Genomic DNA, 57,671 nt, shown 5'->3' on the forward strand with positions numbered 1-57,671 from the left:
ATTGTAGCTTTTATTCCACTCATTCTAGCTCCTAGTGCAACACCTTGTGCATGGTTTCCAGCACTTGATGCTATAACACCGTTTGCCTTCTCTTGTTCAGTTAAGTTAGCTATTTTATTACAAGCTCCTCTTACTTTGAAAGAACCAGTTTTTTGTAAGTTTTCACATTTATAGAAAACATTTGCCCCTGTCATAGTGCTAAGCTTAACACTCTCTAGTACATCTGTCTTTTTTACTATATCTTTTATAGTTTCTCTAGCATTTTTTATATCTTGTAAAGTAACTTTTGTCATTTTATTTATCTCCCTTATAGTAAAGTTAATTATTTCATTTCTAACAATTTCTATTCTATACTTTTTTTTTACATAAATCAACAGGAAATCGCTTTTTCATAATTTTTTTATTTTTCTAAATTCAATGTAAAATTAATACAATTTAATCAATTGCTTTAATTGTTAAATTTTTATTCATATTCTATCTTATTTTATAATGTTTTCAATGTATTTTAATGTATTTTGAAATTTATAATCCATTAATTTTAATTTAACGAAATTTTAGTTTTAATTTTATAAAATTTTATTGTTTTTTATAATTATTATAACCAATATTTTGTATTTTATAATTTTATTTTTTATAAAAAAAAGAAGAGAATTGTAAAATTCTCTTCTTTTCATATTCAAAAATTTATTTAACTACTATATTAACTAGCTTCTTAGGAACTGCAACTACTTTTACAATAGTTTTTCCTTCAACTAAAGCTTTTATTTTTTCATCATTCATAGCAGCTTCCTGCATTTCTTCTCTAGAAATATTAGCTCCTATACTTAATTTACCTCTAACTTTCCCATTTACTTGAACTACAACTTCAACTTCATCTTTAACTAATGCAGTTTCGTCGTATTTAGGCCAAGATATATTGAATATACTTCCTTCTTTACCTATCATAGTCCATAACTCTTCACCCATATGAGGTGCAAATGGTGCTATTATCGAAACTATTGTTTCTACTGCTTCTTTTATAACGCCTTCGTTTCTATTTTCTAATTCTTTATACTTATACATTTCGTTTATTAATTCCATTAAAGCAGATATTGCAGTATTGAAACCAAACTTTTCACTTAAGTCTTGTGTTACTTTCTTAAGAGTTGCGTTTATAGTATATCTCATAGCTTTATCTTCTTTAGTTAATTCACCTATTTTTACATCAGATTTAGCTATTTCTGATAATTCATCAACTAATCTATAAACTCTATTTAAGAATCTAAAGCATCCTTCAACACCTTGTTCTGACCAGTCTAAATCTCTTTCTGGTGGAGCTGCAAATAAAACAAATAATCTAGCTGTATCTGCTCCAAATTCATTTATTATTTCAATTGGTGAAACAACATTACCTTTTGACTTACTCATTTTAGTTCCTTCTTTAAGTACCATACCTTGAGTAAGTAAGTTTTTAAATGGCTCATTAAAGTCTATCATTCCCATTTCATTAAATGCTTTAACAAAGAATCTTGAGTAAAGTAAATGCATTATAGCATGTTCTACTCCACCTATATATTGGTCTACTGGCATCCACTTGTTAGCTACATCTTTTCCAAATGGTTCATTAGTATTCTTAGGATCTACATATCTTAAGAAGTACCAAGAAGAATCAACAAATGTATCCATCGTATCAACTTCTCTTCTAGCTGGCTTTCCACAACAAGGACAAATAGCATTCATAAATTCTTTTGAAGTCGTAAGAGGAGATTCTCCTTTTCCAGTAAATTCTATATCTGTAGGTAATAATATTGGTAAATTCTCTTTCTTCTCTGGAACTAAACCACACTCTTCACAGTAAACTACAGGTATAGGACATCCCCAGTATCTTTGTCTAGAAAGTAACCAGTCTCTTAATCTATAATTAACAGTTTTCTTTCCTACTTTTATTTCTTCTATTTTATTAACTATTCCTTCAAATCCTTTTGACACTTCTAAACCATCAAATTCTCCAGAGTTAATCATATTTTCATCTTCATCTATAACTTGTGCTACATCTAAGTTATATTTAGCAGCAAATTCTGCATCTCTTTCGTCATGAGCTGGGACTGCCATAACTGCACCAGTTCCATAGTCAGCAAGAACATAGTTTGCAATCCATAGAGGAACTTTATTTCCGTTTAATGGGTTTATAACATATTTACCTATAAATATTCCTTCTTTTTCTACATCACTTGAAGTTCTTTCTATTTCAGTCATAGTGTGCATTTTGGTTACAAATGCATCAACTTGCGCTTCATATTCTGTTCCTTTTACTAGTTCTTTAACTAATTCATGCTCTGGAGCAAGAACCATATAAGTAACGCCATAAGTAGTATCTGGTCTAGTTGTAAATACTGTTACAGATTTATCAATTCCATCTATATCAAAAATTATCTCAGCTCCTGTACTTTTTCCTATCCAGTTTTTTTGCATTGTTTTAACTTTTTCTGGCCATCCAGTTAAAGTATCTAAATCGTTTAGTAATTCTTCTGCAAAGTGAGTTGTTTTAAAATACCATTGTTCTAAATCTTTTTTAACAACTACAGAATCGCATCTTTCACATTCTCCTTGAACAACTTGTTCATTAGCAAGAACTGTTTCACAAGATGGACACCAGTTAACAAAAGATTTCTTTTTATATGCTAATCCATGTTCTAAGAATTTTAAGAATATTTCTTGAGTAAATTTATAGTATTCAGGTGTAGATGTAGCTATTTCTCTATCCCAATCATAGCTAAGTCCTAATAATTTTAATTGACCCTTCATATCTTCTATATTTTCCATAGTCCACTTATGAGGATGTATTCCGTGCTTTATAGCTGCATTTTCTGCTGGAAGACCAAATGAATCCCATCCCATTGGATGAAGAACGTTAAACCCTTCCATCTTTTTAAATCTAGCTATAACGTCACCTATTGAATAATTTCTTACATGTCCCATGTGTATCTTTCCTGATGGGTATGGTAACATCTCTAATGTGTAATAATTTGGTTTTGATGAATCTTGTGTATTAGTTTTATATTGTTCATTTTGTACCCAAGTTTTTTGCCATTTAGCTTCAACTTCATTCGGTTTATAAACGTTCATATAACTACCTCCTATGTATTTTTATATAAAAAAATCCCCACCACTAAACATACGTTTAGGGACGAGGATTATATTCGCGGTACCACCCTAATTAGCCTACTTATAGACTCTCTTAGATAGTTTTTATGCCAACTACGGCCAAATAGATTTTCTCTAGCAAGTTCAAAGATATATTCTACTAGTTCACACCACCACTAGTTCTCTGAAAAAACACATTCTTTTACTACTCTAGTCTATTTAATAATTTTAAGTTTTAAATTATAATATCAGTTTTATACTAGCGTGTCAACATCTATACGAGGAGCGTCAGCCCATAATTTTTCTAACTTATAGTACTCTCTACTTTCCTCATCGAATACGTGAACCATAACATCGCCATAGTCAAGAAGTATCCAATTTTGAGCTCCGTGTCCTTCTTTTCCTCTTGGTTCTATTCCTAACTTAGTTAATTCATCTTCAACATTGTCAGTTATAGCCTTAACTTGTCTTTGAGATCCAGCTGTAGCTATAACAAAATAATCACATAAGCTAGACATATCTCCTATTTTTATTATAGATATATCTTGTCCTATTTTATCATCTATTGCATCATATATAACTTTTGTAATTTGTTCTACTGTCATATTATTAGTCATATTTTTTCCTTCCTTTCCTAATTTCAAACATATTTAACTATTATACCATAAATATTGATTTATAGACTATGCTATTTTAATATTTAAGTTTATTATTACCTTAATACTGATTTTTGTTGCATAAGATAATTTCTAGCTTCTATAGTTCTTGGATGAATTAGTTGCTCATTATCTATAACAAATTTTATAGTATTATTAAAAGAAATTAGTAAGGCTTCATCTAAACTACCTCCATAAATTAATTTCCTTAACAATTCTACACCAGGAAAACTTCTGTCTTCTTCTATTAAGTCTGCTATATAAAGTATTTTTTCTAATAAATTCATATTTGCTTTTCCTGTAGTATGATATTTAACTGCACTTATAATTTCTTCATCTTCTATTTTAAACTCATACTTAGCAATATAGCAACCGATTACACTATGAGATAATGCTAAATTATTTTTTTCTAAATCATCTAATTCTATTTTATATTTAGCTACATAATATTTTACTTCTTCTTTGTTTAAATATTTCGCACAATCATGAATCATTCCTGCTAAATAAGCTTTTTCTTCATCATAATTATATATTTTACTAAGTTTAATTGAAGTATTAGCCACGTTTAAAGAATGTTTAAATCTTTTTTTAGGTAACATTTTTTCCAATTGTTTATTAATATCATCTAAATTCATTTACTTCTCTCCATTTATTTTTATTCATTTTTGTACAAAGAATTCCTAGATATATAATTTTCAACATATTCAGGTACTAAATATCTTATTGATTTATTTTCCTTTAATTGACCTCTTATATATGTTGAAGATATATCTAGAGATGGAACATAAACACTTATAATCTTTGCATTATATTTATTTTTTAATTTTTCTATTTTTTCTTGAGCTCTTAATAAACTTATCCCCGGTCTAGTTGCTGCTATGAATGTAGCCAATTTGAAATTTTCCTCTACATTCTTCCATGTCTCAATATCACATATAGCATCTGCCCCTGTTATAAAAAATATATCTATATTATTATAAGCTTTTTTAAGATATCTTAATGTATCTACTGTATATGTTTTTTCTTCCCTTTTAATTTCTATATCCCAAACTAAAAAATCGTCATTACTTGAAGTTGCAAGATTAACCATATTATATCTATCATATTTGTCAGTTATATTACCTAACTTATGCGGTGGCTTTCCTGATGGTATAAAGATAATCTTATCTAATTTATATTTATCCCTAATAAATTCAGCAGTAGCCAAATGTGCATAATGGATTGGATCAAAAGTTCCACCCATTATGCCTATCTTATTTTTCTTACAATCTTTTTTAAATTTTTCTAATTTAATAGTATTTTTTATCTCTGCTTCCTTAATTAGATTACCAATACTCATTTTAAATCTCCTCTACAGCAATTATATTATTATTGTATCATTATTTTTATAATATTAAAGGTTATAAATTGTTTTTTAGTATATACTTATAATTATACACAATACAAAGGAGATTTTTAATGGCTATAATTACTAAAATAGAAGCACAGAAAAAACGTGATGACAGAGTTAATATTTATGTAGACGAAGAATTTTTTATGGCTATATTTGCTGAACTAGTATACACTTTTAATTTGAAAAAGGGCATGACTATAGAAGAGGAAAATTTAAAAAATATATTAAATGAAGAAATGTATATTAAAGCTAAAAATAAAGCTTTAAACATTTTAGCTAAAGCAGATCAATCAGAAAAAAAGATAAAGCAAAAATTATCTACAGATTTTGAAGATGATATAATAGATATGGTTATAGAATTTTTAAAGAAAAATAAATTTATTGATGATGATTTATTAGCACAAAAAATAGTTAATACTAATGTTAATTTAAATAGATGTGGTAAAAATAAAATCAAACAAAATTTATATAATAAAGGTATCGATAAAGAGTCTATTGACGAAGCTATATCTGATATAGATAATGATGTTGAGTTTGAAAATGCACTTTATTTAGGCAAAAAAAGATATGAAAGAGTTAAAAATGAAGATAAAAGAAAAATATATCAAAAAATTTCTCAACATCTTTCTTATAAAGGATTTAATTATGATATTATAAAAAGAGTATTAAATAAACTTTTAAATGATGACGAATTTAATATGTAATACGTTTATTAGTTCTTATAGGAGGATTTATTTTGAGTGAAGTTAAAAGATTGATAATAGCTGCGGTTGCCTTAGGAATAGGAATATATAACATTATTCAACTATATAAACAAGATAGCATAAAGTAAATTTCAAGAGATTATTAAATAATAATCTCTTTTTTTTGCTATAAAATATTTTTTAATTCTTAATTTATACAATCTTTAATTTTTAAATTCATAAACAACAACTTCATGCATTACAAAATTTATTTTAGAAACAATTATAATAATTGTATTTTAAAATGCAGATACTATATTTACTACTAATATATAAGGAGAGATTTATGATAGATCTAATTTTACTTGGATGTGGAGGTAATATGCCTATGCCTAATAGGTTTTTATCTTCTTTATTTATAAATTATAGGGGCAGAAAGATACTTATAGATTGCGGTGAAGGAACTCAGATTTCTATGAAAATGAAGAATTGCGGTTTTAAGAATATAGATTTAATATGTATAACACATCTCCACGGAGATCATTTTAATGGACTTATAGGACTTTTATCTACTATCGCCAATAGTTCCCGAACTGAAGACTTAACTATAATCGGACCACTTGGAATCAAGAAACATTTAGACGCCGTTAAAGTACTTGTTGGATACTTGCCATATAGTTTAAATGTTATTGAGAATCCTAATGGATCTTTTTCTTTATGCCATGAGTATTTAAATGATATTGAGATTTCAACTATTAAACTAGAACATTCAACAGAATGTTTAGGATATAGCTTATACTTTAACCGAAGACCAAAGTTTAATAAAGATAAAGCAGTTTTAAATAATGTACCTACTATCTTATGGCAAAAACTACAATCAGGCAAAAGTATTATAGTGAATGAAGTTGAATATAAGCCCGAAATGGTTTTAGGAGATGATAGAAAAGGTGTTAAAGTTAGTTTTATAACAGATACTCGACCTATATTTTCAATTCCTGAATTTATAAAAGATAGCGATTTATTAGTTTGTGAGGCTATGTATGGAGATAATTTAGATATTTCTAAAGCTATTAAGAATAGTCATATGACTTTTAAAGAAGCTGCAAATTTAGCAAAGTTAGGCAACGTTAATAAACTACTTTTAACACACTTTAGCCCTTCTCTTGAAGATCCTAATAGTTATATCGATAATGCTACTAGCGTGTTTAAAAATACAATAATCGGATATGATAGATTGGAACTTATTTTAAACTTTAAAGAGTAGTTAAATTCAAATTTTTATAATAATTTTGTATTAATAAAAAGCAAACTATAATAAAACAAAATATTATCGTTTGCTTTTATCATTTATTATTTACATACATTTCCTGCTACATTTAACACATCCCACGTTCTTGCAAATGGTGGTGCATAACACAAATCTAACATACCTAACTGACTAGTTGTTAACTTTGCAAATATAGCAGTTGCTATTACATTCGTTCTTTGAACTGCATCTTTATATCCGGCTACTTGACCACCTAATATTACCTTTGTTTTTGCATCGTAGACAAGTTTTACATATATTTTATTTCTACCAGGATAATAATTTGTTTGGTTAAAGTCAGATATAAACTTAATTTTAACATCTAGTCCTAATTTTTGTGCTTGAATTTCTGTAATGCCTGTTGATCCAGCCTCCATATTCATAACCTTTAAACAGCTTGAACCTAGCGAACCTTGGAATGAATTATTGGCTCCAGCTAGGTTTTCACCAACTATTCTTCCTAATTTATTAGCTCCCGTTGCTAGTGGTACATAAGCGTCTTTACCAGTAACTATATTTTGTATAGTTGCACAATCTCCAGCTGCATATATATCTTCTATTGATGTTTTACCAAATTCATCAACTATTATTGCACCATTTGGCAACATTTCTATTCCACTGTCTTTTAAGAATGATGTATTTGGTCTAACACCAGTCGCTATTATAACTACATCCGCATCAACTTTCCCTTTATTAGTTATAACTTTTTCTACCTTAGTTTGTCCAATTAATTCTGATACAAGTTCTTCTAGTCTCAAGTTTACATCATGTTTTCTTATTTCTTCTTCTAATACGTCTGTTATCTCCTTGTCAAAAACTTGTTCTAATATTCTGTTGCCAGATTGGAATACAGTTACATTTTTACCTAGCTTTTTAGCTGCTTCTACTGCTTCTAGGCCTATAAATCCAGCACCTATTATTACAATATTTTTATTCTCTTCTCTATTAAATAGTTCTTTTACTTTTATTCCATCTTCCATGCTTTTTAATGTCGAAACATTTTCTAATTGAACATTTTTTATAGGAGGTATTATACTACTAGCTCCACTTGCTATCATTAATTTATCATATGAATCTTCAAATTCAACATTAGTTTTTATATTTTTAACTGTAACTTTTTTATTAGTTACATCGACATTAACGATTTCATGAAATGTATTTAAATCAATCTCAGTTTCTCTGAATTTTTCAGCGCTTCTTGCTATCATGCTATTTGGGTCATCAAAGAATCCACCAACAAAATATGGTAATCCACAAGCTCCAAATGATACCACATCCGTTTTTTCATAAACTACAACTTCATAGTTTGGTTGCATTCTTTTTAATTTTGCAGCAGCACTCATACCAGCTGCAACTGCCCCTACTATTATAACTCTCATATTTGACCCTCCTAAAATATTATATATTAAGTTTATATTTTCATATATACATTACTTATATACCCATATGTGGCTAATATATCAACATTTTTTATTTAAATTAAAGTATAAAAAGCACCTGTATTTAACAGGTGCTCAAATTTAACTATCTTCTTTCCGATCTCTTTGTTGGTTTCCCTTTTTTAGTAACATTTTCAAGCTTAACTTTAGCTTTAGCTTGCTCATGTCCTGGGAATATTATTTTAGGTTCTTCTAAATTCTTTTTATATATAGTAAATTTAGACCCTATAGCTTGAACAAATTCAGCTCTTAAAGCTTCACATACTGCATTTGCAGTTTCTTTTGTATCGATACCTGCATTTTCAAGTATTGTTACTTTTACTATTTCTCTGCTTCTTAACATATTGTCAAGTTGCTCTAAAAAGCTTTCTGTTACGCCATCTTTACCTATTTGAGTAACAGGCTTTAATGTGTTTGCTACTGATCTTAAGTACGCTCTTTGTTTTCCTTTTAACATTTTTCCACCTCTTTTATTCTAGTTGTAGAATTCGAATTCTAACTCGTAAATTCTAACAGTATCTCCGTCTTCAATTCCCATTTTTCTAAGTCGGTCAAATACGCCTTGACCTTCCATAACTTTTTGGAAATATTGAAGAGATTCCATATCATCAAAGTTAACAGAATATAAAATTCTTCTAAGCATTTTACCTGTAACAACATATACTCCATCTTCGATTTCTATAGTTAAAGCTTCGTCTTCTTGTACGTCTAATTCTGGTTTGTACATTTCTTCTTCTGTAACTAACTCTACATCTTCAACTTCATTTAATAATTGAGATACATAAGCTATTACATCATCTATACCTTGACGAGTAGCTGCAGACATTTTAAATACTTTATATCCTCTACCTTCTAACTCATCTTTGAAATCTTCAAATACACTTTCATCTTCTAATATGTCCATTTTATTAGCTACTACTACTTGTGGTCTTGAAGATAATTTATCGTTATACATTTTAAGTTCATCATTTATCTTGTTAAAGTCTTCTAAAGCATCTCTACCTTCTAATCCTGATATATCTACTATATGAATTAAAACTTTAGTTCTTTCAACATGTCTTAAGAAATCATGACCTAGTCCGACTCCTTCAGCTGCACCTTCTATAAGTCCAGGTATATCAGCTAACACAAAACTATCCCCAAACTTAGTTTGAACAACACCTAAATTAGGTGTTAAAGTTGTAAAGTGATAGTTAGCTATCTTTGGCTTAGCTTTAGTAACTACTGATAAGAATGTAGATTTACCTACATTAGGGAATCCTAAAAGACCCACATCTGCTATCATTTTAAGCTCTAAAGTTACCCATCTTTCTTGACCTTCAGTACCAGATTTAGCAAAAGCTGGGGCTTGTCTTACTGCATTTGCGAAATGTTGGTTTCCTTTTCCACCTCTACCACCTCTTACAACTGTAGCTCTATCGCCTTCGTTTTTTAAATCTGCTAATATAAGACCTGTTGCTTCATCTCTAATTATTGTTCCTGCAGGCACTTTAAGTGTTAAATCATCACCATTTTTACCCGCTCTTCTACTCTTTGATCCGTCTCCACCTGGTTCTGCAGAGTATTTTCTTTGGTATTTGAAATCCATTAATGTTCTAAGACCTAAGTCAACCTCAAACACTATACTAGCACCATGTCCACCGTCTCCACCATCTGGACCGCCAGCTGGAACATACTTTTCTTTTCTAAAACTTACCGTACCGTTTCCACCGTTTCCAGCTTTAACAAAAATTCTTGCCTTATCTATAAACATATTAATCACCTACTTGATTAAACTTTTTTATAACACTAATAAATAAGAAATTATCCACGTCGGATAATTTTTCTTAAAGATAGTATTTTAACAAAATTATTATTTAAAATCTTAAAAAAAGATTTCATTATTATTTTTTCCAAAATAAATACATACAATTCTATAAATATCTATTTACAAGAAAAAGGAGTGTATTAACACTCCTTCTTTGTATATTACTCAGCTATTGATACTGGGTATACACTTACTTTTTTTCTTTTCTTATCTTTTCTTTCGAATTTAACAGCACCGTCAACTAATGCAAATAAAGTGTCATCGCCACCTATACCTACGTTAGTTCCTGGATGTATTTTAGTACCTCTTTGTCTTACTATTATACTACCAGCAGTTACAACTTGTCCGTCAAATCTCTTAACACCTAATCTTTTAGCTATAGAATCTCTACCATTCTTAGAAGATCCTACCCCTTTTTTAGATGCAAGTAACTGTAAGTTCATGTTTAACATATGGAGTCACCCCCTACTTTTTTAAGATTTTTATATTTTTGGGATATTCCCGTTTTATTCCTTCAATAGATAATTGAAAATGATTTAATAGTAATTGAGAATCTTTTAAGTAATTATCTTTAACGATACACTCTATATGACCTTCTTGTCCTATTACACTTTCAAATTCAACTTTCACTAATTTGTCTAAAGAATTTATGACTGCAATAGCATTAGATGTAACCGCAGAACATACTATATCATAGCCTATTTCAGCGAAATCAGCATGACCCTTTAAGCAAAATCCTTTTAGTGAAAACTCATCATCGTAATAATATTTTACTTTTATCATTATTTATACCAACAATTAAGCGTTTATCTTTTCGATAACTATCTTAGTGTATGGCTGACGATGTCCTTGCTTTCTTCTATAATCTTTCTTAGCCTTATATTTGAAAACTATTATTTTCTTAGCTTTACCTTGTTCTACAACTTTCGCTTGAACAGAAGCACCTTCAACTACTGGAGCTCCAACTACTAACTCTCCGTCTTTAGTACAAGCTAATACTTCGTTTAAAGTTATAACATCACCTGCGTTAGCTTCTAACTTCTCAACGAATAATACATCACCTTCAGCAACTTTATATTGCTTTCCACCTGTTTTAACTATAGCGTACATTAAAATACACCTCCTCGGTCTTAAACTCGCCATATAGGTACTTCATTAAAGAAGTTTGTAACCTTGTCTGTGCGGCATTACAGTTATTAATATTACTACTTACTTGTGCATTTGTCAACTAAGTATTATAAATTATATTTATTTTTTCGTAATTTAATTCACTGCTATTATCTAACGATATTATTATACCATATTTTTCGCTAATTTTTTCAATTATATCTCTATAATTTTTATTTATTATATTATATAAATCATTATTTAACATTATTGTAATATTATTATACGATGTATGTACCTTAATCCTAATAATTTCTTTTTCTATAGTGTCTATTAAGTAATTAACTGATTTATTATAAGCCCTACCATCACATTTTATGCATTCATCTAAGTAATACTTATCTATAGAATCTTTTTCTCTCCTTCTAGCTACTTCTACTAAGCCAAGTTTCGTCATACCTAAAACTTCAGACTTTCTTTTATCTTTTTTTAATTGTATTTGTAGTGTCTTTAAAAGTTCTTCTTTATAATCATTTTTATGCATATCTATAAAATCAATTATAATTATCCCACCTATATCCCTAAGTTTTAATTGTTTACAAATTTCTACTGCAGCTTCTAAGTTTGTTTTATATACAGTTTCATCTAGCTTTAAATTGCCAGTAAATTTCCCCGTATTAACATCTATTACCGTAAGGGCTTCAGTTTTTTCTATTATCAAATATCCACCACTTTTTAACCATACTTTTTTATTCAAACATTTTTCTATTTGATTGTTTACTTTGTATAAATCAAATATATCTTTGTCTTCTTCTAATACTAATTTTTCTACATATTCTTTTTTTATAGATTTTAATATTATTTTCAGTTCTTCATACTTTATACTATCATTAGTTATTATTTTATCTACATATTCATTTGCATTATCTTTTACATATTTAGTACAAAAATCTAGACTTTTATATAAAAGTTTCGGTCCCATTCCTAATTTGTATTCTTTTTGTATATTTTCATATTGATTTTTTAATTCTTCTATATCTTCTTGTAATTCTTCTTTGCTACAACCTATCGCTTCCGTTCTTATAATTAAACCAACATTTTCTTCGTTTATAGATTTTGCAATTTTCTTTAATCTAAATCTTTCTTTTTCTAATGTAATTTTATTTGATATAGTGGTTCTACTATTTGATGGTATATAAACTAAATATCTTCCAGCTAAACTTATTTCAAGATTTAACTTAGCTCCCTTAGTTCCTATTTCTTCTTTATTTATTTGAACTAATATTTCTTGTCCACATTTTATATTAGTATCTTTTTTTAATTGAAGGTATGCTAACTTATCAAACCCAACATCTATAAAGCAAGCATCTATTCCTGGAAGTACTTTTTTTACAATACCTCTATATATGTTAGAAACTATTTTATTTTTTTTATTATCTTCTATAAATAACTCTACTAATTTATCATCTTCAAGCACAGCAGTTTTTTGAGATGATATTAAATTTTCTATTATTATTTTTTTCATTAAATTATTCCTTTAATAAATATTTTTATTTCACAATATCGTGACATAGAAAAAAGGTGGTTTTACCCACCTTTTTAATCTACATAGGAGATACTAATTGTCCATCTTCTACTACGTATAAATCTCTTCTTAATATATCTACATCTAATGGGTCCATGTCTAATTCTAACATTTCTAATATTTTAGGAACAAATATAGAATTATTTAAATTTGCTTTAGAACCTGTAGCAGCCATAGCCTCAAGAGTTACACATGTATCACTTAAATTTAATACATCAAACTGCTTTATCATAGGTCTTATATTAAATTCTACCATTTTTCCTTTTTTATTTTTCTTAGTTATCATTATTTCTTCTTGACTCATAAATTCTAGCATTTTTGACTTTATAAATTCTTTAGTTAAAGGTTTCTCTAAATCTATAGTAAATATATACTCTCCATATTCTATGTTTGATGCAAGTGATGGAGTTTGTTTAGTTATTTCTACAGACTTTATAAACTTTATACCTTTTGGTAATTGTGCATTCATTCTACTTGAATACTCTTCAACACTTAAGTCATTTTCTATTTCAACATCTACATACTCTCCTTGGCTTTCTGTTCCTAAAGCTAATGCATTTCCATAACTTATCTTAGGGTGAGGATTATAACCTTGAGAGTGAACTAATTCTATATCAGCTCTTCTAAATGCTCTTTGTAATAGTTGTTGTAAGTCAAGGTGTGATATATATATCATATCGCCTTCTTTATTGTATTTAGTTCTTATTATCTTACTCATAATTAACAAAGCCCCCTTCCGATGTCATGTGTATTTATTCCACATCCGTTACATTTATGTCTACAATCTGGAGAAATTGTATCTTCTTTTGATTTTTCATTTTCTCTAACTAAGAATTGCTTAGTTACACCTACATCTATATGATCCCAAGGGAATACTTCTTCGTAGTTTCTTTGTCTATTTGCATAAAACTCTATAGAAAGATTATTTTTCTCCATAGCTTCTTTCCATGTATCTAAATTAAAATGTTCAGACCATCCATCAAACTTAGCTCCAGCTTTAAATGCATCATATATAACTTTACCTAATTTTCTATCTCCCCTAGCTACAACAGCTTCCATTAAACTAGTTTTAGAATCATGATAGTTATATTTTATGTTTCCATTTTTTAATTTTCTAACTAAATGTCTTTGTTTTTCTACTACTTCTTCTGTAGTATCTTGTCCATGCCATTGGAATGGTGTAAATGGTTTAGGTACAAATGTTGATGTACTTACTGTAACACCAAAATCTCTTTTTATTTTTCCATTATGAACATTTCTATAAGTATCTATAACATCGTATGCAAGGTTTGCTATACCATCTAAATCATCATAAGTCTCTGTTGGAAGCCCTATCATAAAGTATAACTTGACACGGTTCCATCCCATTTCAAATGCTTTTCTAGTTGCATTTTCTAAGTCATCTTCGCTTACACCTTTATTTATAACATCTCTCATTCTTTGAGTTCCTGCTTCTGGTGCAAATGTAAGTCCTGATTTTCTTACTTGTTGAATCTTTTCTGCTATTTCCATAGAGAAATTATCAAGTCTTAATGAAGGCAGTGATATCCCAATGTTTCTATCAGTGTATTCATGAACTAAGTAGTCTGTAAGTTCTTCTAATTGGCTATAGTCACTTGTACTTAATGAAGATAATGATATCTCATCATACCCAGTATTTTTAACTAGATTTTCTAATATTTCTTTAAGTCTTTCTACGCTTTTTTCTCTTATAGGTCTATATATCATACCTGCTTGGCAGAATCTACAACCTCTTGTACATCCTCTAAATAATTCTAAAACTATTCTGTTATGTACAGTATCAATAAACGGTACTATTAGCTTTTCTGGATATGGCGCTTCTTCCATATCTTTAATTATTCTTTTTTGAGGACTAGCTGGTACTCCTTCTTTGTTTGGTAACACAGATTTAACTGTATTATCTTCATTATATGTAACATCATAGAAGCTTGGTATATAAACACCTTCTATATTAGATATTTTATATAAGAAATCTGCTCTAGTAGTTTTATTTTTCTTCCATTCTTTATAAGCATTAACAACTTCTAAGTTTACTTCTTCACCTTCACCTAATATTACTATGTCAACAAAATCAGCTAATGGTTCACAGTTATAAGCACAAGGTCCTCCAACCATTATAAATGGGTCATCTAATTTTCTATCTTCTCTTAGTAATGGTATATTAGCTAAGTCTAATATATTCAAAATATTTGTATACGATAACTCATATTGAAGTGTAAATACTACAAAATCAAAGTTAGTTATAGCTTCTCTTGATTCTAAACCAAATAAAGGTATATTTTTTTCTCTCATTATATTTTCCATGTCAACTGCTGGAGAATATACTCTCTCACAAAATACATCTTCATCTTTGTTTATTACATCATATAATATATGACTTCCTAAGTGGCTCATTCCAACTTCATATAAGTCTGGGAAACAATGAGCATATCTTATTAGGTTTTCATTTGACGTATCTTTGTGTACTGAGTTAATCTCATTTCCAAGATACCTAGCAGGCTTTTCAACCTTCTTTAAAATTCTTTTTAAGTCTACTTTATTCATCTATGTGTAAAACCTCCAATAAGTTTATTATTTTCTAGACATACGTATTATTATACACGATATGATATTATGTATCAAAATATTATTAACTATTTTAGATATAGTTTCTCCAATGTACTTCCTTATTATATTAAATGATGGCATTTTTATTTCAAATTACTATTTTAACTATTTTTTAAATTAATATTTTATTTTGAATTCGATTTTTTTAAGTTCCCTTATTATTATTTTTTTATTTGAAGTGTGTTATATTATATTTGTACGCATATTTTTAATAATATATTGTTGTATTTTGTTTTGATATATATTATTTGGGTATAATCTTTATATAATTTTATTTTTTAGGAGGATTTATAATGAGTAATGTATTTGAAGTAAAAAAAGATATTTACTTTACAGGAGTCGTAGACAAAGATTTAAAGGTATTTGATATAATAATGGAAACAGAGTTTGGTACTACTTATAACTGTTATTTAATTAAAGATGAGAAAACAGTTTTATTCGATACTGTAAAACCAAACTTTAAAGATGAATTTTTAAATAATATCTCACAAGCTACAGATATAGCTGATATAGATTATGTTGTTATCCATCATACTGAGCCTGACCACGCTGGTAGCTTAAAGTATCTTTTAGATTTAAATCCTAATATAGAAGTTTTCTGTACAAGTGTTGCAAAACTATACTTAAGTGAGCAAATCAATAAGCCATTTAAATGCCACGTTATAAAAGATGGAGAAACTTTAAATATAGGTAAAAGAAACATTAAATTTATAACTGCACCATTTTTACATTGGCCAGATACAATGTTTACTTATGTTGAAGAAGACAAAACTTTATTTACTTGCGATGCTTTCGGATGTCACTTTGCTAACGTTGATGCAAATGCTGTAGAAAGTGAAGATTATCTAAAGTCATCTAAACACTACTATGATTGCATAGTTAAGCCTTTTGCTAAACACGTTTTAAATGCTATTAATAAAGTAGTTGATTTAAAAATAGATTTTGACACAATATTAACTTCTCATGGACCAATGCTTACTAAAGACCCTATGGCAGCAGTTAAAAGATATTTAGATTGGTCAACTGAAGTTGTAAATACTACTAATCAAAACCAAGTAGCAGTATTTTACCTATCAGCTTACAGCAATACATTAGTAATGGCAAAAAAAATAGAAGAAGGATTACTTTCAAAAGGTGCAAAAGTTAAGCTATATGATTTAGAAAATATTAGTTTAAAAGAAATGCATGATGCTGTTGTAATGTCTAAAGTTATTTTATTAGGCTCTCCAACTATAAATAGAAGTATGGTTAAACCTATGTGGGACTTGTTCTCTGTAATAGATCCTATGGCTAATGTGGGCAAGATAGCAGGTGTGTTTGGTTCTTACGGTTGGAGTGGCGAAGGTATAACTATGGCTGAAACTTTATTAAAATCAATGTCATTTAAAATGCCTGTTGAGACATTAAAAAAGAAATTCTTCCCAAGCGATGATACTTTAAATGAATGTTTTGAATTTGGTGCTAAATACGGTGAATTAATTAAATAATGCAATCATAATAAATATTTATTTTTAACTATATTATATTTATTTTATAAAAAAAGAGTGTCATGTAAATAAACATGATACTCTTTTTTGTAATATTAACTTCTCTGACTATTAGTTTTTCTAACTTCTCTCCAAGAAAGTTCTCCTCTATCCAAACCTTTTATAAATATTTCTGCTGAAGCTAAATTAGTTGCTACAGGAACATGATAAACATCACATAGTCTGATTAGTGCTTGTATATCTGGTTCGTGAGCCTGAGATGTAAGTGGATCTCTTAAAAAGATAACTAAGTCTATCTCTTGAGATACCACTAATGAACCGATTTGTTGGTCTCCACCAAGTGGACCTGATGCAACTCTATTAATTTTTAATTCAGTTGCATCCATAATTTTTTCACCTGTAGTTCCAGTTGCATAAATTCCATATTTTTTTAATATAGCCTCATATCCTATACAAAATCCAATCATTGTGTTTTTCATTTCATCATGTGCAATTAATGCTATATTCATATTCCCCTCCGAATTTATTAAAAGTTTATTTTTTTTCTTCTCATGCAAACATTTAAAACTAGTCCTAAATTTGCTAACGATGTTAATAAGGAACTACCTCCATAACTTATAAATGGTAATGTTACACCTGTTACAGGAATTAAGGCTACTGTCATACCAATATTTTGAATAATTTGATAAGCAAACATGCCCATAACTCCAGTTACAATAAGAGTACCATAAAAATCTTTAGCTTCTTTAGCTATGGCTATCATCCTAGTTAAAAACAAAGCATATAAAGCTATTACCGTTGCCATTCCTAGCGCCCCTAACTCTTCTCCTATAACTGCAAATATAAAGTCACTTTCTTGAACTGGTAAAAAACCCTCTTGATTTTGAGTACCATTATATAGCCCTTTTCCTGTTGTTCCTCCAGATCCTATTGCAATCATAGATTGCATTACTTGATAATTACCTTTAAGTGTAGCGTCCTCAGGATGTAGGAATGCATCTATTCTCTCTCTTTGATGACTTGCCATAAACATATACATAATAGGTAATGACACTAAGGCTATAATTATAACTTTTTTTATTAATTTTATATCAAGTCCTGATATAAATAACATAGAAGCTATTATACAACTAAAGACTATTGCTGTTCCTAAATCAGGTTGTGCAAATAATAACCCTATAAAAGGGAGTGCATATATTACTACAGGTATTATTTCTTTGATAGTATTTAACTTGCCCCTTTTAGATTCTACTATTTTTGCATAACTTAATATAAATGTTAACTTTACCAATTCTGAAGTTTGAAAATCTAATGGCCCTAAGCTTATCCAAGATCTCGCTCCACCTCTTGAAGATCCAATTCCCGGAATTAAAACTATCACTAACATCAATAAACTTATTATATACAACGCTTTATAATATTTACCTAAGAAATTATAATCAAATAAAAGTATACCAATTATCATAATAATCCCTAGCCCAAAGCCCATGCATTGCTTGTATATTTGTCCATAATTTCCTGTTATTTGTGCATGAGTAGCACTACTTAAAACTAATAATCCAAAACTAAATATAGCTAGAACAATAATTATAAGTTTCCAATCTAATTGTTTTATTAATTTAACAGTCGATTTATATTCAATCATATTTTCACCATCTTCCTTACCTTATGCATTTAAAATGTTGTTTTTAAAATAATCAAAATAAAGGGGGATTTTATTCCCCCTTTAACTATTTTTACATATTTCTATCTTTTATATGTTTAAGCGGTATGTTCGCGACTAACGCAGACACTGGCATATAGTCTTGATCCCCTCTTACTTTAGACATTTTTATTTCAAGACCATCTTCTTCTATTTCTGCATAATTTGCTATAACTTTAAGAATATCTGCCTTTATCATGTCTAAAAGTTGTGGAGAACAATCCACTCTATCATGTACTAAGACTAATTTCAATCTTTCTTTTGCAACAGATTTGCTAGTCCTAGATTCGTTAGAAAAAACTTTGAATAAATCTAACACGGATATATCCCCCTTTGCTACTTGGCCATACCAAACATTTTCTTGATTTTAATAAATATATTATTATCAGTTTGTATCTCTTCTAATGGTACATCATTGCCCAATATTCTTTGAGCAATATTTTTATAAGATTGACCTGCACTAGACTTAGAATCTAAAATAGCAGGTTCTCCTTTATTTGTTGATACTATTATACTTTCATCATCAGGAACTAGCCCTAATAATTTTATAGCTAAGATTTCTATGATATCTTCTTTATTCATCATGTCTCCACGTTTTACCATGTCTTGTCTTATTCTATTTATAATTAGCTGGATGTCTTTAATTTCATTAGCTTCTAACAATCCTATTATTCTATCTGCATCTCTTACCGCAGATACTTCTGGATTTGTAACTACTATTGCTCTGTCTGCTCCAGCTATAGCATTTTTAAACCCTTGTTCTATTCCTGCTGGACAATCTATTAATACATAATCAAATGATTCTCTAAGCTGAGTGCTTAAGTCAGCCATTTGCTCTACTGTAACTGCGTTTTTATCTCTTGTTTGAGCTGCTGGTAGTAAGTATAGGTTATCAAATCTTTTGTCTTTTATCAATGCTTGTTTTAATCTACAAGTTCCTTCGACAACATCTACAATGTCATAAACAATTCTATTTTCAAGACCCATAACTACATCTAAATTTCTAAGTCCGATGTCTGCATCTACTATAACTGTTTTTTTATTTTCCAGGCTTAGAGCAGTTCCTAAGTTTGCCGCGGTAGTAGTCTTTCCAACTCCACCTTTGCCAGATGTTATAACTATAACTTCGCTCATATTACTACCCCCTATGGATTCATCCTTATTATTTTATTACTTTAGGTGAATAACTCTCCACAACTATTCTTCCATTATTCACCAAGGCTATCTCTGGGATGATTGATTTTTCTTCTTCATAATCTTCGTCTTCTGGGGCTTCGGCTATGTTTTGTGCTATTTGCAATACTCGTGCATTAAGATTATTAGAAACAACATAAGCATTTTCATTGCCTATTGCGCCTGCGTGTATAAATCCCTTTACACTACCCATTACAACTACATTTCCATTAGCCATCACTCTTGCACCAGGTTCTATGTTTCCCATTACAACTACATTTGAAGTTGAACTTACTTGTGAACCAGATTTCATATCCGTCATTACAATTACATCACCATCAAATTCAATATTTTCTCCAGATCTAAGATTGTTAACATATTTAGTTTGAAAGTTACAAACTTCTTTTTTTTCATAGTCTTCAACAAACTCAACATCAAATCTTGATGAAATATCGTATTTTATTTCTATAATTTGTATATCACTTAAATAATCACAGTTGATTTCATAAATTCTAGCTCCATTAAAGAAACCTATTGATGATTCTAGCCTCTCTATTATACCTTGCTTTATCTCATCAAAAGACGCAAATCTTTTAATATTTACTATTATCCCTCTTTTACTACCTTTGAACTCAACTAGTCCTTTGGTATTAAACTCTTTCAAAGACATAACAACCTCCAGAGTGATATATAATTTTATATATTCTGCAAAAAAACCTTGATTCCTCTTATTTTTTCATTTGTGATACAAAATTTATATCTTCATTTTTCGATTTATTATTACTTTCTTCGTCTTTCCCCTCATTAACTTTATCTATTTGAGAATCTGATTTTTTTTCATTTAACCCTAAATAACTTCCTATTATTTCTCTAATAGGCACCATGGCTGTCGAACCTGTTTCTCCTTGTGGAATCATAGCTACTACTGCAATTTCAGGGTCATCAGCAGGTGCAAATCCAACACTCCATGCAAAAGGCTGATAGCTTTGCTTGTATGCATCTATTTTTTCATCCGTAATTTTAGAATTTAATTCTTTTATAGCTTTTCTTAAATAAGCAGAATTCATCTTGTCTGTATTTTCTAATTTAACTTTGACACCTTCTTTTAGCTCATCTTCTAATTGTTTTTTCTTTTTATCATCTATATCTTTAGATTTTAATTCTTCTTTAATTTCTTTTTCTCTTTGCTCAGATAATTCTTTTTCTCTGTCTTTTTTCATTTTTTCAGAAAGTTTAATAGCTTCTGGGCCTGAAACTCCAAATGACTGCATATTATTTTTTAAATATTCATATTCTTCTTCATTAGGTATTTTACCACTCTTTTCAGCAGTACCAGTTTTTCCAGCTACACTAACTGGGAAATTTGCAAATAAGCTTTTAGCTGAACTTTCAGTAATAACCCTTTTCATACCTTCTACTATTTCTTTTAATTTTTCACTATCGTTAAATGGTATTTTTTCTTTTGTATTTTCATCAATATCTACAGAAGCATAGTCACTAGATATAACTCTGTCTACAACTGATAATTCAACTAGGTCTCCACCATTAGCTATCGCAGCAGCATATCTTGCCATTTGTGCTGGTGTATATTGATTTTCCCCTTGCCCTATTGCTAAGTTGAATGTATCTGCTGTACTCCACTTTGAAAATTTCAAATGGTCAAACACTATTTTATCAGCAAAGTACTCAACCTTATCTTCTTTAACATTCATCTTAGCTAATCTTTCCATAGCTTCAACTCTACCGATAGCTTTGTCTTCTTCTGCCCACTTAACAATCTCTTCTATTCTTTCTTCATATTTTGCTTCATCTTTAATCTTAGTTATGTCAGTAAATGCATTTGCCATTTCTTTGTTAAGGAATGTTCTTAATAAAGATTTTGCTGATTCTAACTTAGCTTCTATACTTGGTACTTTACCTTTTCTTTCGTCTATTTCTTTATTTAACCCTGTATAACTATCTAATCCAAATAATCTAGCGTATTCTAATATATCATTTGGTCCAATTTTTGCATTAGGATCTTTTCCACCAATCCAATTTTTACCACTTGCTATAGTGTAAAAATATATATTACAAGATTCTTGTATGGCTTTATATAAATTAGTATATCCATGGTTAGTTCTAGACTTATGCCATATTAAATCGGCAAATGGTCGTCCACCTAAATTAATTACACCTGTATCATTTATTGCATAATTCGGGTCTAATCCATTATCTAAAGCTGCCATAGCAGTTGTCATTTTAAATATAGATCCTGGTTGGAAAAGAGCTTGTGTCGCCAAGTTAACTTGAGGATTTGGTGCTAATACATCATTTTTATTTTCAGGTTGAAGAGCTTGGAAATCTTCATATGATATTCCATTTGAAAATTTATTAGGGTCATAATTAGGATAACTCGCCATAGCTAAAACATCTCCAGTTTTTACATCTATAGCCATTACTGCTCCTGATTTGGCATTTGGTGCTGGCTTTGAGAAACTTTTATTTCCAAATTTACTTTGGAAAGTTCCACCTGTTCTAGCTGCATCTATTGTTCTTTTTAATGCATCTTCAGCTACTGTTTGTAAATCTTTATCCATACTAAGATATACTGTATCTCCAGACTTAGGTTCTGAGACTTCAAGTTCCTTAGTAATTCTACCTGATGCATCTACCTGAACCCTTTTATATCCATCAACACCCTTTAATTCTTCCTCTAAACTTTTTTCTATACCTGACATACCTACCGTATCACCTTTTGAGTACTTCTTACCTTCTTCTCTTTGTAGATATTTACTTTCTTCACTTGATTGCATTTTGCCCATATGTCCTATAGTATGAGCTGCTAAAGTTTTTTCTGGATAATCTCTTACTGGTTCTACAGCTACAGCTACTCCAGGCAATTCCATAGCACTTTCTTCTATTTGAGAGATAGTCTCTTCACTAATATCTCTCGCTATAGTTACAGGTTTATATTGTGTGTAGCCTTGTGACTTTATAAGATCTCTTACAATAAGTATTTTTCTTGCATTTTCATCACTTAAGCTTTTGTCAATTTCATATTTAGTTCTAAGTTCTTTAAATGCATTTTTTGCATTTATATTAGGTGTTTCAATCTTATAACCTTCTAGCCAGTCTTTTTTATTTTTTTCTTCTGTAAACATCCACTTACTTACAAGTATAGGTGGATATTCAGCATTTTCATTTAATTTTTTCTGAAGTTTAGCAGGTTCTAATTTTCTATCTTCCTCTGTAAGTACACCTTCATTTATCAATCTATCCACTATAAAATAAAAACTTTCTTTAGCATTTAAATCTAGCGGAATATTTTCTTCTTTTTTAAAGTCTCTTATCTTTTTATCAAATGTATAAAAATACTTTCCTTTAACAGAATATATAGGGAATTCATCTATGTACGTTTCCTTATTATCTTCTAAAAGATTTATTAATTTTAGAGATATTTCATTTGCTATGCTTTTATTGTCTGAATTTTTTTTATTAATCCCATCTGCAGATACCTGAATTGTGAATAAGTTTTTATTTCCAGCTAATAATCTTCCATATCTATCTCTAATTTCACCTCTAGGGGCCTTTACTGGTAGTTCTTTGTATGTTTTATTTTCTGCTAATTCATTATAATGTTCATGTTTAAATGTTGTCATATATACTACTTTTAATAAAATAACTACAAAGGCTACTATTATAATATTTTTTAGTATCAACAATCTGTCAACTTTTTTATTTTCTTCCATATAATCACCAACTAATCTTCTTTAAGTTTTAATACAGATTTCTTCGATATTTTATATAAAAATACACTCAATAAACTATTTGCTAGTGGAATTATAACTATACCTTTTATAGCCAAATTTAGCAATCCATAGGTATGATAAACTACACTAACTGTAGCTATATTTACCATAGAGTCAAATAAGCTAGTTATAAACACTAGTGCAAATATAGTTATACTACTTTCTTTGTATATTTTGTCTCTTAAGTGACTGATTGAATATGCTATTGCAAATAAAATCAAACCATTAACTCCAAATATACCTCCTACAGCTACATCTTTTACAAGACCTACTATTGCACCAATTACACCAACTTCGAACTCATCAACATAAAGTGAAATAATAGTCATATATATAATAACTATATTAAAACTTATATTAAGTATACCTAAGTAATTAGTAATGCTATTTTCTATCATTACTAAAAAAATACCTAAAAGACAAAGTAAAACTTTTTTCATATTTAATAGTCTCCTTTATCCTATATTCCTTGGTTCAATAATCTTAACGTCATCTATATTTTTAAAATCAGCATATGGTCTTACAACCACATATTTCATAGATTTATTTTTATCATCTATAACTTTGTCAATTTCTCCTATTGGTATACCTTTAGGGTATAATCCTAATCCAGAAGTTACAACTACATCCCCTGGTAATACATCATAAGAATTATCAAACATATATCCATTTAAGTGCCCTTTATTTTTATAATTTTCTTTATCTTCCAATGTTGAGTTTTGAGTTATAACTCCTTTAAATTTATCATCTTTAAGAAGCTTAAAGCTCACAGACGACTTTGTATCTAATAAAGAAATAGCTTTACTATAATTCTTAGAAACTTCGTATACCATTCCTACTAATCCATTTCCATTGACTACTATACTTTCATTCTTAACTCCATCACTACTCCCGGCTCCGATTGTAAAACTATCATACCAGTTTCCATCATTTTTACCAACTACGGTAGCTGATATGCTTTTAGCATTATATTTTTCGTCAACAAAATCAAGTGATTTTTTTAAGCTTGATAAAGAATCTACCTCATCTATTTGCTTATTTAAATCGATTACCTCTTGCTTTAATTTATCATTTTCTTTTTCTATTTGGGCTATTTTATTAGCATTTTTCTTGTAACTTATTAATTCTTTAAAATTACCTTCTAAAAATGTAAAGCCTTTATTAAAGTTCTTCTCTACTACTGTTATTCCATCTAGTAAGACTCCTGGACCCACAGGATTAGCTCCAGAAAATTTGCCTATTGATATTCCTACAATTCCAATTAAAGTGATAGCAACAATCCCTGTTGCTATCACTTTAATATTAATCCTCTTTTTTTCCTTTTTATCAAATTTCAAGATATCACCAACTTTTTAATTACTTTCTAGCGTTCATCATTAATACTTTTTCAAATATTTCTTGATCTTCTACTGATTTTCCTGTTCCTAAGGCAACACAATCTAGTGGATTTTCAGCTATCTGTACTGGCATTCCTGTTTCTTGCTTAACTAATTTATCAAGCCCTCTAAGTAATGCTCCCCCTCCAGTTAACATTATTCCATTTTCCATTATATCTGATGCTAATTCTGGTGGTGTTTTTTCTAAAGTTGATTTTATAGCTTCTATTATTGAATTTATAGGTTCTTTTAAAGCATCTCTAACTTCTACAGATCCTATTTCTATTGTTTTAGGTAATCCAGATATTAAATCTCTACCTCTTATTTGCATATTGCTTTCTTGGTCATCTTTGAATGTTGACCCTATACTTATCTTAACATCTTCCGCAGTTCTTTCACCTATTAATAAGTTATACTCTTTTTTAACATAACTAACTATAGACTCATCAAACTCATCTCCACCTAATCTTACTGATTTAGCTGTAACTATACCGCCTAAAGATATTACAGCTATTTCTGTAGTACCTCCACCAATATCTACAACCATGTTACCTTCTGGTTCTTCAACTCTTAGACCAGCTCCTATAGCCGCTGCCATTGGTTCCTCTATAAGATATGCATCTCTAGCTCCAGCTTGTCTAGCAGCCTCTTCTATTGCTCTTTTTTCTACTTCAGTAACTCCATAAGGAACGCATATCGCTATTCTAGGACTTACAACTCCTTTTTTAGATGCTGCTTTTTGTATAAAGTAACTTAACATAGATTGAGTAATATCAAAATCAGCTATAACTCCATCTTTCATAGGTCTTATAGCTACTATATTTCCAGGTGTTCTACCTATCATTTTCTTAGCTTCTTCACCTACTGCTAGAACTTCTTTGCTGTCATCTCTTATTGCTACAACAGATGGTTCTCTTACTACTATTCCTTGCCCTTTTATATAAACTAATGTATTTGCAGTTCCTAAATCTATCCCCATATCCTTTGTCATTTTATTAAATCCAAACATTGACATAAGTCCTCTTTTTTCTTTTTTCTCTTTCTTCTCTTTAGCCATATTACTGCTCCTTCCTGCTCTATCAAATCAAAACATCATATTCTCTTTAAAACTAAAATACAATCCATCTCCTATAATTATATGATCTATAACCTCTATTCCTATTAATTCTCCACACTTAATAAGTCTAGAAGTAACATTCTTATCTTCCGTTGATGGCTCTATCGTACCTGATGGATGATTGTGCATTAAAATAATTTTATTTGTGCTTCTTTTTATTGCTTCTCTAAAAACTTCTCTTGGATGAACTAATGATGAATTTAAAGTTCCTATAGATACATCTACATCCGCTATAATTTCATTTTTCGTATTCAAAAGAACTACCTTAAAAATTTCTTGTTTTTTATACCTTAAGCTGTCCATATAATACTTATATATGTCCCAAGGATTTTTAACCTTGTATTTGTGTGGTTTAATACTTGCAACTCTATGTCCTAGCTCTAAGGATGCTTTTATCATAGTTGCTTTAGATAGTCCTATTCCGTCTATTTCACATAATTCTTCTATAGTCATATCTTGTAGATATCTTAGTCCTTGTATGTCCTTATTTATAATATAGTTAGCTAATTCTATAGCATTTTTATGTTTAGTGCCCGTTCTAAGAAGTATTGCTAATAGCTCTGCATTAGACAAATTTTTTTCTCCATTTGCAAGCATCTTCTCTCTGGGTCTTTCTTCTAATGCCATTTCCTTTACTTTCATAACCACATTAAAAGAATCCTTCAGATAAATCACCCTCCATAAAAAATATTTATACTAAAATGCTGTTTTAATAAATCACTTAATCTAGATATAGGAAGGCCAACTATGTTGAAATAATCACCTTGTATTTCTTCAACTAATAACGCTCCGTAACCTTGTATTCCATATGCTCCGGCTTTATCTAGTGATTCATTAGTTTGTATATAATCTTTTATGTCCTCTGCAGATAAATCTTTGAATTTAACATTACTAACTACATAATCTATTATTTTTTTGTTTGCACTTAAATTTATCAAGCTTATACCAGTTATTACCTGATGCGTTTTGCCTGATAATTGTGTAATCATAGCTATAGCTTCATCGATATCTTTTGGTTTACCTAGTATAATATCGTCTAATACTACAACGGTATCTGCACCTATAACCAAACTTTCTCTATGTTTAGCAGCTATATCTATGCACTTTTCAAATGCAAGCCTCATTACCACTTGAGATGGTAGTTCATTATCTAATATAACTTCATCAATCTCACTTTTTATTATATCAAATTTAACATTTGCATTTTCTAGAATTTCTTTTCTTCTAGGAGATGATGACGCTAATATTATTTTCATTTCTTCACCTCATTTGATACTTAGAATTTGTACTTATTTAGTCTATCATTATATTGTAAAAAATTCAACACAAATGTCGAACGATTTTGTTACACTATTGTTATATTTCCACATTATAGCCTGTAAATATCATTGATTTTTTTTTTTAGCTCTGTAATAACTTATTCGCTAGCATTGGAACATAATTTCAAATACAAATTTAACTTTAATTTTCAGCATATTTTTATTATATGTAATTGGCAACTTCAACCTTAAATGGTATTAATTTTAAATAAAATAAAAGGTATGGAGCCCCATACCTTTATATTATCCATATTATATAGTTTTAATAGCCTTTTTAGGACATTTTTCAATACATAAATGACATCCAACACATTTGCTTTCATCTACTTTATGTTTTTCTTTTAATTCGCCTTCTATAGCATCGAATTTACATTGCTTTTTACAAATAGTACATCCTATGCAAAGTTCTTCATCTATAGTGACTTTCTTTTTATTTTCTAAATTTCCTTTTATAACTTTTGTTGGACACTTTAACACACATTCCATACACTGTACACACTTATCATAATTGATTTTAGCTATTTTATTTTCAAATTCTATAGCATCAAATTTACAAGCTTTCGCACATAATCCGCAACCTATGCAACCTACACTGCATTTTTCTTTTACTGACTTTCCGAAGTCTTTACTATTACATTCTACAACTACTTCTTGCTTAACTGGTTTTTGAGATATTATCCCTTTTGGACAAACCTCAATACATTTGCCGCACATTACACATTTTTGGTCATCTATTATAGCTACTCCGTCTACTATAGAGATTGCTCCAAATTTGCAATAATCTTTGCATGTTCCTAATCCTAAACATCCATATTTACAAGATTTAGCTCCTGAATTTAAAGTATTTGCAGATCTACAGTCATGTATTCCTTCATATTCATATTTATTTTTAGAACTTGAACAGTTTCCTTTACATATTACTTTTGCTACTTTTTTTTCACCTTCCTCGGCTTTAATTCCCATGATCTCACCTATTTTAGATGCACATTCTGAGCCGCCTACTGGACAAGAATTTACTTGAGCTTTTCCTTCTACTATTGCACTTGCAAGACCTCCACATCCAGGAAATCCACATCCTCCGCAGTTTGCACCTGGAAGAACTTCAAGTATTTTTTCTGCTCTTTCATCTATTTCTACAGCAAATTTTTTAGATGCATATGCAAGTACTGCTCCAAATATAAGCCCTAAAATTCCTAAAACTAAAACTGAACTAAGTGTACTCATTTTCTCACCCCCTATTTTATAGCTTTATAAGTCCAGCAAATCCTAAGAATGCTATTGACATTAAGCTTGCTGATATAAGCGTTATAGGAAATCCTTTGAAAGTTTCTGGTATATCAGCTAATTCTAATCTTTCTCTTATTCCCGCAAATAATACTATTGCTAATGTAAAACCTGCTCCTGCTCCGAATCCATTAACTAATGTTTCTACTAAGTTATATCCGTTGTTTACATTAACTAATGCTATTCCTAGTACAGCACAGTTTGTAGTTATAAGAGGTAAGAATACTCCTAGAGCTTGATACAAAGATGGACTCATCTTTTGTATTACCATCTCAACAAACTGAACTATAGATGCTATTACTAATATAAATGCTATAGTTTGTAAAAATGCAACATTAGTTACTATTAATAACTTTTGTATAAAATACGTAATTAAAGATGCTAATGTTAAAACAAATGTAACCGCAACTCCCATTCCTACAGCTGTATCAACTTTTTTAGAAACTCCTAAAAAAGGACATATACCTAAGAATTGAGATGTTATAACGTTGTTAACAAGAACAACACTTAAAAATAAAAGTACTAAATTCAATTATTACACCCCCATTATGCTTTCTTACTTCTTAACTTATTAAACCCTGCTAAAAGGAACCCTAATGTTAAAAACGCACCTGGTGGTAATATGAATAACAATATTGGCTGAAATGATTCTCCAAATAAAGTAAATCCAAATAAACTACCATTTCCAAGTATTTCTCTTATTGCTCCTAATATTGTAAGTGCCATACTAAATCCAAGACCCATTCCTAATCCATCTACTCCAGATTCTATAGGACCATTTTTAGATGCAAAACTCTCAGCACGTGCTAATATTATACAGTTAACAACTATTAGTGGTATGAATAGACCAAGTGCACTGTCAAGTGATGGTACATACGCTTTTAAAAGCATTCCTACTATGGTAACAAATGTCGCTATAACAACAACAAATGCTGGTATCCTAATCTTATCTGGTACTATTTTTCTCATTAAAGATATAGCTATATTAGAACAAATTAAAACTACAGTAGTTGAAAGACCCATTCCTAGACCATTTATAGCCGATGTAGTAACTGCCAAAGTTGGGCACATTCCTATTATCTGTACAAATGTTGGGTTTTCATCTATTAGCCCATTTTTAAATATTTTAGCTAATTTCATAAGTTCCCCTCCTATTTATTAAGGCTGCTATTAAATACCTCTATAGCTGCATTTACACCTTTTGTAACAGCTGCAGATGTAATAGTTGCCCCTGATATTGCTTGTATTTGATCGTCTCCTGAAGCCTTACCTTTAACTACTTTAAGTTCTTGAGCTGGCTTTTCATTAAATTGATCTTTAAATCCTGGTTCTTTTGCTTTAGACCCAAGTCCTGGAGTCTCAGTCATATTGCCTATGTTAAGACCTGTTACCTTCCCATCTTTTGATATACCTACTATAAGCTCTATTTCTCCTCCATATCCTTTTGGAAGTGTTTTTATTGTATATCCTACTATATCTGATGCATTTGAACCTTCATAAACTTCAGCTATTATCCCTTTATCTATGTTTCCTACACCTTCAAATACACTATTTTCAAGTTTTTTAAATTCGGTTGCTTCTGGTAATACAATTTGTCTTGATTCATTGTTAGCTTGTATATTTAATTGTTCTATTACAGGAGCTGTTGCTTGATTGGTAAGTGATAATGCTAAGGCTGCTACTGCACATATAGCAAATAATGTAAGCCCTAATTTAACCATATTTTTCATTACTTAGCCACCTCCCCAAAGACTTTATTTTTTACATATTTATCTATAAGTGGTGTCATAACATTAACTAGTAATATTGAATATGATACTCCTTCTGGATATCCTCCATACAATCTTATAACTATAGCTATTATACCTGCTACTATCGCATATATAATTTGACCTTTAGTAGTCATAGGAGATGTTGTATAGTCAGTTAACATAAAGAACGCTCCTAGCATAAGCCCTCCTGCTAACAATTGATATATAGCAAAATTAAGATCAAATCCACCTAATATAAATGATAATATAAATACTGTACCTATATAGCATGCAGGTATTACATAATTAATTACCCCTTTATACATTAGATAAAGTCCACCTATTAAAATTAATATAGCTGATGTCTCACCTATACATCCTCCTATATTTCCTATCATCATATCAGTCATGCTCATTCCATTATTAGCCAGTTCTGATATTCCTTGTACTCCATGCTTCAAGAAACTTAAAGGAGTTGCAGTTGTATACGCATCTATATTTCCACTACTTACCCAATTAACTCCAGTTTTAGTCCAAGCCGTCATTGCTACTGGGAATGAAGCTAATAAAAACGCCCTAGCTGCAAGTGCTGGATTGACAAAGTTATTACCAATTCCTCCAAACAACATCTTAACTACTATTATTGCAAACATTGAACCTAATATACACATCCACCATGGAAGTGATGCTGGAACGTTAAATGCTAACAACAACCCAGTTACTACTGCTGAAAAATCACCTATAGTACTTTCTTGCTTTGCAATTTTTTGATATAAAAATTCAGCACCTATTGCTCCAATTACACAAAAGAATATTACATTTAATGCACTTAATCTAAAAAAGTATAATGCTCCTAATGTAGCTGGAAGAAGCGCTATTATAACCTGTCTCATTATATAAGATGTATCTTCATTACTTCTCACATGAGGAGAAGATGATACTATCAATTTACTATCCATTCTTAGTCCTCCTAACTCCCCTTATTTATTAGCTGATTCTTTTCTTTTATTTGCTATTATTTCTCTTTTTGCATTTCTAATCGATTGAAGCAATGGTCTGCTTGCTGGACATACAAATGAACAAGATCCACACTCTATACAATCTAGCGCCCTATGATTTTGTGCATTTTCAAAATCATTTTTCAATGAATATGCACTTATATATAGTGGCTGTAAAAAAGCAGGACACACACTTAAACATTTTCCACATCTTAAGCAATTCTGTGGTTTTGGCGTGCGAGATTCACTTTCATCTAAACATAATATGCCTGATGTTCCTTTATTTGTTGGAATGTCTATTGTATACTGTGCTATTCCCATCATAGGCCCACCCATTATAACTTTTCCAACATTTTTATTTTCCTTGAATCCCCCACATTGATCTATAATTTCAGATACTATTGTTCCTACTTTTGTTATTAGATTCTTAGGTTCATTTATACAACTTCCTGTTACCGTAGTGATTCTTTCAATAAGCGGCATTCCAGTTTTTATAGTTTTTGATACTTGTGCAGCTGTTCCAACATTATTTACTACAGCTCCAGCATCCATAGGTAGTCCCCCAGAAGGTACTTCTCTTCCCGTACATGCGTATATAAGTTGCTTCTCTGCACCTTGTGGATACTTAATTTCAAGGCTTACTACTTCTATATCTGAATATGGCTTGGAAGCTTTCTTTATAGCTTCAATCGCCTCTGGCTTATTAACTTCTATACCTATGTATCCTTTTGACACATTTAAGGCTTTCATAAACACTTTTAATCCAAATACAACTTCTTCAGGATTTTCAACCATCAGCCTATCATCCGCTGTTAAATATGGTTCACATTCTGCTCCATTTAATATTACCGTATCTATTTTTTTATCTGGTGGAGGTGATAGTTTTATATGTGTTGGAAATGTAGCACCACCCATTCCAACAATTCCTGCTTCTTTGATTATCCCTACTATTTCTTCTTTACTTAAATCTGCTAATACACCTTTTGGCTTAACACTTTCATGTCGCTCTTCTTTAAAATCGTTTTCAACAATAATGCATGTACCTGTTCCTCCAGCTACCTCATGCTCTTTTATAGCTATAACTTTTCCTGATACTGATGAATGTACATTACAAGATACAAATCCCTGCTGTTCACCTATTTTTTGCCCTACTTTAACTAAGTCCCCAACTTCAACTATTGGCTTTGATGGAGCACCTATATGTTGTTGAAGAGGTATATACACTATTTTAGGATTTTCTGCCCTCTCAATAGGCTTTTGGTTAGAGTACTCCTTTCTATATGGAGGATGTATACCGCCTTTAAAAGTTAAGAGTTTCATTTTATTACCCCCTTTTCTTTAAATTAAAACACTTTATTTGAACTTTAATACAAGTATACTATATATGATATAAAAACTTAACAATTGTTAAAAAAATATCCGTTTTTTAACAATTGGTAAGATTTATTTCTATTATAAAAATAAGAAAAAAGCTGTTATAAAACAGCCTCTTTTATGCGTTCTTCATAGAATTAATAAATGAGAAATATCCTTGCATAGAAGATAGATATAAACTCTCACTTATATTATAATTTTTTTCATTTGCTGCCTTTGATGATACTTCAATTTTATCATTTACATCCTTTGTATATTTCATTAAATTGTCTTTAAATACATTCATATTTGAGTAATCAATTTTGTTAGCTTCTTTTTCTATATTTGATATTATTTGTTTTCTATTTGTCAAAATATTATTATATGCTTTCAAATCTATGTCTTCTTTATTTGTTGCCCAAAATTTAGATTCTTCATCAAAGTTTTTGATTAATGTTTTTAAATCTTTTGATATATTTTCTATATAAGAATATTTGCTAGTATATTCTAATGACAATACAGGTACTTTCATCTCTGATACAAAAGCATCTGGGAATATATTTTTTATTTGTTCCATATGTGTTTTAGTTACTTCTTTATCAAAAAACGCATATGTTTGTACTTTTTTTGCTTCATCCATTTCTACTGCTGAAAAAGGTATTTTATTTTCTATTAGCTTTGTTTCTACTTTATTCATATCTTTATCATTTTTAACTGAAGCTACTTGAATAGTATAAATGTTCCATGAATCTACCACTGCAACTTTTACATCTTCACTTTTTTCTTTAGTCTCTTTTTGTGCTGGTTTTTCTTTAACTTCTTTTTGCACTTGTACATCTTTTTCTTTTTTATCATCTTTTAAACCAAGTTCATCATAGCTTTTAAAATCTACTTTTTCTTCTAAAAAATTATTAAGCTTTAAAAATGATATTTTTTGAGATAAATTTTCAATGACGTTGCTATCTTTAATTTTTGTATATCCATACCCACTAATCAAACATACACTTGCCATAATTAAAAGTACTTTTATTTTATTATTCTTGCGTCTTTTATTAAATCCCCTGTATATTGTTTTCCTCTTATTCATTAGTTTGTCCCCCCTAAAAGTTTTCTTTACTTATATATATTTGAAAACTTGTTACTTTATGATTATTTATTGTTATATTTTTATTTTTGCTATTATTGGATAATGATCAGACATATTTTTTATTAAAACTTCATAATCTAAAATTTCTATTTGTGGAGATATAAAAATATAATCTATTCTATCAAGACCAGTTGCAAAAGTTAATATATTTGATTTGTCTAATTCTTTAGCTGCATCTTTTAAAATATTATTATCTAACTCCATATTACCTTGATTAAAATCTCCAACTACTATATATGGTTCATTATTTAAGTCACTTACAAAATCCGCAAGTTCATTTAGTTGTACATTTCTTTCCTCTTCTCCAAGCCCTAGATGAACATTTATAACATTTAATTTTCTACCTTCAACATTTACCACAGTATGTAGCATACCTCTTTGTTCTCTTTCACTATGAAGATAAATATGTTCTTGCCTCTTTATAGGATACTTTGAATATGTAACAAGTCCATAATTTAGCCCTAAATCTACTACATTGGCTCCAAAATGGGAGTACATATTTAGTTCTTCTTTAAAGCTACTTACCTGAAATCCTGCCTTAGCTGACTCGTTAACTTCTTGAAGACATATTATGTCTGCATTTGAAATTCTTAAAAAATCGATTATATCAAAAAGAGTAGGAAACATATCTTTGTTTAACCCACTGTGAATATTATAACTAACTATCTTTATTTCTTTTTTGGGAGAAAAACACTTCATCTCTACCATAAAACTTATATTAATTAAAAATATTATTATTATTATCAGACCTATTTTTTTTGTACGTATATGCCATCAACTCCTCGTTTGATTTCTTTTATATTATATGCTATTTTAAAAATTAAAGACGCTTTATAAGCGTCTTCAATTCTATATTATTATATTTATTTTTTAGAAAGCTTCTCTTTCATTATATAATTAATTATTTTTTTTCTTATTTCTTCAGCTCCATCTTCATCCTCTACCTGTAAGTCTAATAGCCTAGCTATAGACCTCATATCATTTCTTGTTTTTGATTTATAACTTTCTACTAAATCTTTTTTTATTCTTTCTGGTTCTAGTATATATTCATCTTCTCCTCTTTTATATGAAAAATACTTTTGGGAATACTCACCTTTGTTAGAATATATGTGTGTAGACACCTTCCTTAATACTTGATTGTATGAATTTTTTGTATTTACATTTATACCTAAATATTTTGCAAATTTCACTAATTCATTCTTTGATTTAAATGTTTCCTCAGATTTTATAGTTCTTGCAATTGAGGAAATATTATCTTGGTTTGCACCTTTTTTTAAAACTCTTGAATATGTTTTATTTACGCCCATACCTTGAGTTATTTTTTTAATATTTTCATTTATTATTTTATCAACATTTCCCTCAAAGTACTTTTGGACTCCCTTTTGAGATACATAACTGTCAAGTTCTTTTTGGGCCATATCAAGTATCATCTTTCTTAAATTTTCCTTGTATCCTCTTTCATCCACGATACTCCCCCCTTAGTTACTTATATTATATTCAAGTTTGTAAAAAAGTGTGAGTTACCTTCTTGGCCAAATTAAACAATATAAAAATATATCTTCATAATTTAAGACATATTATTTTTTATTGTTAATTGTATATATATTTTAAATACGGGGATACTATTAAAGTAAAATCAAACATACTCAATCTCCCTATTTAGGCTTCTATTATTTTCCCCCAATAGAAGCCATTTTTATATTTTTGCATAAAAATACCCCTCTAAATAATCCTTAATAAAGATATTGCCTAGAGGGGTATTTCATTACTCTATTCCTTTTAGTTCAAATCCTAATTCTTCTATTACTAAGTTCAATTCAGTTTCATTTACACTGTCTTCCATTTCAACTATTGCATACTTTTTATCTAAATTAACATCTAATACTTTTATACCTTTTATATCTTCTGTAAGTGCTGTTTTTAAGTGGTTCACACAATGCCCACAGCTCATACCTTCTATTAATAATTTTTTTTGCATTTTCATACCTCCTTATATACCCTATAAGGGTATTGTATCATATTAAATAAACTCTTTACATTATTTTTCTCTATATTTATTGTAAGCATTCAATATTAAATACCTTCTAGTTTTTTGGCATAAAAAATGAGTTTGATTTAAATCAAACCCATTTTTATTTGGTACGGAAAGCGGGACTTGAACCCGCACGAGTATTCACCCGCTACCCCCTCAAGATAGTGCGTCTGCCGATTCCGCCATTCCCGCATATGCTTTATACTATAAAGCATATGCATTTTAACTTTATAAGTCAATAAATTTATTATTTATCTTTTATATTTAAGTTTATTAGCCCTTCATATATATCAAAATCATTTGGCGAAACTTTTCCTTCGAGTCTTCTATTCGTAACTATATAATCATCCCTAATTGCTAAGCTCATAAATATTACATTATCATTTATATATTTTTGTATTGATTTATATATACCTTTTATCTGTGACTCTGTTGGTGCTACATATAAAGATTCTAAATAACTATTAAGTTTTTTGTCACTATACCCTGAATTTTCAATTATACTTTTAGCATCTGGTACACTAGATAATTCCCATCCAACTAATGCTAAATCATATTTCTTAGAAGTTATAGCATTTTCTAACTCTTTACCTTCTAATTCTTCTATAGTTGATTTTATGCCTATAGCTTTTAAGTTTTCCGATATTATATGTGCTGATTTTATTCTTTCTGTGTTGTTTTTGTTAACAACAATCTTTAAGTTCAATTTAGAAATTTTTGCTTTAATATCTGCTTTATCTTTTTCTGCCTTAGCTTTATCTTCTTTAGCATCCGTTTTCTCTTTTTCTACCTTAGTTTTATCTTCTTTAACATTTGTTTTCTCTTTTTCTGCATTTGGGTCAGTTTTCAAATCAACTTTATCAAGGTATTGCTTTGATTTTTCCTTATTATAATTAACCGATGCTATATCTTTATTGTAATACTTTGAGTTCGAATTAAGAGGGAAGTTTACTAGCTTAGCATCTCCCATATATCCTTCATCTACTATTTGTTTTCTATTTATAGAATATGCTATTGCTTTTCTAAAGTTAATATCTTTAAGGAATTCATTATCATAATTAAAAATCAAGCTTTCATAATCTCTGCCTTCATACTTTGTTATATTAAATTCCTTTTCATAAAACTTACTTAAATCATTTAATGATACTCCCGCTATATCGCTATCTAATGCCATAACCATAGAGATTTGAGTTTCTTCATCTGGTACGACACCTACTTTTATATCTTTTGTGGTCTTTGTAGATTCATCATAATAGTCTTCATTTACCGTTAATATCATTCCATCTCGTTCTTCATACTTTTCTATCTTATAAGGTCCATTACCTATAAGATTATACTTATACTCTGATTTTTCTTTATCTGATGCTGATCCTAATTTAGATTGAGATACTATTGGAAATATTAATGTTTCTAATGAAAATGCATACTTTTCTTTAAATTTAATTGTAAATTCGCGATCATTAGTTATAGATATAGATGATATATTTTTAGCTGAAAAATCATATGGACTTTCTGCATTTTTTTGTATTAACTCTATACTAAATTTCACATCCTCAGATGTCACTGGTTTTTTATCATGCCATTTTGCATCCTTTAATTTAATATCGATACTCATACCATCTTGTGCTATTCCGTATTCTTCAACTAATTGAGGTACTACATTGTAATTTTCATCTATTGTAAATAACCCATCGTAAATCATATTAGTTATATATCCCACAGATTTATCCTTATTTAACAAAGGATTTATTGTTTTTGGTTTTACCATACTTAAATTTATGTACTCTGAATTTATAGCACTTTTACCTTGTTCTTCTTTATTTTCACTTGCTTTTTTACTATCACATCCAACTACTACAGCCGATATTGCTAGTACTATAATTAATGTTCTTAATCTCTTCATTGGTTTGTTCCTTTCTTGCCATATAACTTATTGTAATTGATATAATTTTTTTTCACTTTTTCTACATAGTTTGAGGTTTCCTCAAATGGTATATTATGCAATTTTTCACCATCTTTACTATATTCATTATTATTTAACCATTTTTTTACATTACCAGATCCACCATTATATGCTGCTATAACTAAATCTAGTTTTCCAAATTCTTTATAAAGCTTATTTAAATACCAACATCCAATTCTTATATTTATTTCAGGATTAAATACATCTACATCGTCTAATGCTAACTCTTCTTTTGCCCAATCTCTAGTTATATCACTTATTTGCATTAACCCTTTTGCCCCTTTATGAGATACTGCATCTGGCTTAAACTTGCTTTCTGCTTTAATTACACTATGTACTAAATTTTCGTCTAAATCAAATTCTTTAGAGTATTTTATCACATACTCAGAATATTTCTTAGTATAAATCAATTTATGTATTGTTTTTTTTTCAATTAAAATTGATGTAAATAAAATTACTACAATAGATAGAATTATTAGTATTTTTTTCTTACTCACACCAATTCTCCTTCATATACATAATAAATTTTTTTGCTTTTATATTTAATTCTTCAAGTGTCGAGGAGTTATTTATTATATAATCTGCATATATAATTTTCTCCTCTTGACTCATTTGAGAATTAATTCTACTTATAGCATCTTCCCTTGTACAATTATCTCTATCTACTATTCTTTTTATTTGCACATCTTCATCACAAGTTATTATTAACAATTTGTCTATTATTTTTGTATATCCACCTTCTATTAACAGAGCTGCATCTATAACTATAATTTTTTCATTATTTTTTTTTGCTTTATTTATTTTTTCTAATATTTTATTTTTAATTTTAGGATGAGTTAAGTTATTTAATTCTATAAGTTTATCTTCATTATTAAATACTATTCTCCCCAAAGCTTTTCTATCTAAACTTCCATCAGTATTTCTTATGCCTTCCCCAAAATTAACAAAAACCTCTTGTAAAAGATTTTTATCTGCAAATATTTGTCTAGATATTTTATCTGCATCAATTATTTCAATATCATTTTTCTTAAATATGTTAGATAAACTACTTTTACCACAACCTATATTACCTGTAACACCTAAAATCAACATATTTTCACCTACTTTGTTTCATACCATGAATATCCTACATTTAAGTCAACATCTAAATCAATATCCATTGCAACTGCATTTTCCATTTCTTCTCTTACTATAGTACTTACTATATCCACTTCTTCTTCTATAGCTTCAACAATAAGCTCATCGTGTACTTGTAGTATAAGTTTAGATTTCAAATTTTTCTCTTCTAATTTTTTATACACATTTACCATAGCTATTTTTATTATATCTGCAGCACTACCTTGGATTGGAGCATTCATAGCAAATCGTTTCCCACGATTTTTTTCCATGAAGTTGCTTGATTTTATTTCTGGTATGTATCTTCTTCTATTAAATATAGTAGTTACATATCCATTTTCTGTAGCTTTTTCTATAGTTTCATCCATGTATTCTTTTATTTTATTATATTTATTAAAATAATTCTCTATATATTCCTTAGCTTGCTTAACTGGTATCTTAAGATCATCTGCTAATCCAAAATCACTCTTACCATATACTATACCAAAGTTTACTGCTTTTGCCGCACTTCTTAATTCACTTGTAACATTTTCCATGTCAACATTAAAGACTTGAGATGCTGTTTTTGTATGGATATCTTCTTTATGTTTAAATGCATCTATCATATTTTCATCTTGACTCATTTGAGCTAATACTCTAAGTTCTACTTGTGAATAATCTGCATCTACTAATTCGCATCCATTATCTGCTATAAATACTTTTCTTATATTTCTTCCCATTTCAAGTTTTACAGGTATATTTTGAAGATTTGGCTCTGTAGAAGAAATCCTACCTGTCGTAGTTATAGTTTGATTAAATGAAGAATGTATTCTATTACTTATTGGATTTATTATTCCTAATAAACCTTCCACATAAGTAGAATTTAGTTTAACTATTTGTCTGTATTCTGTTATTTTATCTATTATCGGACTTTTATCTTTTAGTTTATCTAATACATCTGCATTAGTTGAATATCCTGTTTTAGTTTTTTTAACTACAGGTAGTTCTAATTTATCAAATAATATTACGCCTAATTGTTTTGGAGAGTTTATATTAAACTCTTCTCCTGCAATTATATATATTTCTTGTTCTAGTCTTTTTATTACTTTTTTAAATTCACTACCTAGTTCATACAGTTTTTCTTTATCTACTTTTATTCCCTCATATTCCATATCACCTAAAACTTCTACTAATGGCATCTCAACATGATAAAACAGACCATCCATATCCATTTCATTTAGGCTTTTTTCCATAATAGGAAATACATCATACACTGCATTTATAACTGTGCATATATGATTTTTCAATTCTTCAAATTCTAAGTCTTCATATCCTTTTATCTTTACACCTTTACCTAACAGTTCTTCTTTTGATTTTACTGTCTTAGTAAGATATTTCATAGCTATTGCACTACATTCATAAGACGTTGACGAAGTTGAGTCTATTAAATATTCAGCTATAGTTATATCAAAGTTCATATTTTCTAATATTATTTTATATGGTCTCAAAGCTATATAATCATCTTTTAGATTATATCCAATTTTTCTTATTTCGTTGTTAGAAAGTATAGTTTCTAATTTACTTATATCATCTTCTTCTATATAATATATATTTGTTCCATCTACACTTACGAACATATACATTATATTTTTATCTAATATATTTCCTTTTTTACTAACTGTTTTTAATATTATTTTTTTATTTTCATTAACAGTTTCAATAAATTCTTCTATATCTTCTAATTTATTTATATTTAACATCTCACCTATTTCTTTTTCTTGGTCAGAATCTATAAATCTAGGAATCAAACTTAAGAATCCTAATTTTCTAAAGCACTCTACAACACTTTGTTTGTCAAAGTCTCCATATTTCATACTTTCTAAATCTATATCGATTGGAACATCTCTTATTATTGTAGCTAATCTTTTACTCATTATAGCTAAGTCTTTATTTTCTTCTATTTTCTTTTTAGCGCTACCTTTTATATTTTCTAAGTTTTCAAGTATACCTTCTATACTAGAATATTCTTTTATAAGTTTTATACCTGTTTTTTCTCCTATACCTGGTACTCCTGGTATGTTATCTGATTTGTCTCCCATAAGCCCTTTTAAGTCTATAAATTGAGTTGGAGTCATTTCATATTTTTCCATAACAGAATCAAAATCATATTCTTCTACTTCTCCAACACCTTTTTTAGTTATTAAGGTAGTTGTTTTTTGAGATGCAAGCTGAATAGCATCTTTATCTCCAGTAACTATATATACCTTATATCCATTTTCTTCGCCTAATTTAGAAACAGTTCCTATTATATCATCCGCTTCATATCCATCGATTTCAAGTCTATTTATATTAAACTTGTCTAATAGTTCCTTTAGAGGCTCAAATTGTACTCTAAGCTCATCTGCCATTTTCTTTCTTCCTGCTTTATATTCTTCAAACTCTAAATGCCTAAATGTTTTAGCTTTTCTATCAAAAGCTACACTTATATGAGTAGGTTTATATGTATCTATAATTTTAAACAACATTGTAGTAAATCCATAAATAGCATTTGTCTTTAACCCTTCTTTGTTATTCATATCTGGTAGTGCAAAGAAAGCTCTATTTATTATTGAATTTCCATCTATTATAATTAATTTATTTTCCAAATTCATCTCTCCTATTATTTCTATAGTTTTACTTATAGTTATTATATACCAATACTCTATTATTTAATATTACCACAATATCAAAAGTATATTAATATTAAATATATTGCAAATGTTTATATATCTTGGTATAATATTCATATATTCAATATTTTGCCGGATTGGTGGAATGGCAGACACGACGGACTCAAAATCCGTTGGTAGCAATACCGTATCGGTTCGACCCCGATATCCGGCACCAATAATTATTCAAAAGAGTTCAAGCTAGATAGCTTGAACTCTTTTTATTTGTATTAAAATAATTAATTTTATTGATATAGTTTTAAATAAGGCTTATAATGTAAACTTATCAATAAAATAAATTATGATAAAAAGGAGTATTCATTATGAATAAAAATTTAGAAATGATGCAAAAACTTATAGATGCAAAGAAAGCTAAAAGTTCTAATTCAAAAAACAATATTAAATCAGTAAAAAATATTGGACAAAGTTCAAATGCAATTAATAGTATGAAAAAAACTGGCGCTGGAGAAAAATAATATTATTAAAAATAAATTTTTTACATATAAAAAGTTATAACTAATTAGTTATAACTTTTTTATGTTTGTATTAATCTTCATATAAATATTGCCCTACTAAATTCATAACGTCATCTTTATCAACTATTGTAATATTTTTAATATTATTTTTATCTTTTAACATAACTAATATCTTAGACATCTCATTCTTTTTATCCTTTAAGAAGAATGCTTTGACCTTTTGATGATTAGATTTATCATAAGCTTCTAAATTAGGTGTATTATCTCCAATGATACTATATAAATCATCCTCAGTCTTTCCAATATATTCACTAAATTTGATTTTTTCTATTTTGTCTAATGACAATCCTGGTTCTTCATTATACTTTTCTACAACTACATCTACATCGCGTCCTGTAGGTTTCGTTTCTATATTATTATTTGAAAATTCATACGTCTGAACATCTGTTACTTTATTTCCCTCTAGTTCTATATATAACGCACTACCATCTAATTCATTATCTGAAGTATATTTAGGATAAGTTAAAACCATATTAATATTGTCATCAATTTTATCTAATATATCCTCACTATCTTTATCTATATAATATGTAGTACTGTAAGGAGTACCCATATTTTTCAGAACATATTCATAGTCTTTACCCATTATTACTTTAACATCGTTTTGAACCTTTGTCATAGTCTTTTGTTGAGTTTCTTCATCTGCTATGGGTGATTCTCCTTTTATATTTGTTTTATTGCAGCCTACAACAAACATACTCAATATTAAAGTACTAGCTAACACTTTTTTTAAATTCATAAATTAGTCCTCCTTCCATTAGCTTCAATATTTATTTACTATTTAATTTAAAATCCATACTTTTTTAATTGTTATTATAGATTATATACTATTTTTTCAAATTTTATAGATATAATGCTACTTTGTAATATTTCTGTAACAGGATATTTTTTCTAATTTAATATTATACAAATCCAAATTTAGGAATTAAAGTTTAATTACTTTAGTATTATATCAGAATAATTTTAAATAGGCAAAGTTACATTAATATTTACTTAAATTTCTCATTTAAAGAAGTAATTAGCTTTAAATTATATATATGTTATAATATATTCATAATGATTAAAGGGAGAGATTAATAATGGATTTTAAACAATTGGAAGTTTTTGTTGCTGTTTCTAAACATCAAAGCTTCTCTAAAGCTGCGCGAGAATTATTTTTGACTCAACCTACTGTAAGTTCTCATATTCAAAACTTAGAGAGAGAATTGGATACTATATTAGTGAATAGAAATAATAAAAATATAACTTTAACTAAATCAGGAGAGATTCTTTATGATCATGCTATTTATATACTAAATAACTGTAAAAAAGCAGTATATGATATAAAAGAATATGCAGGTAAGATAGAAGGAATTATTGATATAGCTTGTAGCTCTATTCCTGAGACTTATATACTACCAGATTTTTTAATAAAGTTTTCTGGTACTTATCCAGATGTTAAATTTAGTATAAGCCATTACGATTCTCAACTTGCAATATCTGAAATTCTGAATGAAAGAATAAGCTTTGGCTTAGTAGGTTCAAAAATTAACAATCATCAAATAGAATACATCGATTTGATTGATGATGAATTAGTTCTTATAGCTCCTTCATCTTTAAATATAAAAAATGAAAATGGTTTTATAGATTTAGAAGAACTTTATAACCTTAATTTTATAATGAGAAAAGAAGGATCAGGAACTCGAAATTTAATATTAGATACACTTGAAAAGAATAATTTCACTGTAGATAAGTTAAATATATTAGCTCATGTAGAATCAAATGAATCTATAAAAGAAATGGTTAGACTTGGATTTGGAGTTTCTTTCATATCTTATACATCTTGTATTGATTATTTACATTCAAACAAAATAAAGTTTTATAAAATAAAAGATATTAATTTCAAAAGAAAGTTTTATTTTATATATTCTAAAAAGAAAATTTTCAATCCTTTAGAAGATAAATTTCTAAATAATATATGCAACTATTTCAATGTAGAAAAATAGACCCTATACTTAAAGTATAGGGCTTGTTTTTTATTAATTTAAATTAAAGAATGATTTATATCCTTTGTACATTTCATATATATCAACTTTTGAAACTATTTCATATGGTGCATGCATGTTTAATACTCCTACACCACAATCTATAACTTCAGCTCCATAGTTAGCTAAAATATAGGCGATAGTACCTCCACCTCCTTGGTCTACTTTTCCAAGTTCAGCTGTTTGCCATACTACTCCTGCATTATTGAATGTTCTTCTTATTTCTGCCATAAATTCAGCATTAGCATCGTTACATCCACCTTTACCTCTAGATCCTGTGTACTTACCTAAAACTACTCCATGCCCCATATATGCAGAATTTCTTTTTTCATAAGCTTCTGGGAAGTTAGGGTCATATCCTGCAGATACATCAGCAGATAAAACTTTAGTATTAGCCATTGCTCTTCTAACTTTTAGTTCACAATAGTTTCCTTCTAGTGCTATTAATTCTGCTACAGTATTTTCAAAGAATTTAGAATGCATTCCTGTATTTCCTTGAGAACCTACTTCTTCCTTATCAACACATAATGCAACTGCACAGTATTCTGGGTCTTTAGTTTCAATGATAGCTTTTACTGCTCCATAGCAACATACTCTGTCATCATGACCATAAGCTAGAACCATTGATCTATCAAATCCTAAATCACGAGCACGTCCAGCTGGAATAATCTCTATTTCAGCACTTAAGAAATCTTCTTCTACCATACCGTATTTATCATTTAATATTTTTAATATATTTTGTTCAATAGCTTCTTTGTCTTCACCTTCTAGCGGCATATGACCTATTAGTATATTTAATCCTTCTCCAGTTATACCATCTGCAAGTTTCTTTTGCATTTGATCTCCTGAAAGATGAACTAATAAATCAGTTATACAAAATACTGGATCAGTTTCATCTTCTCCAATGCAAATATCTACTTTTTTACCATCGGTTAGTATAACTACTCCATGTATAGCAAGTGGTGTTGCTGTCCATTGATATTTTTTTATACCACCATAATAATGAGTTTTGAAAAATCCTAAATTAGCTTCTTGGTATAAAGGATTAGGCTTTAAATCAATTCTTGGTGCATCTAAATGTCCACCTACAACCTTCATTCCTTTTTCTAATGAATTTTTCCCCATTATAAATAAAGCTACTGCCTTATCTTTATTTACTGCATAAATTTTATCTCCAGCACCTACACTACCCTTTTCCATTACTTCTTCTATTGATATGTATCCATTTTCCTTAGCTATTTTTACTACTTCTCTACATGAAGTTCTTTCAGTTTTACCACTATCTAAAAAGTTCATGTATCCTTTAGAATAAGATGTAATGTCATCTAACTTATTGTTTTCTCTTTCTACTTCCCATGCATTTTTAAATTCATGCTTTAATTCCATAATAAGCCTCCTAAGTTTATATTATATTTAAATATTAAGTTATTTAAATTTAATTAACTTAATATATTCTTAATTACTTATTGTCTTTATTATTGTCTTCATTGTTGTTTTCTTTATTATTTTTCATATATTCGTCATATTCCTCTGGCGAAACTACTTTTACATTATCTAATCTCGATCTAAAGTGTGCTCTAAAGTTATCTAAATACTCTTTTCTTAATCCTTCTCTTTCTTTTATTTCTGCATCACTTAATCCCTCAGCTTTATTTTTTTTAGCTAATTCATTTATTCTATCTAATTTCTTTTGATCAAACATTTTAATTGTCCTACTTAAAATATATACGCCTATTTTAAGTATTCTCCTTTCTTATTGTTTATAGTTTAATAAAAAAATCTTCTTTTAAATCTTTAAGTTTATTTTTATATTCTCTTAAAAATTCTTCTAAGTTATCACTTATTATAGATATTCCCTTTTCTATATCTTGTATGCTCGACTTTGCTATATTTATTCTGAAAAATCTATCATCAACTATATTATCAAAAAAATATGTTCCTGGGAGTACTGATACTCCTTTTTCTAATAAAAATCTAGTAAAGTCATAAGATGAATATCCTCGGGGTAGTTCTAAAAAGAAGTTTATCCCCCCATTACTTTGTCTTACTTTTAGTTTATCACTTAACTTTGCATTAATTAAGTTTTTTGTAAATTTATATTTTTGAGTATAAATTTTTTCTACACTTTCTAAGTAATTATTCCAGTTAAAGTACTCCATATAATAATACATTGATCTTTGAATAAGCCCTGGTGTTGATATATCTGATGAATGTTTTGCCAATAATACCTTTTTTAATAATTCACTAGGTATGTCTACAATTCCTATTCTAAGGCCTGGCATTAAAATTTTAGAAAAACTTTTTATATATATTACTCTATTTTTATCATCATAGCTTTTTAGAGGTTTATTGTCATGTGAATCAAACTTAAAATCACTTATAAAATCATCTTCTACTATATAAAAATCATACTTCTCCGCTAGTTCTATTAATTTTTTCTTTTTATATGTAGAATAAGATATTCCTGTAGGATTTTGAAAATTAGGCATTGTATATATTAATCTAGGTTTTATTTTTTCAAGTTTTAACTTTAATATGCCTATATCAATACCATCATCAAGCATAGGAATCGATACTATTTTTGCACCTCTACTTTTAAATACTTCTATTGCACCGCTATACGTTGGCTCTTCTACAAATACAACATCACAATAATTTATAAGCCCTTTACAAACAATATCAATTCCTTGTTGTGCCCCAGATATCACCTGAATGTTTTCTTTAGTAGTCTTTATACCTTTATCTTGAAGATGATAAACTATTTTTTGCCTTAAGTCCTCTGACCCAAGTCCTTCATCATATTCAAATATAGAGCTTCCATCTTTTGATAATGCCATATTTACTGCACTTTTAAAATCTTCTATTGGAAATATTTCAGTTGAAGGATTTCCACTCTCAAAATTTATAACTCCATCTTTTTTAACTATAATTTCATCTTTACTAGTTTTAATCATAGACACGAAGGTTCCACTTCCTACAGTTTTATATACGTATCCTTCATTTTCTAATAACTCATATACTTTCACAATTGTAGTGTTATTTACTCCTATATGCTGAGCTAACTTTCTTATTGGAGGCAGTTTTTCATTTTCTTTTATTTGTTTTTCAACTATAATCTTTTTTATATGATTATAGATTTGCAGATATTTAACAGTTTCTTTATTCAACGTTATATTATATTTTTCCATTTTATCACCACTTGTACTTTTCATTAATTCCTTGATGGTTATATTTATATTTGCTAATATGTAGTATGTATATATAATACCAAAATTTTAATAAAAAGGGGAACTATTTATGTTTTATGACTATCACATGCACTCTAATTTTTCCAATGACAGTAAAACTGACATGGAGGATATGATAAAAAGATCCATAGATTTAGGACTTAGAGAAATTTGTTTTACAGATCATGTAGATTATGACCTAGATACCGATTTTGATTGGGGTATTGATTACGATAAGTATTTTGAAAAACTTGACTTCTTGCAAAATAAATACAAAGATAAAATTTCAATAAAAAAAGGAATTGAGTTAGGGCTTCAAAAACAAATAACCGATAAATGTAGTGAAGATGCACATAAATATCCATTTGATTTTATAATATGTTCTATTCACGCTATAAACAAATCGGATTTGTACTTAGGTGAGTTTTTCAAAGGTAAAACTCAACACGAAGCTTATGAAGCTTATTTTAATGAACTTTATACAGTTGTAAAAAAATATAAAGATTATTCTATTTTAGGTCACCTAGATTTAATCAAACGCTATGGTAACTACGATAATCTACTTAAAGATAGCTTATTTTCAGATATAATTGAAGAAATATTAAAACAAGCTATCTATGATGGTAAGGGTATTGAACTAAATACATCTTGCTATCGATATAATCTTCCTGATTTAACACCATCTAGACAAATTCTTAATATGTATAAAGATTTAGGTGGAGAAATAATAACTACAGGATCAGATTCTCACAATCCATCTCAGGTCGCATATCAATTTGACTATATTTATTCTTACTTAAAAAATAGTGGGTTTAAGTATGTATGTAAATTTAACAAAATGAAACCAGAATTTATAAAGATATAATTATTTTTTCACCCCCTTATGAATATATTTAAACATAAGGGGGTGATTTATTGAAAATTCCCAACCTTGTATTTTCTACTATAATTTTATTTTTGTCTAATTTAATAGTAAGAGTACTTGGATTTATATATAAAATATTTTTATCTAAAGTTATAGGAGAAGCAGGTCTTGGGGTATATCACATTCTTTTTAATTTTTTAATGATTTGCTTGGCTTTAACTACAACTGGTATTCCTACTACACTTAGTTGCCTTGTAGCAAACAAAAAGGCTTTAAATGACAAGCATAGTAGCAATGTATTTTTTATTTCTACTTTATATGTAGCTTTTTTTATTTCTTTAGTTATATCACTATTTATTGGTTTTAATTCTAGTTATTTATCAATCAAACTGTTAAAGCATAATAATTTGACTCTTTTTATACTGGCAATATGTCCTGCTATAGTTGTAATAACCATATCTAATGTCTTAAGAGGTTATTACTATGGACTTAAGGATGTAGTAGTACCTGCTATAGGTCAACTTTTAGAACAGTTAAGTAGAATTATATTTGTATTTTTAATTATTATGTATGTAAATAATAAATCTATGAACTGCTATATTGCTCTTTTGGGTATCTCAATTGGTGAAGCCGTAAATATATTATTTATAAGCGCTTGTTTATATAGAAATTCTAATTTACATAATAACTATACAATAAAAATAAAAGACTTTTATAGTGCATCTATAGAGACAATAAAAATGTCTATACCTATAACCTGTAATCGCATGTCTAATATATTGCTTCATTCAATTAGTTCTATGATAGTTCCATCTCGGCTAGTCTTATGTGGGCTTAGTTATAGCCAAGCTTTGGGTATGTATGGAGTTATAAGTGGTATGGTTATGCCTTTTATTTTTCTACCTTTTACTTTAGGTTCAGCTTTAGTTGTTAATTTAATACCTAGTATTTCTCAAGAGATGTCCTTAGGTAGATATAAAATAGTCATAAAAAAGGTTAACTATGCTTTACTGCTTACTTTTTTTGTTGGAGCTATATCTTCTTTATTTTTTTATATTTTGGGAGATAAATTGTGCTTAATTATATTTGATAATGCTCTAGCTGGAACTTATTTAAAGGCAATGTTTTTAGTTCCTTTATTTATGTCTTTAAATCAAACATTATCAGGAATACTACATTCAATAAGAAAAGAAGTAACATCTAGTATAATTACAATTACTACTATGCTTATTCAGTTAATATTAATATATTTCTTAATCCCAATTCCAAGCATAAATATCTATGCTTATATCTATACTGTTACAATAGTTTCATTTTTTACATGTTTACTACATATCATAGTTCTTGTTAAAGCTTTGAAAGCTTTTAAACATTAGGAGGATAAAATTATGAATAATAAAAATATAAAACCTTTTTATATATACACAGATAAGCGTTGTCTATATATAAAAAATATAAATGAACAGACAGAGAAGCTAGCAAATAATATATTTTCATACTCTGCAAATATTGATGATAATGAAAATATACATATATGTGGCTTAGATAGTCATGGCAAATTGACTCATTTCTTTAATACTGATGGTCATTGGCGAAAAAAAGTTATCATAAAAGTCTTTAATAGTATAAAAAATATTAAAGATATGAGGTTATATATTATCAATGATTTTTTAAATGTATTTATTGTTGAAAAGTATCCTATATCTGATAATTTATATAAAGTTTCTCATTTTAATTTTAATCCATCTAATTATAAAATTTCTAGATATACAATAAATAATATTTATAAAGGAAATGAATATATTTATAAATTAAATATTGATGAAATGTCAAATATCATATTTGAATATAACATTTCAAATACTATATCTAGAAATACTACTGAAAACAAAATTGTATTTGATAGTATTTCTAGATTATGGTCAAATCCAAATACTTTAAATAATGAATCTAGTTTTGATATAAAAAGTGATATATTTAAGTATTGCTCTAGCATAAAGTATAAACTCTAAACTATTTAATATAATTTAAAATAACACTAAAAAGGCTATCAAAATATTGATAGCCTTTTAGCTTACTTAATTATCTGCTGCATCCACAGCCTCCATTATGATTATTATCTGCATCATTTTTAGGTCCACATGTTTTAAAATCACATACTTTATTAAAAGTATCTACTAATCTTGGTTTAACTGGATCAGATGATCCTAAAACTACTATTTGCTCGTTTATTAAAGTACTAACTACACATTGTAAGCATAATACTAAATCTATATCGTTTGGTATGCATAAATCATAATAGCTCTCACATGGATCATCATCTACGCATTTTAAAATTGCCTTACCTATGCAGTCTACTGTTAAATCAGTTTGGAAATCTTGTCTTAATGTAGCACTTCTTCCATCTGCTGGTAAACATATAGGTGCTGATAATGTATTGAATATAAATTCAACATCTTCACATCTTCTTGTTTGACCACCTAAGCCTCTAACTGCTGGATATGCAAATACTGTAATTTCTGTACATCCACATTTACCTCTTAATTCTAATACTAAATCTTCTACTGTTACAGTTAAACCTCTTTGTTTGTACACTACATTTTTTCCTTTTCCTTGATTACAACATTTAATATTTTTTTCTCCACATACTGCATATTCAAAATTAGTTTCACATGGTCTACCAACTTCTGGGTCTAATGGTTGTAAATCATAATCTTCTAGTGTAGTACATCCTGGGTCTATTACTACGCCACTATAGTTCATGCATATTTTTTCTATAGTAACATTCACTTGACCTGATCTAGGGATACGTCCTCTTACTTCAACTACATCATACTCAAAGCTTAATGCTTCTCCATTTGGAGCTATTGCATCTGTAAATGTTTGGAACATCATAGTATCAAATACTCTGTTTGCTTCGATTGCAAATGGTACACTATTTGCTGTTGAGAATTTTGGTGCTACTAGAGGATTCCCACATTCTGGTCCACATTTTTTATTATCTACACAATCTTTTTCTTCAGCTTCACATGGCTCACATTTTGGTTTTGTATTGCATCCACAGTTATTATGATGATTTGTATTGCATCCACAATCACAGTCGCAATCACAATCATTATGGTTTGTATTACATCCATTATTATGATTTGTATTGCATCCATTGTTATTGTTATTGCTACATTGTGATTTTTGTTTAGATCCGCAACCCCTGTTTAACTCATCATATTCTTCTTCTTCATGTTTTTCTTGTTCAATTACATTATTATCCATTTGTTTATTTTGATGATTTGCTATTCTTTTTTTATTTTTTTTAAGATCTTGCATATCTCATTGTCCTCCCCTTAAATGAATTCTTATATGTGTCTTGGCTTTTTCTAGCCTAATTAATACTATGCACTTAAATTAAGATTTGTTACTTACTTGTACTTTGCTTTAATGCAAAATAGAATATATTTTTTTAAAATTAATATATATTTACTACAAACAATTTTATAAGGAGGATATATATGAGTTTTATTAATAACTGTTCTACAATTATTAGACGTTCAACTAAAGATATGTTTAATTTTTATTTAGATGAAAAGCTTTGTTATGACTATTTTAATCAAGAAGGTAGTTTGATTTTTTCTACTTCAATAATTGATTCACCTCTTGATTTTACTACTTCTTATTTTTCCTTAGACGAGAATGATTCTTTGTATGGAGTATATACGGATAATGTATTAAAACTACTTGAAATTCCTAAAGGAAGTAGTGATTTTATTCAAAGAAATATTCTTACTTATAATTATGAAAATTTTAATATTGTATTTCCTTATATCAAAAAAATTAATGATGATCTTCATATTTTTTATTATGTATATAACAATACTGCAACTAATGAGTGTGCTTTGTTCCATCATTATCGTCATGACGGTGTATGGTTAGAAAATAAAATAGACTTTATTAATCATGTCGTTTTAGATAACTTCACTGTGTTGTGGGTTCAACATTCTCCTATTGTTTTTTATTTTAATTTAGTTAATGGATGTGAAGAAATATTCTCATCTATGTTTAATTTAAATACTTTAACTTGGTCTAGACCTATCCAAATAACTAATTCAAATAAAAGTAAAATTTATTTATCCGTACTAAAAGATAGTATGAATTTTTATCACTTAACCTTCTGCGAAAATATAGATAATGGATACGCCGTAAAATATATAAATGGATATTTAATGGATGATAAACTAGATTTAGGTGTTTCTACTTATATAACTGGACCATCTACTTGCATGTATCCTAGTTTAATAAAAAATGATTCTTCCTTATATTTGATGTGGATTAATTATAATAGGTTAAATACTTCAATATCTACTGACTTTGGTAAAACATGGAGTGAACATATTGTAGATGAATTTAGTATAGAAGAAGACTTTACTAGAGCAAAGTTTGTATCTAACTACAAAGATGATTTGCCTTATAACTCTACGTCTTTATTTACAACATGTAATGATGTTGGAATATTAGGTTTTAATTAAAAAAAGTGTTGCTAAATTTAGCAACACTTTTCTTATAAAAAATCCCAAAACACCGGTGGCTCACGTAAATTCAGACCCGAGATACTCCCAGGTGGGTGACCTGCTAATAATTTTTAACTTCCTATAAAAATGTATAGGCATGTTATCGATTATTAAACTCAGTCTCCCGAACAACATTTGTCGGTTGAATTTAAATAAGCCTTGTCGTATGTTTCAGGATTTCATATTCTTATTATATAATAAAACTAAATATTTTTAAAGTACTTTTATATAGGAATTATCATATTTATTTCAACATTAATCATCATCTTCATTTATGTAGTCTCTATTTTCGTCATTTTCATACTCTTCTTCGTATTCATCTTCATATTCATCATCGTCATACTCATCTTCATATTCTTCTTCGTATTCATCATCGTCTTCATATTCTTCTTCACTATCATTGTCATCTACCCTTAATAGACTACCTAATAACTTTAAGTTACTCATACTTCCTAAATTATTTATATTTGCTAATGAGCTTAAACTAAAACCACCTTCTCCAAAATCATCCGGTAAAAATAACTCTGCAAATAAATCTATTTTCTTTTTCATACCTATTGCTTTTTCAATTGATCCCTTTCTCTTTTCAGGGAACACTTCTAATATTTCTTTTATCATCATATTTTTTTTATCATCTTCGTCCATACTTCTAAAAAAGTTTGTTTCTTCTTCTTGCATATCCTCTATACTACTAAGCTTTTTAATTCCTTTAACTAAATCTAATACACTTTCAACTTTTACTAATATCTTCTTTTCATCCATAGACATATATTTTTTAGTTCTTGTTATTATCTCCATTCCACGTTCTAAATCTTCGTCACTAAGATCCATTAGCTTTATACCTTTATTTATATCATCCATATTAAACCCAAACATATTTTCACTTCGCTTTGCATCTTTTTTATTTTTAATTTTTTTAGACGTTTTTATTTTTGTAAAATCACCTTTTTTTGTTTTTTGTTTCTTAGTTGATGAATTTCCAGTTTTATCAGTTCTTACCTTCTTTGATTTATTTTTATTATCAAATAACGATAGGTCTCCTAATGATATATTTCCGTTACTCAATGCAATCATTCCAAGTATTAACAGTATATTGTTCAATTATCGTCACCCCTTAAAATATACTTCTCCCTCATATATAAAGTATGTTTTCTTTATTATTAGTGTTACTTTTTTTTAATTCTTTTGCATATACATTATCTATAAGAAATTTTATCTATTTAAATGTATCTTTCACAATTTATAAATTATTTCTATATATAAATACTATGAGGTAAATTCAATATATATTATAGAAAGGAGTATTTTTATGAAAAAATTAAACACAGAGGCATTAGAAAAAATGGCTAAGGAGAAAAATATAGACAAAGATAAGATAGAAAAAATTGCTAACGATTATAAAGGTAAGTCAGAAAATGAGCTTATGGATGAATTGGTTAACATAGGTAAAAATCTACAAGGAAAAGATGAGGTTATTTCTAAATTCAAAACTTTTTTAGATGATGATCAGCGTAAAAAATTAGATGTTATAATGAATAAAATATCTGATGCCGAAATCCAAACTAAATTAGATAGTAAAAAAAGCAAACAAAAAAAATCTTCTAAATCACCTAATCAAGCAAATGAATCAAATACAACTGAAAAACATAGCAAAACAACTAAATCGTCTAAAGGTAAGTCTTCTTCAAATGAAAATACAAAGTCTTCTACGCCTAACAAAAAAACTAAAAAAGTTACAAAAAAAATTAAAAGATTAAAACAAGATGAATAATTATTGCTTTTAATCTTTTATTTAAAAATATAGCTAGAGTTTATGCAAACTCTAGCTATATTTTCTATAATTTATATTATTTTAGCTTTCTAATTTCAAATGAATATCTTCAATCAACTTATCTTTTATAATCTTTGCATCTGATAATATTTGTTTACAACTACCGCTATACGTATCATGCAATTCCCTGTTATCAATCCCCATTAAATTTACTTTTACATTGAGTATGGCACCCTCTAGCCCTGTATATAGCATAAGTGTACCTACACCGATATCAGTTATTGCATTTTGATTTCCATGCTTAACTAAATATTGTAATAGTTCTAATGCTTTAAGAGATAACTTAGCTGTTTTAAAAGGAACATCTATTGAAAATAAAGTAGCATCTTGAATAGCATTTTTTCTAAGTTTTATTTCTTGTTCAGTTTCTTTTGGCATCCTCATAGCTTTCATAACTTCATTAAAAGATTCCGTATCTTTATCAATAAGTTCTACTAATTCTTGTCTTATATCTCCAAGTTTGTTGAACCTATCCACAAATTCTGCCCTTATATCTTCATCTAGTCCCTCATATTTTTTCTTTCCAAAACTTAAATGTGCCATCATCCTGGCTAACCCTATACCTATATCACTAGCTAATGCTGCTACCGAGCCCCCACCTGGCGCTGGCGAATTAGAGTCTACTTCTTCACAAAATTCAATTATACTCATATCTATTAATTTCATAATAGTTCTCCTCTCCATTTTATTTATATATTGTTATATATTACCTGTTTGTTTTCTACTACTAGTACCCCTTCTTTGTATACCTTATCAACATGGTTTACACCGAAGTGATACATAAGATACTCTACATTAGGCGCATCAAACACTACTAAATCAGCTTTTTTCCCTATCTCTATAGATCCTATTTCATTTTGTCTATCGATTGCATAGGCTGCATTTATAGTAACTGCATTTATTACTTCATTTGGCGTCATCTTAAGTCCTAAACAACCTAATTGCATTACGAATTGTAAATTTTCACTTGGGCAACTTCCTGGATTATAATCACTAGATAAAGATAGTGCTACACCTAAATCTATCATTTTCCTTGCATTAGCATATGACTTATTTAAATTAAACGATGTTGCTGGAAGTATATTTGCTACTACGTTGTTTTTTGCCATCATTTTTAATCCTTCTTCACTTGCTGCCATTAAGTGGTCTGATGATGTGCACTTTAGTTTAGCCGATAACTGTGCTCCTCCTAACGATACTATCTCATCTGCATGAATCTTTAACTTATATCCCATTTCTTTTGCTTTAGATAATATGTATTCGCCTTCTTCTATGCTAAATACACCTTCTTCACAAAATACATCACAAAATTCTGCTAATCCTAATTCTTTAACTTTAGGCATCATTTGTTCAACTATTATATCTATATATTCTTTATGATTTTCTTTATATTTAATAGGAATTGCATGAGCTCCTAAAAATGTATGAACTAAATCTATTGGATGGTCTTTGTCCAATTTCTTTGCTACATTTAGTTGTTTTATTTCTGTGTCAAGTTCTAATCCATATCCACTTTTAGCTTCTGCACTTGTAACTCCAAATTCTAGCATTCTATCTAAGCTTTTTTTAGCTTTATCATATAAATCTTCACTACTTGCTTCTTTTGTAGAATTAACAGTGCTTAATATTCCCCCACCTTGATTTAATATTTCTATGTATGGAACTCCAGATAATTTTTTAGAAAATTCATTTTCTCTAGACCCACCATGTACTAAATGTGTATGAGAATCTATTAATCCTGGTGTTACTAAAAGACCCTTTGCATCTTCTATTTTTGTGTAACTATTTGTTATTTTTTTATAATCATTTTTAATTCCTATTTCTATGATTTTGCCATCTCTTATAGCTATATATGCATCTTCAATTATGTCGACTTCATTCATTTCTTGACCTACTTTAGGTCTTCCTAGTCCTTTACATGTAACAAGCTTCCCTATATTCTTTATAACTAAGTCTACTCTCATATTATCTACTCCATTAAACTAGTTTCTAGTACTTTGTCTAAGCTAAAATTCTCTAATCCTAAATAGTATCCTGCTACGTCTATCAATGCCTCCATTGGACATAACCCCACAACTTCACTTCCTGTAACATTTACTCCATATCGTTTAGCTTCCATTTTTACAGTTTCAAACGCTCTATACATACTTGTTTTAGTATAATCTGTTAAGTTCATAGTTACTTGAGTTATTTTTCTCTCAGGTATTTCTACTGGACCGGCTTTTATATATCTATATCCACCACTTGAAAATCTTATAGTTTTTGCAATCTTACTTGCTACATCTAAATTTTCTGTATCAAGATTTATATTATAAGCTATAAGAGGGCTTCTAGCTCCTATTGCTATAGCCCCTGCATTTGGATGTTTTTTAGCTTTTCCAAAATCAGGTGCCCAATTTTCATCTTCAAACTTTTTATCCAATCCTTCATACTCACCTTTTCTAACTGTAGCTAAATTTTTTCGCTCAGGTCTAGTCGCAGCTTCTTCATATAAAAATACTGGTATTTCATATTTTTGTGATACTTCTTCTCCTAACTCTTTTGCTAAATTTATAGCATCTTGCATAGTCATATCTTTTATAGGTATGAATGGGCATACATCA

At 28.7% G+C, this 57,671-nt stretch carries 58 protein-coding genes, 2 tRNA genes, 1 other RNA gene and 1 other annotated feature (2 of these 62 cut by a window edge); of the genes, 11 read left to right on the top strand and 50 right to left on the bottom strand.

Annotation, left to right across the window (positions count from 1 at the left end; genetic code table 11):
- The 5 genes from ilvA to nadD form a co-directional block, all read right to left on the bottom strand.
- On the bottom strand, window positions 1-293 hold the start of the coding sequence (gene ilvA, locus QOZ84_RS04655) for a threonine ammonia-lyase (protein ID WP_284131789.1). The gene continues 925 nt to the left of window position 1, outside the view; 293 of the gene's 1,218 nt are visible here — the first part of the coding sequence; the start codon lies at window positions 291-293; its stop codon lies off the left edge, out of view.
- A 391-nt stretch (window positions 294-684) separates the two neighbouring features.
- Window positions 685-3,105 carry a leucine--tRNA ligase gene (gene leuS / locus QOZ84_RS04660; protein WP_284131790.1) on the bottom strand — a complete coding sequence of 807 codons (2,421 nt, stop codon included), beginning with the start codon at window positions 3,103-3,105 and terminating at the stop codon, window positions 685-687.
- A gap of 54 nt (window positions 3,106-3,159) precedes the next feature.
- Window positions 3,160-3,352 (bottom strand) — a binding site (T-box leader).
- Window positions 3,353-3,377: 25 nt separating this feature from the next.
- Window positions 3,378-3,728 (bottom strand): ribosome silencing factor, encoded by a 351-nt coding sequence (rsfS, locus tag QOZ84_RS04665; protein WP_026901931.1) that lies wholly within the window; start codon window positions 3,726-3,728, stop codon window positions 3,378-3,380.
- Window positions 3,729-3,835: 107 nt separating this feature from the next.
- Window positions 3,836-4,414, bottom strand: coding sequence for a bis(5'-nucleosyl)-tetraphosphatase (symmetrical) YqeK (yqeK, locus tag QOZ84_RS04670; protein WP_284131791.1), 579 nt, complete (start codon window positions 4,412-4,414; stop codon window positions 3,836-3,838).
- A 20-nt stretch (window positions 4,415-4,434) separates the two neighbouring features.
- On the bottom strand, window positions 4,435-5,118 hold the full coding sequence (nadD, locus tag QOZ84_RS04675) for a nicotinate-nucleotide adenylyltransferase (RefSeq protein ID WP_284131792.1): 684 nt from the start codon (window positions 5,116-5,118) through the stop codon (window positions 4,435-4,437).
- A 119-nt stretch (window positions 5,119-5,237) separates the two neighbouring features.
- Here nadD and recX point away from each other — a divergent pair, with 119 nt between their 5' ends.
- Together recX and QOZ84_RS04685 are read left to right on the top strand one after the other, a co-directional pair.
- Window positions 5,238-5,876, top strand: a complete 639-nt coding sequence (gene recX, locus QOZ84_RS04680) for a recombination regulator RecX (RefSeq protein ID WP_284131793.1) — start codon at window positions 5,238-5,240, stop codon at window positions 5,874-5,876.
- Window positions 5,877-6,201: 325 nt separating this feature from the next.
- Entirely contained in the window at window positions 6,202-7,119 is a 918-nt protein-coding gene (locus tag QOZ84_RS04685; protein WP_284131794.1) for a ribonuclease Z, read from the top strand.
- An 86-nt stretch (window positions 7,120-7,205) separates the two neighbouring features.
- Here QOZ84_RS04685 and QOZ84_RS04690 read toward each other — a convergent pair whose 3' ends face one another.
- The 9 genes from QOZ84_RS04690 to QOZ84_RS04730 form a co-directional block, all read right to left on the bottom strand.
- The gene (locus tag QOZ84_RS04690) at window positions 7,206-8,540 is read right to left on the bottom strand and encodes a CoA-disulfide reductase (protein WP_284131795.1); all 1,335 of its coding nucleotides are present in this window, start codon (window positions 8,538-8,540) and stop codon (window positions 7,206-7,208) included.
- Between the two features lie 145 nt (window positions 8,541-8,685).
- Window positions 8,686-9,057 (bottom strand): YhbY family RNA-binding protein, encoded by a 372-nt coding sequence (locus QOZ84_RS04695; protein WP_026901936.1) that lies wholly within the window; start codon window positions 9,055-9,057, stop codon window positions 8,686-8,688.
- An 18-nt stretch (window positions 9,058-9,075) separates the two neighbouring features.
- Window positions 9,076-10,353 carry a GTPase ObgE gene (obgE, locus tag QOZ84_RS04700; RefSeq protein WP_284131796.1) on the bottom strand — a complete coding sequence of 426 codons (1,278 nt, stop codon included), beginning with the start codon at window positions 10,351-10,353 and terminating at the stop codon, window positions 9,076-9,078.
- A 215-nt stretch (window positions 10,354-10,568) separates the two neighbouring features.
- On the bottom strand, window positions 10,569-10,859 hold the full coding sequence (gene rpmA / locus QOZ84_RS04705) for a 50S ribosomal protein L27 (RefSeq protein WP_284131797.1): 291 nt from the start codon (window positions 10,857-10,859) through the stop codon (window positions 10,569-10,571).
- Window positions 10,860-10,872: 13 nt separating this feature from the next.
- Entirely contained in the window at window positions 10,873-11,190 is a 318-nt protein-coding gene (locus tag QOZ84_RS04710) for a ribosomal-processing cysteine protease Prp (protein ID WP_284131798.1), read from the bottom strand.
- A gap of 15 nt (window positions 11,191-11,205) precedes the next feature.
- A complete protein-coding gene (gene rplU, locus QOZ84_RS04715) occupies window positions 11,206-11,517 on the bottom strand; it encodes a 50S ribosomal protein L21 (RefSeq protein WP_026901940.1) in 312 nt (103 codons plus the stop codon).
- Window positions 11,518-11,635: 118 nt separating this feature from the next.
- Window positions 11,636-13,039, bottom strand: coding sequence for an Rne/Rng family ribonuclease (locus QOZ84_RS04720; protein WP_284131799.1), 1,404 nt, complete (start codon window positions 13,037-13,039; stop codon window positions 11,636-11,638).
- 79 nt (window positions 13,040-13,118) lie between these two features.
- On the bottom strand, window positions 13,119-13,817 hold the full coding sequence (locus tag QOZ84_RS04725; RefSeq protein ID WP_284131800.1) for a TIGR03936 family radical SAM-associated protein: 699 nt from the start codon (window positions 13,815-13,817) through the stop codon (window positions 13,119-13,121).
- A gap of 2 nt (window positions 13,818-13,819) precedes the next feature.
- Window positions 13,820-15,664: a TIGR03960 family B12-binding radical SAM protein gene (locus QOZ84_RS04730; RefSeq protein WP_284131801.1), complete on the bottom strand. Its 1,845-nt coding sequence runs from the start codon at window positions 15,662-15,664 to the stop codon at window positions 13,820-13,822.
- Window positions 15,665-16,020: 356 nt separating this feature from the next.
- Between QOZ84_RS04730 and QOZ84_RS04735 the strand changes: the two genes are divergently transcribed.
- Entirely contained in the window at window positions 16,021-17,214 is a 1,194-nt protein-coding gene (locus QOZ84_RS04735) for an FprA family A-type flavoprotein (RefSeq protein WP_284131802.1), read from the top strand.
- A gap of 95 nt (window positions 17,215-17,309) precedes the next feature.
- Here QOZ84_RS04735 and mgsA read toward each other — a convergent pair whose 3' ends face one another.
- From mgsA to polA, 26 genes are all read right to left on the bottom strand, one after another.
- Window positions 17,310-17,723 carry a methylglyoxal synthase gene (mgsA, locus tag QOZ84_RS04740; RefSeq protein WP_284131803.1) on the bottom strand — a complete coding sequence of 138 codons (414 nt, stop codon included), beginning with the start codon at window positions 17,721-17,723 and terminating at the stop codon, window positions 17,310-17,312.
- A gap of 17 nt (window positions 17,724-17,740) precedes the next feature.
- Entirely contained in the window at window positions 17,741-18,859 is a 1,119-nt protein-coding gene (gene rodA / locus QOZ84_RS04745) for a rod shape-determining protein RodA (protein WP_284131804.1), read from the bottom strand.
- A gap of 91 nt (window positions 18,860-18,950) precedes the next feature.
- The gene (gene minE / locus QOZ84_RS04750; protein WP_026901947.1) at window positions 18,951-19,235 is read right to left on the bottom strand and encodes a cell division topological specificity factor MinE; all 285 of its coding nucleotides are present in this window, start codon (window positions 19,233-19,235) and stop codon (window positions 18,951-18,953) included.
- A 17-nt stretch (window positions 19,236-19,252) separates the two neighbouring features.
- Window positions 19,253-20,050, bottom strand: a complete 798-nt coding sequence (gene minD, locus QOZ84_RS04755; RefSeq protein ID WP_026901948.1) for a septum site-determining protein MinD — start codon at window positions 20,048-20,050, stop codon at window positions 19,253-19,255.
- 28 nt (window positions 20,051-20,078) lie between these two features.
- Complete coding sequence (locus QOZ84_RS04760; RefSeq protein WP_284131805.1) at window positions 20,079-20,759, bottom strand: septum site-determining protein MinC; 681 nt, start codon at window positions 20,757-20,759, stop codon at window positions 20,079-20,081.
- Between the two features lie 58 nt (window positions 20,760-20,817).
- Window positions 20,818-23,820 carry a penicillin-binding transpeptidase domain-containing protein gene (locus QOZ84_RS04765; RefSeq protein WP_284131806.1) on the bottom strand — a complete coding sequence of 1,001 codons (3,003 nt, stop codon included), beginning with the start codon at window positions 23,818-23,820 and terminating at the stop codon, window positions 20,818-20,820.
- Between the two features lie 11 nt (window positions 23,821-23,831).
- Window positions 23,832-24,320, bottom strand: coding sequence for a rod shape-determining protein MreD (mreD, locus tag QOZ84_RS04770; RefSeq protein ID WP_284131807.1), 489 nt, complete (start codon window positions 24,318-24,320; stop codon window positions 23,832-23,834).
- Between the two features lie 15 nt (window positions 24,321-24,335).
- Window positions 24,336-25,217, bottom strand: coding sequence for a rod shape-determining protein MreC (gene mreC, locus QOZ84_RS04775; RefSeq protein WP_284131808.1), 882 nt, complete (start codon window positions 25,215-25,217; stop codon window positions 24,336-24,338).
- 19 nt (window positions 25,218-25,236) lie between these two features.
- Entirely contained in the window at window positions 25,237-26,313 is a 1,077-nt protein-coding gene (locus tag QOZ84_RS04780) for a rod shape-determining protein (protein WP_334305497.1), read from the bottom strand.
- Between the two features lie 27 nt (window positions 26,314-26,340).
- Window positions 26,341-27,000 (bottom strand): RadC family protein, encoded by a 660-nt coding sequence (gene radC / locus QOZ84_RS04785; RefSeq protein ID WP_284131892.1) that lies wholly within the window; start codon window positions 26,998-27,000, stop codon window positions 26,341-26,343.
- A 44-nt stretch (window positions 27,001-27,044) separates the two neighbouring features.
- Window positions 27,045-27,629: a Maf family protein gene (locus QOZ84_RS04790; protein ID WP_284131809.1), complete on the bottom strand. Its 585-nt coding sequence runs from the start codon at window positions 27,627-27,629 to the stop codon at window positions 27,045-27,047.
- A 315-nt stretch (window positions 27,630-27,944) separates the two neighbouring features.
- The gene (locus QOZ84_RS04795) at window positions 27,945-28,916 is read right to left on the bottom strand and encodes an RnfABCDGE type electron transport complex subunit B (protein ID WP_284131810.1); all 972 of its coding nucleotides are present in this window, start codon (window positions 28,914-28,916) and stop codon (window positions 27,945-27,947) included.
- A 16-nt stretch (window positions 28,917-28,932) separates the two neighbouring features.
- Window positions 28,933-29,508, bottom strand: a complete 576-nt coding sequence (rsxA, locus tag QOZ84_RS04800; RefSeq protein WP_284131811.1) for an electron transport complex subunit RsxA — start codon at window positions 29,506-29,508, stop codon at window positions 28,933-28,935.
- Window positions 29,509-29,522: 14 nt separating this feature from the next.
- Window positions 29,523-30,116, bottom strand: coding sequence for an electron transport complex subunit RsxE (gene rsxE / locus QOZ84_RS04805; protein WP_284131812.1), 594 nt, complete (start codon window positions 30,114-30,116; stop codon window positions 29,523-29,525).
- A gap of 11 nt (window positions 30,117-30,127) precedes the next feature.
- Window positions 30,128-30,706, bottom strand: coding sequence for an RnfABCDGE type electron transport complex subunit G (locus QOZ84_RS04810; RefSeq protein ID WP_284131813.1), 579 nt, complete (start codon window positions 30,704-30,706; stop codon window positions 30,128-30,130).
- Window positions 30,706-31,686 carry an RnfABCDGE type electron transport complex subunit D gene (locus QOZ84_RS04815; RefSeq protein WP_284131814.1) on the bottom strand — a complete coding sequence of 327 codons (981 nt, stop codon included), beginning with the start codon at window positions 31,684-31,686 and terminating at the stop codon, window positions 30,706-30,708. Before QOZ84_RS04815 ends, QOZ84_RS04810 begins: the two co-directional genes overlap by 1 nt.
- Window positions 31,687-31,707: 21 nt before the next feature.
- Window positions 31,708-33,045, bottom strand: a complete 1,338-nt coding sequence (gene rsxC / locus QOZ84_RS04820) for an electron transport complex subunit RsxC (RefSeq protein WP_284131815.1) — start codon at window positions 33,043-33,045, stop codon at window positions 31,708-31,710.
- Between the two features lie 172 nt (window positions 33,046-33,217).
- A complete protein-coding gene (locus QOZ84_RS04825) occupies window positions 33,218-34,165 on the bottom strand; it encodes a hypothetical protein (protein ID WP_284131816.1) in 948 nt (315 codons plus the stop codon).
- Between the two features lie 72 nt (window positions 34,166-34,237).
- Window positions 34,238-34,924: an endonuclease/exonuclease/phosphatase family protein gene (locus QOZ84_RS04830; protein WP_284131817.1), complete on the bottom strand. Its 687-nt coding sequence runs from the start codon at window positions 34,922-34,924 to the stop codon at window positions 34,238-34,240.
- A gap of 164 nt (window positions 34,925-35,088) precedes the next feature.
- Window positions 35,089-35,691 (bottom strand): hypothetical protein, encoded by a 603-nt coding sequence (locus QOZ84_RS04835; protein WP_284131818.1) that lies wholly within the window; start codon window positions 35,689-35,691, stop codon window positions 35,089-35,091.
- 299 nt (window positions 35,692-35,990) lie between these two features.
- On the bottom strand, window positions 35,991-36,203 hold the full coding sequence (locus tag QOZ84_RS04840) for a heavy-metal-associated domain-containing protein (RefSeq protein WP_284131819.1): 213 nt from the start codon (window positions 36,201-36,203) through the stop codon (window positions 35,991-35,993).
- 159 nt (window positions 36,204-36,362) lie between these two features.
- Window positions 36,363-36,449 (bottom strand) — tRNA-Leu (locus tag QOZ84_RS04845).
- 55 nt (window positions 36,450-36,504) lie between these two features.
- A complete protein-coding gene (locus QOZ84_RS04850) occupies window positions 36,505-38,160 on the bottom strand; it encodes an ABC transporter substrate-binding protein (RefSeq protein WP_284131820.1) in 1,656 nt (551 codons plus the stop codon).
- Window positions 38,157-38,717 (bottom strand): lytic transglycosylase domain-containing protein, encoded by a 561-nt coding sequence (locus QOZ84_RS04855; protein WP_284131821.1) that lies wholly within the window; start codon window positions 38,715-38,717, stop codon window positions 38,157-38,159. The genes QOZ84_RS04850 and QOZ84_RS04855 overlap by 4 nt, the downstream gene beginning before the upstream one ends.
- The gene (coaE, locus tag QOZ84_RS04860; RefSeq protein ID WP_284131822.1) at window positions 38,710-39,312 is read right to left on the bottom strand and encodes a dephospho-CoA kinase; all 603 of its coding nucleotides are present in this window, start codon (window positions 39,310-39,312) and stop codon (window positions 38,710-38,712) included. The genes QOZ84_RS04855 and coaE overlap by 8 nt, the downstream gene beginning before the upstream one ends.
- A gap of 8 nt (window positions 39,313-39,320) precedes the next feature.
- Window positions 39,321-41,960 carry a DNA polymerase I gene (gene polA, locus QOZ84_RS04865; protein ID WP_284131823.1) on the bottom strand — a complete coding sequence of 880 codons (2,640 nt, stop codon included), beginning with the start codon at window positions 41,958-41,960 and terminating at the stop codon, window positions 39,321-39,323.
- A 155-nt stretch (window positions 41,961-42,115) separates the two neighbouring features.
- Between polA and QOZ84_RS04870 the strand changes: the two genes are divergently transcribed.
- Together QOZ84_RS04870 and QOZ84_RS04875 are read left to right on the top strand one after the other, a co-directional pair.
- Window positions 42,116-42,201 (top strand) — tRNA-Leu (locus tag QOZ84_RS04870).
- A gap of 145 nt (window positions 42,202-42,346) precedes the next feature.
- Window positions 42,347-42,499, top strand: a complete 153-nt coding sequence (locus QOZ84_RS04875) for a hypothetical protein (RefSeq protein WP_284131824.1) — start codon at window positions 42,347-42,349, stop codon at window positions 42,497-42,499.
- 70 nt (window positions 42,500-42,569) lie between these two features.
- Here the strand turns inward: QOZ84_RS04875 and QOZ84_RS04880 are convergent, their stop codons facing one another.
- Window positions 42,570-43,298, bottom strand: coding sequence for a hypothetical protein (locus tag QOZ84_RS04880; protein ID WP_284131825.1), 729 nt, complete (start codon window positions 43,296-43,298; stop codon window positions 42,570-42,572).
- Between the two features lie 340 nt (window positions 43,299-43,638).
- Here QOZ84_RS04880 and QOZ84_RS04885 point away from each other — a divergent pair, with 340 nt between their 5' ends.
- A complete protein-coding gene (locus QOZ84_RS04885; RefSeq protein WP_284131826.1) occupies window positions 43,639-44,544 on the top strand; it encodes a selenium metabolism-associated LysR family transcriptional regulator in 906 nt (301 codons plus the stop codon).
- A 33-nt stretch (window positions 44,545-44,577) separates the two neighbouring features.
- On the opposite strand, the gene QOZ84_RS04890 is transcribed toward QOZ84_RS04885, so the two are convergent.
- The 3 genes from QOZ84_RS04890 to pdxR form a co-directional block, all read right to left on the bottom strand.
- The gene (locus QOZ84_RS04890; protein WP_284131827.1) at window positions 44,578-45,969 is read right to left on the bottom strand and encodes an aminopeptidase; all 1,392 of its coding nucleotides are present in this window, start codon (window positions 45,967-45,969) and stop codon (window positions 44,578-44,580) included.
- Window positions 45,970-46,042: 73 nt separating this feature from the next.
- Window positions 46,043-46,285, bottom strand: coding sequence for a DUF896 domain-containing protein (locus QOZ84_RS04895; protein WP_284131828.1), 243 nt, complete (start codon window positions 46,283-46,285; stop codon window positions 46,043-46,045).
- A gap of 58 nt (window positions 46,286-46,343) precedes the next feature.
- A complete protein-coding gene (gene pdxR / locus QOZ84_RS04900; protein ID WP_284131829.1) occupies window positions 46,344-47,771 on the bottom strand; it encodes a MocR-like pyridoxine biosynthesis transcription factor PdxR in 1,428 nt (475 codons plus the stop codon).
- A 109-nt stretch (window positions 47,772-47,880) separates the two neighbouring features.
- On the opposite strand from pdxR, the gene QOZ84_RS04905 reads away from it, so the two are divergent.
- Genes QOZ84_RS04905 through QOZ84_RS04915 form a run of 3 tightly spaced genes read left to right on the top strand, consistent with a single transcriptional unit; the run spans window position 47,881 to window position 50,687 of the window.
- A complete protein-coding gene (locus QOZ84_RS04905; protein ID WP_284131830.1) occupies window positions 47,881-48,675 on the top strand; it encodes a histidinol-phosphatase HisJ family protein in 795 nt (264 codons plus the stop codon).
- 50 nt (window positions 48,676-48,725) lie between these two features.
- Window positions 48,726-50,051, top strand: coding sequence for a polysaccharide biosynthesis protein (locus QOZ84_RS04910; protein WP_284131831.1), 1,326 nt, complete (start codon window positions 48,726-48,728; stop codon window positions 50,049-50,051).
- A 12-nt stretch (window positions 50,052-50,063) separates the two neighbouring features.
- On the top strand, window positions 50,064-50,687 hold the full coding sequence (locus QOZ84_RS04915) for a hypothetical protein (protein ID WP_284131832.1): 624 nt from the start codon (window positions 50,064-50,066) through the stop codon (window positions 50,685-50,687).
- A 70-nt stretch (window positions 50,688-50,757) separates the two neighbouring features.
- On the opposite strand, the gene QOZ84_RS04920 is transcribed toward QOZ84_RS04915, so the two are convergent.
- On the bottom strand, window positions 50,758-51,999 hold the full coding sequence (locus QOZ84_RS04920) for an exosporium morphogenetic protein CdeC (RefSeq protein ID WP_284131833.1): 1,242 nt from the start codon (window positions 51,997-51,999) through the stop codon (window positions 50,758-50,760).
- Window positions 52,000-52,181: 182 nt separating this feature from the next.
- On the opposite strand from QOZ84_RS04920, the gene QOZ84_RS04925 reads away from it, so the two are divergent.
- Window positions 52,182-53,195 (top strand): hypothetical protein, encoded by a 1,014-nt coding sequence (locus QOZ84_RS04925; RefSeq protein ID WP_284131834.1) that lies wholly within the window; start codon window positions 52,182-52,184, stop codon window positions 53,193-53,195.
- A 37-nt stretch (window positions 53,196-53,232) separates the two neighbouring features.
- On the opposite strand, the gene ssrS is transcribed toward QOZ84_RS04925, so the two are convergent.
- Window positions 53,233-53,418, bottom strand: a non-coding RNA gene (gene ssrS / locus QOZ84_RS04930) — 6S RNA.
- Window positions 53,419-53,492: 74 nt separating this feature from the next.
- Window positions 53,493-54,338, bottom strand: a complete 846-nt coding sequence (locus tag QOZ84_RS04935; RefSeq protein WP_284131835.1) for a hypothetical protein — start codon at window positions 54,336-54,338, stop codon at window positions 53,493-53,495.
- 208 nt (window positions 54,339-54,546) lie between these two features.
- Between QOZ84_RS04935 and QOZ84_RS04940 the strand changes: the two genes are divergently transcribed.
- Window positions 54,547-55,008 carry a hypothetical protein gene (locus QOZ84_RS04940; protein ID WP_284131836.1) on the top strand — a complete coding sequence of 154 codons (462 nt, stop codon included), beginning with the start codon at window positions 54,547-54,549 and terminating at the stop codon, window positions 55,006-55,008.
- 81 nt (window positions 55,009-55,089) lie between these two features.
- Here QOZ84_RS04940 and QOZ84_RS04945 read toward each other — a convergent pair whose 3' ends face one another.
- The 3 genes in view from QOZ84_RS04945 to ftcD are tightly spaced (at most 23 nt apart) and all read right to left on the bottom strand, a layout consistent with a single transcriptional unit that may run on beyond the window.
- Entirely contained in the window at window positions 55,090-55,734 is a 645-nt protein-coding gene (locus QOZ84_RS04945) for a cyclodeaminase/cyclohydrolase family protein (protein ID WP_284131837.1), read from the bottom strand.
- 23 nt (window positions 55,735-55,757) lie between these two features.
- Window positions 55,758-57,032, bottom strand: a complete 1,275-nt coding sequence (gene hutI, locus QOZ84_RS04950) for an imidazolonepropionase (protein ID WP_284131838.1) — start codon at window positions 57,030-57,032, stop codon at window positions 55,758-55,760.
- Between the two features lie 5 nt (window positions 57,033-57,037).
- Window positions 57,038-57,671, bottom strand: the 3' portion of a protein-coding gene (gene ftcD / locus QOZ84_RS04955; RefSeq protein WP_284131839.1) for a glutamate formimidoyltransferase. It continues 260 nt past the right edge of the window; only the last 634 of its 894 coding nucleotides appear in the window; its start codon lies off the right edge, out of view; it ends in the stop codon at window positions 57,038-57,040.

Origin of the sequence: Romboutsia sedimentorum (assembly GCF_030131845.1) — a bacterium.
Lineage (GTDB): Bacteria > Bacillota > Clostridia > Peptostreptococcales > Peptostreptococcaceae > Romboutsia_D > Romboutsia_D sedimentorum.

What these genes read in the sequence shown, in the direction of transcription:
- leuS (WP_284131790.1), bottom strand. Translation starts at nt 3,105, where the DNA reads ATGAACGTTTATAAACCGAATGAAGTTGAAGCTAAATGGCAAAAAACT.
- rsfS (WP_026901931.1), bottom strand. Translation starts at nt 3,728, where the DNA reads ATGACAGTAGAACAAATTACAAAAGTTATATATGATGCAATAGATGAT.
- yqeK (WP_284131791.1), bottom strand. Translation starts at nt 4,414, where the DNA reads ATGAATTTAGATGATATTAATAAACAATTGGAAAAAATGTTACCTAAA.
- nadD (WP_284131792.1), bottom strand. Translation starts at nt 5,118, where the DNA reads ATGAGTATTGGTAATCTAATTAAGGAAGCAGAGATAAAAAATACTATT.
- recX (WP_284131793.1), top strand. Translation starts at nt 5,238, where the DNA reads ATGGCTATAATTACTAAAATAGAAGCACAGAAAAAACGTGATGACAGA.
- QOZ84_RS04685 (WP_284131794.1), top strand. Translation starts at nt 6,202, where the DNA reads ATGATAGATCTAATTTTACTTGGATGTGGAGGTAATATGCCTATGCCT.
- QOZ84_RS04690 (WP_284131795.1), bottom strand. Translation starts at nt 8,540, where the DNA reads ATGAGAGTTATAATAGTAGGGGCAGTTGCAGCTGGTATGAGTGCTGCT.
- QOZ84_RS04695 (WP_026901936.1), bottom strand. Translation starts at nt 9,057, where the DNA reads ATGTTAAAAGGAAAACAAAGAGCGTACTTAAGATCAGTAGCAAACACA.
- obgE (WP_284131796.1), bottom strand. Translation starts at nt 10,353, where the DNA reads ATGTTTATAGATAAGGCAAGAATTTTTGTTAAAGCTGGAAACGGTGGA.
- rpmA (WP_284131797.1), bottom strand. Translation starts at nt 10,859, where the DNA reads ATGTTAAACATGAACTTACAGTTACTTGCATCTAAAAAAGGGGTAGGA.
- QOZ84_RS04710 (WP_284131798.1), bottom strand. Translation starts at nt 11,190, where the DNA reads ATGATAAAAGTAAAATATTATTACGATGATGAGTTTTCACTAAAAGGA.
- rplU (WP_026901940.1), bottom strand. Translation starts at nt 11,517, where the DNA reads ATGTACGCTATAGTTAAAACAGGTGGAAAGCAATATAAAGTTGCTGAA.
- QOZ84_RS04720 (WP_284131799.1), bottom strand. Translation starts at nt 13,039, where the DNA reads ATGAAAAAAATAATAATAGAAAATTTAATATCATCTCAAAAAACTGCT.
- QOZ84_RS04725 (WP_284131800.1), bottom strand. Translation starts at nt 13,817, where the DNA reads ATGAGTAAGATAATAAGAACTAAATACAATAAAGAAGGCGATATGATA.
- QOZ84_RS04730 (WP_284131801.1), bottom strand. Translation starts at nt 15,664, where the DNA reads ATGAATAAAGTAGACTTAAAAAGAATTTTAAAGAAGGTTGAAAAGCCT.
- QOZ84_RS04735 (WP_284131802.1), top strand. Translation starts at nt 16,021, where the DNA reads ATGAGTAATGTATTTGAAGTAAAAAAAGATATTTACTTTACAGGAGTC.
- mgsA (WP_284131803.1), bottom strand. Translation starts at nt 17,723, where the DNA reads ATGAATATAGCATTAATTGCACATGATGAAATGAAAAACACAATGATT.
- rodA (WP_284131804.1), bottom strand. Translation starts at nt 18,859, where the DNA reads ATGATTGAATATAAATCGACTGTTAAATTAATAAAACAATTAGATTGG.
- minD (WP_026901948.1), bottom strand. Translation starts at nt 20,050, where the DNA reads ATGAGCGAAGTTATAGTTATAACATCTGGCAAAGGTGGAGTTGGAAAG.
- QOZ84_RS04760 (WP_284131805.1), bottom strand. Translation starts at nt 20,759, where the DNA reads ATGTCTTTGAAAGAGTTTAATACCAAAGGACTAGTTGAGTTCAAAGGT.
- QOZ84_RS04765 (WP_284131806.1), bottom strand. Translation starts at nt 23,820, where the DNA reads ATGGAAGAAAATAAAAAAGTTGACAGATTGTTGATACTAAAAAATATT.
- mreD (WP_284131807.1), bottom strand. Translation starts at nt 24,320, where the DNA reads ATGAAAAAAGTTTTACTTTGTCTTTTAGGTATTTTTTTAGTAATGATA.
- QOZ84_RS04780 (WP_334305497.1), bottom strand. Translation starts at nt 26,313, where the DNA reads ATGGCTAAAGAGAAGAAAGAGAAAAAAGAAAAAAGAGGACTTATGTCA.
- radC (WP_284131892.1), bottom strand. Translation starts at nt 27,000, where the DNA reads ATGGCATTAGAAGAAAGACCCAGAGAGAAGATGCTTGCAAATGGAGAA.
- QOZ84_RS04790 (WP_284131809.1), bottom strand. Translation starts at nt 27,629, where the DNA reads ATGAAAATAATATTAGCGTCATCATCTCCTAGAAGAAAAGAAATTCTA.
- QOZ84_RS04795 (WP_284131810.1), bottom strand. Translation starts at nt 28,916, where the DNA reads ATGAGTACACTTAGTTCAGTTTTAGTTTTAGGAATTTTAGGGCTTATA.
- rsxE (WP_284131812.1), bottom strand. Translation starts at nt 30,116, where the DNA reads ATGAAATTAGCTAAAATATTTAAAAATGGGCTAATAGATGAAAACCCA.
- QOZ84_RS04810 (WP_284131813.1), bottom strand. Translation starts at nt 30,706, where the DNA reads ATGAAAAATATGGTTAAATTAGGGCTTACATTATTTGCTATATGTGCA.
- QOZ84_RS04815 (WP_284131814.1), bottom strand. Translation starts at nt 31,686, where the DNA reads ATGGATAGTAAATTGATAGTATCATCTTCTCCTCATGTGAGAAGTAAT.
- rsxC (WP_284131815.1), bottom strand. Translation starts at nt 33,045, where the DNA reads ATGAAACTCTTAACTTTTAAAGGCGGTATACATCCTCCATATAGAAAG.
- QOZ84_RS04825 (WP_284131816.1), bottom strand. Translation starts at nt 34,165, where the DNA reads ATGAATAAGAGGAAAACAATATACAGGGGATTTAATAAAAGACGCAAG.
- QOZ84_RS04830 (WP_284131817.1), bottom strand. Translation starts at nt 34,924, where the DNA reads ATGAAGTGTTTTTCTCCCAAAAAAGAAATAAAGATAGTTAGTTATAAT.
- QOZ84_RS04840 (WP_284131819.1), bottom strand. Translation starts at nt 36,203, where the DNA reads ATGCAAAAAAAATTATTAATAGAAGGTATGAGCTGTGGGCATTGTGTG.
- QOZ84_RS04850 (WP_284131820.1), bottom strand. Translation starts at nt 38,160, where the DNA reads ATGAAGAGATTAAGAACATTAATTATAGTACTAGCAATATCGGCTGTA.
- coaE (WP_284131822.1), bottom strand. Translation starts at nt 39,312, where the DNA reads ATGTTGATTTTAGGTGTTACAGGTAATATAGGTTGTGGTAAAAGTAGT.
- QOZ84_RS04875 (WP_284131824.1), top strand. Translation starts at nt 42,347, where the DNA reads ATGAATAAAAATTTAGAAATGATGCAAAAACTTATAGATGCAAAGAAA.
- QOZ84_RS04880 (WP_284131825.1), bottom strand. Translation starts at nt 43,298, where the DNA reads ATGAATTTAAAAAAAGTGTTAGCTAGTACTTTAATATTGAGTATGTTT.
- QOZ84_RS04885 (WP_284131826.1), top strand. Translation starts at nt 43,639, where the DNA reads ATGGATTTTAAACAATTGGAAGTTTTTGTTGCTGTTTCTAAACATCAA.
- QOZ84_RS04890 (WP_284131827.1), bottom strand. Translation starts at nt 45,969, where the DNA reads ATGGAATTAAAGCATGAATTTAAAAATGCATGGGAAGTAGAAAGAGAA.
- QOZ84_RS04895 (WP_284131828.1), bottom strand. Translation starts at nt 46,285, where the DNA reads ATGTTTGATCAAAAGAAATTAGATAGAATAAATGAATTAGCTAAAAAA.
- pdxR (WP_284131829.1), bottom strand. Translation starts at nt 47,771, where the DNA reads ATGGAAAAATATAATATAACGTTGAATAAAGAAACTGTTAAATATCTG.
- QOZ84_RS04905 (WP_284131830.1), top strand. Translation starts at nt 47,881, where the DNA reads ATGTTTTATGACTATCACATGCACTCTAATTTTTCCAATGACAGTAAA.
- QOZ84_RS04915 (WP_284131832.1), top strand. Translation starts at nt 50,064, where the DNA reads ATGAATAATAAAAATATAAAACCTTTTTATATATACACAGATAAGCGT.
- QOZ84_RS04920 (WP_284131833.1), bottom strand. Translation starts at nt 51,999, where the DNA reads ATGCAAGATCTTAAAAAAAATAAAAAAAGAATAGCAAATCATCAAAAT.
- QOZ84_RS04925 (WP_284131834.1), top strand. Translation starts at nt 52,182, where the DNA reads ATGAGTTTTATTAATAACTGTTCTACAATTATTAGACGTTCAACTAAA.
- QOZ84_RS04940 (WP_284131836.1), top strand. Translation starts at nt 54,547, where the DNA reads ATGAAAAAATTAAACACAGAGGCATTAGAAAAAATGGCTAAGGAGAAA.
- QOZ84_RS04945 (WP_284131837.1), bottom strand. Translation starts at nt 55,734, where the DNA reads ATGAAATTAATAGATATGAGTATAATTGAATTTTGTGAAGAAGTAGAC.
- hutI (WP_284131838.1), bottom strand. Translation starts at nt 57,032, where the DNA reads ATGAGAGTAGACTTAGTTATAAAGAATATAGGGAAGCTTGTTACATGT.